Origin of the sequence: Paracoccus sp. J55 (assembly GCF_000513975.1) — a bacterium.
Taxonomy (GTDB): Bacteria; Pseudomonadota; Alphaproteobacteria; order Rhodobacterales; family Rhodobacteraceae; genus Paracoccus.
This window is the reverse complement of the sequence record NZ_AZVA01000014.1, coordinates 1-54,025: the sequence shown is the minus strand read 5'-3', so window position 1 is coordinate 54,025 and position 54,025 is coordinate 1. Positions and strand designations below refer to the sequence as shown.

The 54,025-nt window shown below is 65.5% G+C and carries 58 protein-coding genes, 1 tRNA gene and 4 pseudogenes (1 of these 63 cut by a window edge); 33 read left to right on the top strand and 30 right to left on the bottom strand.

The annotated features are described in order from the left end of the window. The 3 genes from PARJ55_RS0113530 to serB form a co-directional block, all read right to left on the bottom strand. Positions 1 to 495 carry the start of an ABC transporter substrate-binding protein gene (locus PARJ55_RS0113530; RefSeq protein ID WP_028713527.1) on the bottom strand. 975 nt of this gene lie to the left of the window's left edge, so only the first 495 of its 1,470 coding nucleotides appear in the window; the start codon lies at positions 493 to 495; the stop codon falls past the left edge of the window. Positions 496 to 548: 53 nt separating this feature from the next. Further along, positions 549 to 1,241 (bottom strand): phosphatidylcholine/phosphatidylserine synthase, encoded by a 693-nt coding sequence (locus tag PARJ55_RS0113525; RefSeq protein WP_028713526.1) that lies wholly within the window; start codon positions 1,239 to 1,241, stop codon positions 549 to 551. Between the two features lie 94 nt (positions 1,242 to 1,335). Then, the gene (serB, locus tag PARJ55_RS0113520; RefSeq protein ID WP_028713525.1) at positions 1,336 to 2,211 is read right to left on the bottom strand and encodes a phosphoserine phosphatase SerB; all 876 of its coding nucleotides are present in this window, start codon (positions 2,209 to 2,211) and stop codon (positions 1,336 to 1,338) included. A gap of 192 nt (positions 2,212 to 2,403) precedes the next feature. On the opposite strand from serB, the gene PARJ55_RS0113515 reads away from it, so the two are divergent. The 5 genes from PARJ55_RS0113515 (at position 2,404) to hspQ (ending at position 8,794) form a co-directional block, all read left to right on the top strand. Next, the gene (locus PARJ55_RS0113515) at positions 2,404 to 3,558 is read left to right on the top strand and encodes a phosphoserine transaminase (protein ID WP_028713524.1); all 1,155 of its coding nucleotides are present in this window, start codon (positions 2,404 to 2,406) and stop codon (positions 3,556 to 3,558) included. A 112-nt stretch (positions 3,559 to 3,670) separates the two neighbouring features. Continuing rightward, a complete protein-coding gene (serA, locus tag PARJ55_RS0113510; RefSeq protein WP_028713523.1) occupies positions 3,671 to 5,260 on the top strand; it encodes a phosphoglycerate dehydrogenase in 1,590 nt (529 codons plus the stop codon). 52 nt (positions 5,261 to 5,312) lie between these two features. Then, a complete protein-coding gene (locus tag PARJ55_RS22125) occupies positions 5,313 to 6,119 on the top strand; it encodes a metallophosphoesterase (protein WP_156929491.1) in 807 nt (268 codons plus the stop codon). A gap of 81 nt (positions 6,120 to 6,200) precedes the next feature. Then, positions 6,201 to 7,829 carry a Na/Pi cotransporter family protein gene (locus tag PARJ55_RS0113500; RefSeq protein ID WP_028713522.1) on the top strand — a complete coding sequence of 543 codons (1,629 nt, stop codon included), beginning with the start codon at positions 6,201 to 6,203 and terminating at the stop codon, positions 7,827 to 7,829. A 632-nt stretch (positions 7,830 to 8,461) separates the two neighbouring features. Then, positions 8,462 to 8,794 carry a heat shock protein HspQ gene (gene hspQ / locus PARJ55_RS0113495; RefSeq protein ID WP_028713521.1) on the top strand — a complete coding sequence of 111 codons (333 nt, stop codon included), beginning with the start codon at positions 8,462 to 8,464 and terminating at the stop codon, positions 8,792 to 8,794. 6 nt (positions 8,795 to 8,800) lie between these two features. Here hspQ and PARJ55_RS0113490 read toward each other — a convergent pair whose 3' ends face one another. Both PARJ55_RS0113490 and PARJ55_RS0113485 read right to left on the bottom strand, forming a co-directional pair. Continuing rightward, positions 8,801 to 9,370, bottom strand: coding sequence for an ATP-binding protein (locus tag PARJ55_RS0113490; RefSeq protein WP_028713520.1), 570 nt, complete (start codon positions 9,368 to 9,370; stop codon positions 8,801 to 8,803). Next, on the bottom strand, positions 9,367 to 9,714 hold the full coding sequence (locus PARJ55_RS0113485; RefSeq protein WP_028713519.1) for an STAS domain-containing protein: 348 nt from the start codon (positions 9,712 to 9,714) through the stop codon (positions 9,367 to 9,369). Before PARJ55_RS0113485 ends, PARJ55_RS0113490 begins: the two co-directional genes overlap by 4 nt. 248 nt (positions 9,715 to 9,962) lie before the next feature. Here PARJ55_RS0113485 and PARJ55_RS0113480 point away from each other — a divergent pair, with 248 nt between their 5' ends. The 7 genes from PARJ55_RS0113480 (at position 9,963) to PARJ55_RS0113450 (ending at position 18,332) form a co-directional block, all read left to right on the top strand. Next, entirely contained in the window at positions 9,963 to 10,346 is a 384-nt protein-coding gene (locus PARJ55_RS0113480) for a hypothetical protein (RefSeq protein ID WP_028713518.1), read from the top strand. Between the two features lie 19 nt (positions 10,347 to 10,365). Further along, positions 10,366 to 12,717 carry a M10 family metallopeptidase gene (locus tag PARJ55_RS24830; protein WP_084637865.1) on the top strand — a complete coding sequence of 784 codons (2,352 nt, stop codon included), beginning with the start codon at positions 10,366 to 10,368 and terminating at the stop codon, positions 12,715 to 12,717. 222 nt (positions 12,718 to 12,939) lie between these two features. After that, the gene (locus tag PARJ55_RS0113470) at positions 12,940 to 14,352 is read left to right on the top strand and encodes a circularly permuted type 2 ATP-grasp protein (protein WP_028713517.1); all 1,413 of its coding nucleotides are present in this window, start codon (positions 12,940 to 12,942) and stop codon (positions 14,350 to 14,352) included. Between the two features lie 14 nt (positions 14,353 to 14,366). Next, positions 14,367 to 15,326, top strand: a complete 960-nt coding sequence (locus tag PARJ55_RS0113465) for an alpha-E domain-containing protein (RefSeq protein WP_028713516.1) — start codon at positions 14,367 to 14,369, stop codon at positions 15,324 to 15,326. Positions 15,327 to 15,336: 10 nt separating this feature from the next. Continuing rightward, the gene (locus PARJ55_RS0113460; protein WP_028713515.1) at positions 15,337 to 16,143 is read left to right on the top strand and encodes a transglutaminase family protein; all 807 of its coding nucleotides are present in this window, start codon (positions 15,337 to 15,339) and stop codon (positions 16,141 to 16,143) included. Between the two features lie 64 nt (positions 16,144 to 16,207). After that, positions 16,208 to 16,933, top strand: a complete 726-nt coding sequence (locus PARJ55_RS0113455) for a proteasome-type protease (protein WP_028713514.1) — start codon at positions 16,208 to 16,210, stop codon at positions 16,931 to 16,933. Positions 16,934 to 16,967: 34 nt separating this feature from the next. Further along, a complete protein-coding gene (locus PARJ55_RS0113450; protein WP_028713513.1) occupies positions 16,968 to 18,332 on the top strand; it encodes a glycosyltransferase 61 family protein in 1,365 nt (454 codons plus the stop codon). Here PARJ55_RS0113450 and mutS read toward each other — a convergent pair. Then, positions 18,321 to 20,957: a DNA mismatch repair protein MutS gene (gene mutS, locus PARJ55_RS0113445; RefSeq protein ID WP_028713512.1), complete on the bottom strand. Its 2,637-nt coding sequence runs from the start codon at positions 20,955 to 20,957 to the stop codon at positions 18,321 to 18,323. The two genes, PARJ55_RS0113450 and mutS, sit on opposite strands and share 12 nt — an antisense overlap. Positions 20,958 to 21,113: 156 nt before the next feature. Here mutS and PARJ55_RS0113440 point away from each other — a divergent pair, with 156 nt between their 5' ends. The 5 genes from PARJ55_RS0113440 to PARJ55_RS0113420 all read left to right on the top strand — a co-directional run bounded on the left by PARJ55_RS0113440 (position 21,114) and on the right by PARJ55_RS0113420 (position 25,937). Beyond that, positions 21,114 to 21,953 carry a 2-keto-4-pentenoate hydratase gene (locus PARJ55_RS0113440; protein WP_028713511.1) on the top strand — a complete coding sequence of 280 codons (840 nt, stop codon included), beginning with the start codon at positions 21,114 to 21,116 and terminating at the stop codon, positions 21,951 to 21,953. A 145-nt stretch (positions 21,954 to 22,098) separates the two neighbouring features. After that, entirely contained in the window at positions 22,099 to 23,205 is a 1,107-nt protein-coding gene (locus tag PARJ55_RS0113435; protein ID WP_028713510.1) for an ABC transporter substrate-binding protein, read from the top strand. A gap of 52 nt (positions 23,206 to 23,257) precedes the next feature. Then, complete coding sequence (locus PARJ55_RS0113430; protein ID WP_028713509.1) at positions 23,258 to 24,106, top strand: ABC transporter permease subunit; 849 nt, start codon at positions 23,258 to 23,260, stop codon at positions 24,104 to 24,106. Then, positions 24,103 to 24,885 (top strand): ABC transporter permease, encoded by a 783-nt coding sequence (locus PARJ55_RS0113425; RefSeq protein WP_028713508.1) that lies wholly within the window; start codon positions 24,103 to 24,105, stop codon positions 24,883 to 24,885. Before PARJ55_RS0113430 ends, PARJ55_RS0113425 begins: the two co-directional genes overlap by 4 nt. After that, positions 24,882 to 25,937 (top strand): ABC transporter ATP-binding protein, encoded by a 1,056-nt coding sequence (locus tag PARJ55_RS0113420; protein ID WP_028713507.1) that lies wholly within the window; start codon positions 24,882 to 24,884, stop codon positions 25,935 to 25,937. Before PARJ55_RS0113425 ends, PARJ55_RS0113420 begins: the two co-directional genes overlap by 4 nt. 81 nt (positions 25,938 to 26,018) lie before the next feature. Here the strand turns inward: PARJ55_RS0113420 and PARJ55_RS22115 are convergent, their stop codons facing one another. Next, a complete protein-coding gene (locus PARJ55_RS22115) occupies positions 26,019 to 26,525 on the bottom strand; it encodes a LysE family translocator (RefSeq protein WP_051416275.1) in 507 nt (168 codons plus the stop codon). A 6-nt stretch (positions 26,526 to 26,531) separates the two neighbouring features. Here PARJ55_RS22115 and PARJ55_RS24320 point away from each other — a divergent pair, with 6 nt between their 5' ends. The 8 genes from PARJ55_RS24320 (at position 26,532) to PARJ55_RS0113400 (ending at position 30,728) form a co-directional block, all read left to right on the top strand. Continuing rightward, positions 26,532 to 26,948, top strand: a complete 417-nt coding sequence (locus tag PARJ55_RS24320) for a hypothetical protein (protein WP_198019361.1) — start codon at positions 26,532 to 26,534, stop codon at positions 26,946 to 26,948. 340 nt (positions 26,949 to 27,288) lie between these two features. Then, positions 27,289 to 27,930, top strand: a complete 642-nt coding sequence (locus PARJ55_RS0113405) for a recombinase family protein (RefSeq protein ID WP_028713505.1) — start codon at positions 27,289 to 27,291, stop codon at positions 27,928 to 27,930. 118 nt (positions 27,931 to 28,048) lie between these two features. Continuing rightward, positions 28,049 to 28,813 carry a hypothetical protein gene (locus tag PARJ55_RS24010; protein WP_156929489.1) on the top strand — a complete coding sequence of 255 codons (765 nt, stop codon included), beginning with the start codon at positions 28,049 to 28,051 and terminating at the stop codon, positions 28,811 to 28,813. A gap of 219 nt (positions 28,814 to 29,032) precedes the next feature. After that, positions 29,033 to 29,455, top strand: coding sequence for a hypothetical protein (locus PARJ55_RS24005; RefSeq protein WP_156929488.1), 423 nt, complete (start codon positions 29,033 to 29,035; stop codon positions 29,453 to 29,455). After that, positions 29,452 to 29,754: a hypothetical protein gene (locus tag PARJ55_RS24000; RefSeq protein ID WP_156929487.1), complete on the top strand. Its 303-nt coding sequence runs from the start codon at positions 29,452 to 29,454 to the stop codon at positions 29,752 to 29,754. Before PARJ55_RS24005 ends, PARJ55_RS24000 begins: the two co-directional genes overlap by 4 nt. Then, positions 29,751 to 30,239, top strand: a complete 489-nt coding sequence (locus PARJ55_RS23995) for a hypothetical protein (protein WP_156929486.1) — start codon at positions 29,751 to 29,753, stop codon at positions 30,237 to 30,239. The genes PARJ55_RS24000 and PARJ55_RS23995 overlap by 4 nt, the downstream gene beginning before the upstream one ends. Beyond that, on the top strand, positions 30,226 to 30,483 hold the full coding sequence (locus tag PARJ55_RS23990; protein WP_156929485.1) for a hypothetical protein: 258 nt from the start codon (positions 30,226 to 30,228) through the stop codon (positions 30,481 to 30,483). The genes PARJ55_RS23995 and PARJ55_RS23990 overlap by 14 nt, the downstream gene beginning before the upstream one ends. A gap of 65 nt (positions 30,484 to 30,548) precedes the next feature. Beyond that, on the top strand, positions 30,549 to 30,728 hold the full coding sequence (locus PARJ55_RS0113400) for a hypothetical protein (RefSeq protein ID WP_156929484.1): 180 nt from the start codon (positions 30,549 to 30,551) through the stop codon (positions 30,726 to 30,728). Between the two features lie 20 nt (positions 30,729 to 30,748). Here PARJ55_RS0113400 and PARJ55_RS0113395 read toward each other — a convergent pair whose 3' ends face one another. The 3 genes from PARJ55_RS0113395 to PARJ55_RS23985 form a co-directional block, all read right to left on the bottom strand. Beyond that, on the bottom strand, positions 30,749 to 31,048 hold the full coding sequence (locus PARJ55_RS0113395; RefSeq protein WP_028713503.1) for a HigA family addiction module antitoxin: 300 nt from the start codon (positions 31,046 to 31,048) through the stop codon (positions 30,749 to 30,751). Between the two features lie 9 nt (positions 31,049 to 31,057). Continuing rightward, complete coding sequence (locus PARJ55_RS0113390; RefSeq protein WP_028713502.1) at positions 31,058 to 31,333, bottom strand: type II toxin-antitoxin system RelE/ParE family toxin; 276 nt, start codon at positions 31,331 to 31,333, stop codon at positions 31,058 to 31,060. Between the two features lie 165 nt (positions 31,334 to 31,498). Then, positions 31,499 to 31,579, bottom strand: a tRNA-Ser gene (locus PARJ55_RS23985). Between the two features lie 102 nt (positions 31,580 to 31,681). On the opposite strand from PARJ55_RS23985, the gene PARJ55_RS23980 reads away from it, so the two are divergent. Next, positions 31,682 to 31,846 (top strand): hypothetical protein, encoded by a 165-nt coding sequence (locus PARJ55_RS23980; protein ID WP_156929483.1) that lies wholly within the window; start codon positions 31,682 to 31,684, stop codon positions 31,844 to 31,846. Between the two features lie 127 nt (positions 31,847 to 31,973). Here the strand turns inward: PARJ55_RS23980 and PARJ55_RS0113385 are convergent. The 19 genes and pseudogenes from PARJ55_RS0113385 to PARJ55_RS0113300 all read right to left on the bottom strand — a co-directional run. Then, a pseudogene (locus tag PARJ55_RS0113385) lies at positions 31,974 to 32,260 on the bottom strand (transposase); the annotation flags it as partial. A gap of 342 nt (positions 32,261 to 32,602) precedes the next feature. After that, on the bottom strand, positions 32,603 to 34,294 hold the full coding sequence (locus PARJ55_RS22110) for a complex I subunit 5 family protein (RefSeq protein WP_036714196.1): 1,692 nt from the start codon (positions 34,292 to 34,294) through the stop codon (positions 32,603 to 32,605). Beyond that, positions 34,291 to 35,763: a monovalent cation/H+ antiporter subunit D family protein gene (locus PARJ55_RS0113375; RefSeq protein WP_028713500.1), complete on the bottom strand. Its 1,473-nt coding sequence runs from the start codon at positions 35,761 to 35,763 to the stop codon at positions 34,291 to 34,293. The genes PARJ55_RS22110 and PARJ55_RS0113375 overlap by 4 nt, the downstream gene beginning before the upstream one ends. Then, entirely contained in the window at positions 35,760 to 37,238 is a 1,479-nt protein-coding gene (locus tag PARJ55_RS22105) for a complex I subunit 5 family protein (RefSeq protein ID WP_036714194.1), read from the bottom strand. The genes PARJ55_RS0113375 and PARJ55_RS22105 overlap by 4 nt, the downstream gene beginning before the upstream one ends. Continuing rightward, positions 37,238 to 37,558, bottom strand: a complete 321-nt coding sequence (locus PARJ55_RS0113365) for a cation:proton antiporter subunit C (protein WP_198019360.1) — start codon at positions 37,556 to 37,558, stop codon at positions 37,238 to 37,240. The genes PARJ55_RS22105 and PARJ55_RS0113365 overlap by 1 nt, the downstream gene beginning before the upstream one ends. Position 37,559: 1 nt before the next feature. After that, positions 37,560 to 38,501 carry a hydrogenase subunit MbhD domain-containing protein gene (locus tag PARJ55_RS0113360; protein WP_028713498.1) on the bottom strand — a complete coding sequence of 314 codons (942 nt, stop codon included), beginning with the start codon at positions 38,499 to 38,501 and terminating at the stop codon, positions 37,560 to 37,562. Further along, the gene (locus tag PARJ55_RS22100) at positions 38,498 to 38,809 is read right to left on the bottom strand and encodes a monovalent cation/H(+) antiporter subunit G (RefSeq protein ID WP_036698450.1); all 312 of its coding nucleotides are present in this window, start codon (positions 38,807 to 38,809) and stop codon (positions 38,498 to 38,500) included. The genes PARJ55_RS0113360 and PARJ55_RS22100 overlap by 4 nt, the downstream gene beginning before the upstream one ends. After that, on the bottom strand, positions 38,806 to 39,090 hold the full coding sequence (locus PARJ55_RS22095) for a monovalent cation/H+ antiporter complex subunit F (RefSeq protein ID WP_036698449.1): 285 nt from the start codon (positions 39,088 to 39,090) through the stop codon (positions 38,806 to 38,808). Before PARJ55_RS22095 ends, PARJ55_RS22100 begins: the two co-directional genes overlap by 4 nt. Next, on the bottom strand, positions 39,087 to 39,578 hold the full coding sequence (locus tag PARJ55_RS22090) for a Na+/H+ antiporter subunit E (RefSeq protein ID WP_051416274.1): 492 nt from the start codon (positions 39,576 to 39,578) through the stop codon (positions 39,087 to 39,089). Before PARJ55_RS22090 ends, PARJ55_RS22095 begins: the two co-directional genes overlap by 4 nt. A 301-nt stretch (positions 39,579 to 39,879) precedes the next feature. Beyond that, positions 39,880 to 40,161: pseudogene (locus PARJ55_RS23375) on the bottom strand (ATP-binding protein); the annotation flags it as partial. Further along, positions 40,131 to 40,595, bottom strand: coding sequence for a cation:proton antiporter (locus PARJ55_RS22085; protein ID WP_084637862.1), 465 nt, complete (start codon positions 40,593 to 40,595; stop codon positions 40,131 to 40,133). The gene PARJ55_RS22085 and the pseudogene PARJ55_RS23375, both read right to left, overlap by 31 nt. 48 nt (positions 40,596 to 40,643) lie before the next feature. Further along, on the bottom strand, positions 40,644 to 41,066 hold the full coding sequence (trxC, locus tag PARJ55_RS0113335; RefSeq protein ID WP_028713497.1) for a thioredoxin TrxC: 423 nt from the start codon (positions 41,064 to 41,066) through the stop codon (positions 40,644 to 40,646). 52 nt (positions 41,067 to 41,118) lie between these two features. Then, a complete protein-coding gene (locus PARJ55_RS0113330; RefSeq protein ID WP_028713496.1) occupies positions 41,119 to 41,961 on the bottom strand; it encodes an ATP-dependent Clp protease proteolytic subunit in 843 nt (280 codons plus the stop codon). Further along, on the bottom strand, positions 41,952 to 42,704 hold the full coding sequence (locus PARJ55_RS0113325; RefSeq protein WP_028713495.1) for a rhomboid family intramembrane serine protease: 753 nt from the start codon (positions 42,702 to 42,704) through the stop codon (positions 41,952 to 41,954). The genes PARJ55_RS0113330 and PARJ55_RS0113325 overlap by 10 nt, the downstream gene beginning before the upstream one ends. 33 nt (positions 42,705 to 42,737) lie before the next feature. After that, positions 42,738 to 43,316: an NADH dehydrogenase ubiquinone Fe-S protein 4 gene (locus tag PARJ55_RS0113320; RefSeq protein WP_028713494.1), complete on the bottom strand. Its 579-nt coding sequence runs from the start codon at positions 43,314 to 43,316 to the stop codon at positions 42,738 to 42,740. Continuing rightward, the gene (locus PARJ55_RS0113315; RefSeq protein WP_028713493.1) at positions 43,313 to 44,452 is read right to left on the bottom strand and encodes an RNA polymerase sigma factor; all 1,140 of its coding nucleotides are present in this window, start codon (positions 44,450 to 44,452) and stop codon (positions 43,313 to 43,315) included. Before PARJ55_RS0113315 ends, PARJ55_RS0113320 begins: the two co-directional genes overlap by 4 nt. A gap of 77 nt (positions 44,453 to 44,529) precedes the next feature. Further along, positions 44,530 to 47,436 carry an ATP-dependent Clp protease ATP-binding subunit gene (locus PARJ55_RS0113310; protein WP_028713492.1) on the bottom strand — a complete coding sequence of 969 codons (2,907 nt, stop codon included), beginning with the start codon at positions 47,434 to 47,436 and terminating at the stop codon, positions 44,530 to 44,532. Positions 47,437 to 47,499: 63 nt separating this feature from the next. Further along, entirely contained in the window at positions 47,500 to 49,332 is a 1,833-nt protein-coding gene (ftsH, locus tag PARJ55_RS0113305) for an ATP-dependent zinc metalloprotease FtsH (RefSeq protein ID WP_028713491.1), read from the bottom strand. A gap of 14 nt (positions 49,333 to 49,346) precedes the next feature. Further along, positions 49,347 to 49,778 carry a MarR family winged helix-turn-helix transcriptional regulator gene (locus PARJ55_RS0113300; RefSeq protein WP_028713490.1) on the bottom strand — a complete coding sequence of 144 codons (432 nt, stop codon included), beginning with the start codon at positions 49,776 to 49,778 and terminating at the stop codon, positions 49,347 to 49,349. 202 nt (positions 49,779 to 49,980) lie between these two features. Between PARJ55_RS0113300 and PARJ55_RS0113295 the strand changes: the two genes are divergently transcribed. From PARJ55_RS0113295 to PARJ55_RS22075, 7 genes and pseudogenes are all read left to right on the top strand, one after another. Further along, positions 49,981 to 50,406 (top strand): Hsp20/alpha crystallin family protein, encoded by a 426-nt coding sequence (locus PARJ55_RS0113295; protein WP_028713489.1) that lies wholly within the window; start codon positions 49,981 to 49,983, stop codon positions 50,404 to 50,406. 14 nt (positions 50,407 to 50,420) lie between these two features. Continuing rightward, entirely contained in the window at positions 50,421 to 50,819 is a 399-nt protein-coding gene (locus PARJ55_RS0113290; RefSeq protein WP_028713488.1) for an Hsp20/alpha crystallin family protein, read from the top strand. Positions 50,820 to 50,839: 20 nt separating this feature from the next. Further along, positions 50,840 to 51,331, top strand: a complete 492-nt coding sequence (locus PARJ55_RS0113285; protein WP_028713487.1) for an Hsp20/alpha crystallin family protein — start codon at positions 50,840 to 50,842, stop codon at positions 51,329 to 51,331. Positions 51,332 to 51,446: 115 nt separating this feature from the next. Continuing rightward, entirely contained in the window at positions 51,447 to 51,926 is a 480-nt protein-coding gene (locus PARJ55_RS0113280) for a phosphate-starvation-inducible PsiE family protein (protein ID WP_028713486.1), read from the top strand. Beyond that, positions 51,923 to 52,867: a zinc metalloprotease HtpX gene (locus tag PARJ55_RS0113275; protein ID WP_028713485.1), complete on the top strand. Its 945-nt coding sequence runs from the start codon at positions 51,923 to 51,925 to the stop codon at positions 52,865 to 52,867. The genes PARJ55_RS0113280 and PARJ55_RS0113275 overlap by 4 nt, the downstream gene beginning before the upstream one ends. 234 nt (positions 52,868 to 53,101) lie before the next feature. Further along, complete coding sequence (locus PARJ55_RS22080; protein WP_036714200.1) at positions 53,102 to 53,338, top strand: transposase; 237 nt, start codon at positions 53,102 to 53,104, stop codon at positions 53,336 to 53,338. Continuing rightward, positions 53,335 to 53,610: pseudogene (locus PARJ55_RS22075) on the top strand (ATP-binding protein); the annotation flags it as partial. The gene PARJ55_RS22080 and the pseudogene PARJ55_RS22075, both read left to right, overlap by 4 nt. Before the next feature lie 60 nt (positions 53,611 to 53,670). Here the strand turns inward: PARJ55_RS22075 and PARJ55_RS23975 are convergent. Further along, positions 53,671 to 53,766, bottom strand: a pseudogene (locus PARJ55_RS23975) (ATP-binding protein); the annotation flags it as partial. Positions 53,767 to 54,025: the final 259 nt, after the last annotated feature.

Here is a 54,025-nt window from a genome sequence, read left to right as displayed (position 1 = left end):
GGCCTGGTCGACCATCACCGCATCGCCCCAGGCCATCTTGAAGGGGAAGCCGCCGTCCGGGGCCTTCAGCGTGACGCGGACGGTCAGCGGGTCCAGCGCCTCGACCGTCTCGATGCCCTCGAACAGGGCCTTCTGGGCGTTGGTGCTGTCGGGCGCCCGGGCCCGGTCGAGCGAGAAGATCACGTCCTGCGCGTCGAAGGCGCTGCCGTCGTGGAAGGTCACGCCGGGCCGCAGGTGGAAGAGATAGGTCTTGCCGTCCGCGCTTTCCCAGCTTTCGGCCAGGCCGGGCTGCACGCTGCCGTCGGGCGCGACGCGGGTCAGCCCCTCGAAGACATTGGCATAGACAACCTCGTCGATGGCGGCGGCGGCGCCCCCGGTCGGGTCCAGGTTCGGCGGTTCGAGAACCATGGCCAGCGTGATCGAATCCGGCGCCGCCAGCGCCGGCGCTGCCAGCATGGCCGCCGCAGCGGCCGCCTGCATGAATTTCGCGAACATCCCTGTCCCCCTGGCTTATCCCAGGGGCACATTCCCGGCAAAACGCCCGGCGATCAACCCCGTCTCTCGGTCAGTTGCTGGGCAAGGCCCGCGAAGATCAGCCAGAGCGAGCTGAGCAGAAGTCCCCAGCGGGCAAAGCTTTCGGGATGGAAATCGACCAGCACCGCCCAGACCGAAAAGCCGACCCAGGCCACGGTCACCGGCAGCGAGACCGACCGCCAGCGTTCGGTCCGCATCGGGTGGATGAATTTCACATTGGTGAACATGGTGATCGCCAGCGTCACCACGATGGCGAGCGTCAGCCAGAAATCCGGCTTGATCGCGAACAGCACCAGCACCACCATGTTCCAGCAGGCGGGGAAGCCGGCAAAGGAATTGTCGCGGGTCTTCATGCGGGTGTCGGCGAAATAGATCACGCTGCCATAGGTGATGGCGATGATGGCGATCCAGCCGGTCCAGCCCGGCAGCAGCCCCGACATGAACAGCGCATAGGCGGGAATGAAGACATAGGTCAGGTAGTCGATGATCAGGTCCATCAACACGCCGTCATAGGTCGGCCAGTTGGTCTTGACGTGATAGCGCCGCGCCAGCGGCCCGTCGATGCCGTCCACGATCAGGGCGACGACCAGCCAGAAGAACATCTGCGACCATTCCGCCCGGGCGGCGGCCAGCAGGGCAAGCATGGACAGCACCGCTCCGGTCGCGGTCAGCAGATGCACGGCAAGGGCTTTGAGGCGCGGATTCATCCCCTGCTTCTGTCACCGAACGGTCATGACCGCAAGTTCACGCCGGGTTGCACGCTGCGCTTTGCCGCGGGGTGATGCGGGGATGCCCGCATGGCTATTCTGCGAATTCCTCGGCCGCGTAGCCTTGCAGATAGAGCAGGGCGGTCAGGTCGCCGTGGTTGATTCGCAGGCTGACCTGCGCCGCGACCACGGGTTTCGCATGCAGCGCGACGCCCATGCCGGCCAGCTGCAGCATGCCCAGGTCGTTGGCGCCGTCGCCCACCGCCAGCACGTCGGCGGGCGAGAGGCCGCGCCTGGCGGCGATGTCGGTCAGCGCCTCGACCTTGGCCTCGCGGCCCAGGATCGGCAGGGCGACATGGCCGGTCAGCACGCCCTCCTCGGCCAGCAGCGTGTTGGCGCGGTGCTCGTCGAAGCCGAGCGCCGCGGCGACCGGGCCGGTGAAATCGGTGAAGCCGCCCGAGACCAGCGCCGCATAGGCGCCCTGCGCCCGCATCGTGGCGACCAGCTGCCGGCCGCCGGGAGCCAGCGTGATGCGGCTGTCCAGCACCTGTCCGATCGCGGTTTCGGGCAGGCCGGCCAGCAGGCCGACGCGGGCCAGCAGCGCCTCGTGGAAGTTCAGCTCTCCGTTCATGGCGCGGGCGGTGATGGCGGCGACGCGCTCGCCCACGCCGGCGACATCCGCGAGCTCGTCGATGCATTCCTGCTGGATCATGGTCGAATCCATGTCGGCGAGCAGCACCGCCTTGCGCCGGCCCGCGGTCGGCTGGATCGCGAGGTCGAACCCCTCGGCCTGCAGCCTGTCCCAGACCTGCCAGAAATCCTGCGGCTCGGCGGCGAGGGGAAATTCGGCGGCGATGCCCGGGGCCAGCCAGAGCGGTCGGCCACCGTTCCAGGCGCCGCGGAGTTCCTCGACCAGCGCGGCGGACAGGTCCGCGCGGCCGGGCGCGGCGAGGATGGTGACGGTGAACATGAAGGCCCCTTGGCGGTTGTTTGCGGCAGCACTAGCCAAAGCGGTGCCGCGGATCAATCGGTCGGATTCATGCCGCGAATCTGTCGCAAACGTCGCTTGCAAATTTTTCTTGCGGGAATCCCTCGCCGGCGCTAAGGCGGTCAGCGGGACACGCCGCCCCAACGCGGCGCTTATAGCTGGAAGGCTAACATCATGGGCAAGACTGCTCCGGCCGCGCGGCCGGCCAATCCGCGCTTTTCCTCGGGCCCCTGCGCCAAGATCCCCAATTTCTCGCTGGACATGCTTGCCGACGCGCCGCTGGGCCGTTCGCATCGCGCCGCCGTGGGCAAGGCCAAGCTGGCCGAGGCCATCGACCTGACCCGCGAGGTGCTGGGCGTGCCGGCGGATTACCGCATCGGCATCGTTCCCGCCTCGGATACCGGCGCCGTCGAGATGGCGCTGTGGTCGCTTCTGGGCGCGCGCAAGGTCGAGATGCTGGCCTGGGAGAGCTTCGGCGAGGGCTGGGTCACCGACGTGGTGAAGCAGCTGAAGCTGGACGCCACGGTCCGCAAGGCCGATTACGGCAAGATCGTGGATTTCGCCCAGGTCGATTTCGACAATGACGTGGTCTTCACCTGGAACGGCACCACCTCGGGCGTGCGGGTTCCGAACGGCGACGCCATTCCGGCCGACCGTGCCGGGCTGACCATCTGCGACGCCACCTCGGCCGCCTTCGCGATGGATCTGCCCTTCGACAAGCTGGATGTGGTGACGTTCAGCTGGCAGAAGGTGCTGGGCGGCGAGGGTGCGCATGGCGTGCTGATCCTGTCGCCGCGCGCCGTCGAGCGGCTGGAGGGTTACACTCCCGCCTGGCCGCTGCCGAAGATCTTCCGCATGACCAAGGGCGGCAAGCTGATCGAGGGCATTTTCAAGGGCGAGACCATCAACACGCCCTCGATGCTTTGCGTCGAGGATTACCTGGTGGCGCTGAAATGGGCGCAAGCCTTGGGCGGCCGCAAGGCGCTGGTCGCCCGGGCCGAGGCCAATGCCAAGGCGGTGCGCGACTTCATCGCCACCCGCGACTGGATCGCCGACCTGGCCGAGGATCCGGCCACCGCCTCGACCACCTCGGTCTGCCTGAAATTCACCGATGCGCGCATCAAGGACGGCGCCGCCTTCGCCAAGGCCGTCGCCAAGCGGCTGGAGAAGGAAGGCGTGGCGCTGGATGCCGGCGCCTATCGCGATGCGCCCCCGGGCCTGCGGATCTGGTGCGGCTCGACCGTCGAGACCGGTGATGTCGCGGCGCTGATGCCCTGGATCGAATATGCCTTCGAGGCCGAGATCGAGGCGCAGGCGGAAGTCGCCTGACGGTGAACGGGGGGCGCTGCCCCCCGCACCCCCCGGAGTATTTGTGAAACGGTGAAAGCCGGATGGGCCATGTCGCCCGCCGCCGGCCCCCGCATATCCAGAGGATAGAGAAATGCCCAAGGTTCTTGTTTCGGACAAGCTTTCGGAAACCGCCGTTCAGATCTTTCGTGATCGCGGCGTCGAGGTGGATTATTTGCCGGATGTCGGCAAGGACAAGGAAAAGCTCGCGGAGATCATCGGCCAGTATGACGGGCTGGCCATCCGCTCGGCCACCAAGGTGACGGCGAAGCTGCTGGAGGCCGCGACCAATCTGAAGGTGATCGGCCGCGCCGGGATCGGCGTTGACAATGTCGACATTCCGGCCGCCTCGAAGAAGGGCGTCATCGTGATGAACACGCCTTTCGGCAACTCGGTGACGACCGCCGAACACGCCATCGCGCTGATGTTCGCCGTGGCCCGGCAATTGCCCGAGGCCAGCGTCTCGACCCATGAGGGCAAGTGGGAGAAGAACCGCTTCATGGGCGTCGAGGTCTTCAACAAGGTGCTGGGCGTCATCGGGGCGGGGAATATCGGTTCCATCGTCATCGACCGGGCGCTGGGGCTGAAGATGAAGGTGCTGGCCTATGACCCCTTCCTGTCCGAGGATCGGGCCAAGGAACTGGGGGTGAAGAAGGTCGAGCTGGACGAGTTGCTGGCCAAGGCCGATTTCATCACCCTGCATGTGCCGCTGACCGAGAAGACCCGCAACATCCTGTCGCGCGAGAACCTGGCCAAGACCAGGAAGGGCGTGCGCATCGTCAATGCCGCGCGCGGCGGGCTGATCGACGAGGAGGCCTTGGCCGAGCTGCTGAAATCCGGCCACGTCGCCGGGGCGGCGCTCGACGTCTTCGCCACCGAGCCTGCGACCGAAAGCCCGCTGTTCGGCCTGCCGAACGTGGTGGTGACGCCGCATCTGGGCGCCTCCACCACCGAGGCGCAGGAGAACGTGGCCCTGCAGGTTGCCGAGCAGATGTCGGACTATCTGCTGACCGGCGCGGTGCAGAACGCGCTGAACATGCCCTCGGTCACGGCCGAGGAAGCGGCGGTGATGGGGCCCTGGCTGAAGCTGGCCGGCCATCTGGGCGCCTTCATCGGCCAGATGACCGACGAGCCGATCCAGGCGATCAACGTGCTTTACGACGGCGTCGCCTCCGAGATGAACCTCAAGGCGCTGAACGCCGCGGTGATCGCGGGCGTGATGCAGGCAACCAACCCGGACGTGAACATGGTCTCGGCCCCGGTCATGGCCGCCGAGCGGGGCGTGCAGGTGGCGACCACGACGCAGGGCAAGTCGGGGGTCTTCGACGGCTATATCAAGGCCACCGTGGTCACCGACACGCGCGAGCGGTCCATCGCCGGCACGGTGTTCAGCGACGGCAAGCCGCGCTTCATCCAGATCCGCGGCATCAATGTCGATGCCGAGATCGGCGCGCATATGCTCTATACCCGCAACAGGGACGTGCCGGGCGTCATCGGCGCGCTGGGCATGACCCTGGGCGATCTGGGCGTGAACATCGCCAATTTCACCCTGGGCCGTACCAAGACCGGCGACGATGCCATCGCTATCCTCTATCTTGACGAGCCGCTGAAGCCTGAGGCGCTGGAGGCCCTGCGCGCCACCGGCAAGTTCCTGCAGGTGCGGCCGCTGCAATTCGAGGTTTGAACCTTGCGGACCCCCGGACTAGGCTCCGGGGGTCTTCATTTGCGGGGGCGGCATGCGGACCTATGCCATCGGCGACATTCACGGCCATCTGGACCTGCTCACGGCGGCGCATGAGCTGATCGCGCGCGACGATGCGGCGCGGGGCGGCGGCGGCACGCTGGTCCATGTCGGCGATCTGCTGGACCGCGGCCCGGATTCGCGCGGCGTGGTCGATTACCTGATGCGCGGCCAGGCCGAGGGCCGGCCCTGGATCGTGCTGAAGGGCAATCACGACCGTTTCCTGCCGCGGCTCGTGCTGCAGCCGGACTGGATCGATCCCGGTCTGGCCTCGGGGCGGCACTGGCTGGACCATGGCTCGCTGGGCGCGGCCGAGACGCTGGCCTCTTACGGGGTCGAGATCCGCGACCATGCCCGCACCCGTGCCGAAGTGCTGCGCGCGGTGCCCCAGGCGCATCTGCGCTGGCTGGACGCGCTGCCGCTGTGGCATCTGGCGCCGCAGGCGCTGTTCGTGCATGCCGGCATCCGGCCCGGGGTCGATCTGGCCCGGCAGACCGAGCATGACCTGGTCTGGATCCGCAAGGGCTTTCTGGACGATGCCGGCGATCACGGGGTGCTGGTGGTGCATGGCCACAGCCCGGTCGAGCGGGTGACGCATTTCGGCAACCGCCTGGCCATCGATACCGGCGCCGCCTATGGCGGGCCGCTGAGCGTCGTCGTCCTGGACGAGACCGGGCCGCATCTGCTGACCGAGGCCGGGCGCGCGCCGATCCTGCCCCCGGAGCCGCGCCGGCCGCCTGCCGATGTGGCAGGGGCGCAAGGGCCTCGGCGGGAAATGCCTCAAATCCCCGCCATCCATTGACCCTTGCGGGCGAGGGGCCAAATATCGGGGGAAGGCATGCGCCGTCCGCCGTTCCGGCCCGGCGCCAGGAGGTGAAGCGCCGTGCAGTCCTTGTCCGTCATGTTCCAGCTGGCCGGTGCCGTGGCGCTGCTGCTCTTCGGGCTGGCGCTGGTGCGCGACGGGATGGTGCGCGCCTTCGGGGTCAGGCTCAAGATGGTGCTGGGGCGCGGCACGCGCACCGGGCCGCGGGCCTTCGTCTCGGGTCTGGTGGCGACGCTGGGGCTGCAAAGCTCGACCGCGACGGCGCTGATGACCGCCTCTTTCGTGGATCGCGGCATGATCCGGCCCCGCATGGCGCAGATCGCGCTGCTGGGCGCCAATCTGGGCACGGCCCTGACCGCCTGGATCGTCGCCTCGGGGATCGAGGCGCTGGTGCCGGTGCTGTTGCTGGTCGGCTATGTGCTGCGCCGGCAGGACCGCCGCGGCTGGTCGGGGGGCGGGGTGGCGCTGATCGGCATTGCGCTGATGCTGCTGTCGCTGGCCCTGCTGGGCCAGGCGACCGAGCCGTTGCGGGATTCCGCGGCCATGGCGGCCTTCCTGGCCATGCTGGGCAATGCCTGGCCGGTGGCGCTGGCCTTCGCGGCCGGGCTGGCGGTGCTGTGCTCGTCCTCGCTGGCGGTGGTGATGCTGGTGCTGTCGCTGGGCATGGACCCGGCGCTGACCGTGGTGCTGGTGCTGGGCGCCAATCTGGGCGGGGCGATTCCGCCGGTCCTGGCCACCGCCGGGCAGGGGATCGCCGCCCGCCGCGTCGCCTTGGGCAACCTGGTCGTGCGCGGCGTCGGCTGCCTGCTGGTGCTGCCGCTGGCCGGGCGGGCGGCGCAGCTGCTGACCGCCGTGCCGCTGCCCGAGACCGGGCTGGCGGTCGAGGCGCATCTGGCCTTCAACCTGTTGCTGGCGGCGGCGATCTGGCCCTTTTCGGGCCTGGTCACCCGTCTGACCGCCGCGATCCTGCGCGAGGAGGAGCAGCCCCCGCCGATCGAGGCGCAGCTGCTGGACGGCACGGCACTGGACACGCCCGCCGTCGCCTTGGCCCGCGCCAGCCGCGCCGCGCTGGCCATCGGCGACGTGGTCGAGCGGATGCTGCAGCAGGCCCGCACCGCCTTCGCCCGCGGTGATGACGCGCCGCTGGCCGAGGTCGAGGTGCTGGAGCAGCGCGTGGACCGCATGCAGCAGGAGGTCAAGAGCTTCCTCTCCCGCCTCGGCCGCGAGGCCGGCGAGGCCGAGCGGCGCCAGGCCATCACCATCCTGGATTACGTCATCAACCTGGAACATGTCGGCGACATCATCGACAAGGGCCTCGGCCCCGAGATCCGCAAGAAGGCGGCGCTGTCGCTGCGCTTTTCGGAAGAGGGCTATAGCGAACTCGACGGGTTGTTCCTGATGACCATCGAGAACCTGCGCATCGCCCAGACCGTCTTCATGACCCGCGACCGCGAACTGGCGCGCCAGCTGATGGAGGAGAAGGTCGAGATCCGGCGCCTGGAACGCCTGTCCTCGCAGCGCCATCTGATGCGGCTGCGCGAGGGGCGGCCCGACAGCCAGCAGACCTCTTCGCTGCATCTGGACATCTTGCGCGACCTGAAGCGGGTGAACGCGCATATCGTCTCGGTCGCGCATCCGATCCTGGACGAGGCCGATCTGCTGATCGAAAGCCGGCTGAAGACCGGCTAGGCTGTCGTCTTGCTCGGGTTCGGACAGGAGTCGCGCAGCGGTCTGGGTGCTGGTCGGTTCCTTTTCGCGGAATGCGGGAAGGCTGGGCCGAGCCCTCAGAGATGAGTCCGCCGGCGGGATCGGGTATGCGCGCACGCAAGGGACGCGGAATGCGGTCCGGTCCTGCCGCGCTTTCCCGGCAGACAAGCGGCGGTCGGCCTTGGCGAAGCTTTCGCCCGACCGTCGAGCAGGCGCGTGGCCGTGGATCGGACGGGGCCGCGCGTGCCACTGGCCGACCGTGGCCTTCGCCGCTTGCCTATTCCGCCCGCGGGCGCTTGGCCGGCAATCCGCAAGAGCCGGCAGCCCGGGCGGCCGGACAACCGCTTCCCTGTGGCGCGGGCTGCTCGCCTTCTTCGCCAAGGTGCGGCGATCCGCAAGAGCCGGCTCTCCAGCCGGCGCCGCGACCATCCCCGCCCGTCAGCTGCATGGCGATAATCTTTTCCGGGCGCCTGCCTGCCGCCATGCGCGTTGCGGATGCCGGACGGGCGGCGGAATCTGCGGCACGCAACCCGCACAGTCCCGCCGGTCTGCGCCCGGACGGTGGACAGCGGCGCCCGGGAGTTGTATGAGCCGCGCCAAACAGGAACGGTGAGATGCGGATTCCGTCCAAGACCGCGAAATACAATCTGGGCCAGGTGGTCCGCCATCGCGAACATCCGTTCCGCGGTGTGGTCTTCGACGTGGACCCGGAATTCGCCAATACCGAGGAATGGTACGAATCCATCCCCGAGGAATCGCGCCCGGCCCGCAACCAGCCCTTCTATCACCTCTATGCCGAAACCGAGGCGACCTTTTACGTCGCCTATGTCTCGGAACAGAACCTGGTGCCGGACCATTCGGGCGAGCCGCTGGAACATCCCGAGGTGATGGAGATGTTCGGCGAATTCCAGGACGGCCATTATCCCCTGCAGATCGGGCTGAACTGAACGGCTTCAGGCCTCAGGCGTCGCCGGGGCCGGATTCGGCTTGCCGGGCAGCAGCGGCTCGGTCACCGGGACGATGAAGGCCAGGAAGTTCCGCCGCCCCTCGCGGAAATAGCTGAGCGAGGCGGTCAGTTCTTGGATCAGGAACCAGCCGAACCCGCCTTCGGGCAGCATCACGACGGCCTCGGCGTCGCGGGGCCCGGGGCCGCTATAGGGCAGGCCGCGCGGATCGAGGCAAGAGGGCGGCAGCGGCCGGCCGTCATCGGTCACCGCGCAGGCGATCCCGCCGACATGGCGCGCCACGCAAAGATGGATCAGCGGTGCATGGGACCGGCCGCCAAGGCGCATCGCCTCGTTGCGGGTGCCGTGTTCGCAGATGTTGTTCAGCACCTCGGCCAGCGCGAGTTCGAGCTTGGCGATCACCTCCTCGCCGGCGGTGCCGTCGAACCGCTCGCGCAGGAACAGCAGCGCGGCGCGCACGGTGGCGGGATCGGCGCGGAAGATGCGGTGGAACATGGGCCGCCGCCCCGGCGGGGGCTGGCGCAGCCGTTTTTCGGCCCGGTCCGGCAAGGCGCTCATCTTTCGGGTCTCTCCTCTCGGGCGGCGGGCATGTCGGAAGCCTTGCGGATGGTCAGCACCGTGTCCATCCTGGTCAGGCGAAACACCCGCTCGACGCTGGGCGTCAGCCCGGTCAGCGTCAGCTGCCGTCCCGCGGGCATGGCCTTGAAGATCGCGATGACCGCGCCCAGGCCGGAGCTGTCCATGAATTCGACCCCGCCCAGATCCAGCGTCACCTGCGGCCCGCCGACCGAGATCATGCTGCGCACGCGGTCCTTGAATGCGGTGGCAATGGCGGCGTCGAGGCGGCGTTCATCGACGCGGATCGTCAGCCCGTCCGGCTGGGGCAGCAATGTCAGTTGCATGTTCGTTTCCGGTATTCCCATCTGTTCTGCCCCCTTTCTAGGACGCAATCCTTACCGGGCGGTAAGCATCGCGCGGATTTCCGCCCGCCCGGCGGCGAAAGTGCGCGGGATTTTCAGGAAATTTCCGCCGCATTCCCGCCGCATTCCCGCCAGACGGCCGAAAGCCCGCCTCGGAGCACGTTGATGCGCTTTGCGGCGCGGGCTAGGGTCGGGGGATTGCCGACGGCTTCCGGATGAAGAATGACCCCATGCGCCTTGCCCTGCTGCCCGCGGCCTTGCTTGCGGCCTGCGCCATGACCGGCGCCCCCCTGGCCGGGCCGGTGGCGCTGACCTGTCCCGCGGGGGAGGATGCCGAGGCGGCGCGGCTTTGCGCCGCGCTCGACCAGGCGCTGCGCCAGTCCGGGCACCGGATCTCTGGGGCCGGGGCTTCGCTGCGCCTGGTCCTGGACGCGCAAAGCCCGCGCCCCGGTCTTCTGCGGGCAAGGCTGACGGTCGAGGACGGCGCCGGCCGGCACGAGGGCGAAGAGGTCGAGCTCTCGGTGACGGACCGCGCCTCGATCCCCGACAGCTCGATCCGCGCGCTGGCCCGGTCGCTGCTGGAAACGGCGCTGCCGCACCCCTTCCGCAACTGATTCTGCACAAGGAATTCCCATGACGCCTGCCTTCTGGAACCCCGCCGCAACCGGCCTTGCAGGCCCGTCGCTGCGCGGCAAAGAGCCGCAGCGCGCCCTTCGGGTCGAAGGCAGCGATGCCCCGGCCTCGACCGCCACCGGCTATGCGATGAGCGTGGGCGACACGTTCAACGGCGTGCTGGGCGCGGGCGACCGGGACTGGGTGCGGGTGCAGCTGCAGCCGGGCAGCTATGTCATCACGCTGGATTCGCGGGGCGCGGCCGGGGTTCACGACCCCTATCTGCGGGTGATGAACGGCAACGGTGCGCTGATCGCCCAGAACGACGACGGCAACGGGCTGAACTCGCGGCTGGTGCTGAACGTGGCCGCCCCGGCCACCTATTACCTTGAGGCGGGCAGCTATGCCGGCGCCTATAGCGGCGCCTACAGCCTGGGGGTCGCCGCGGTCGCGCCGCTGCGCAACTTCACCATGGCCGAGATCGCCCAGCAGCTGACCGACGGCTACTGGCAGGCCAGCGGCGGTGCACGCCGGGCGTTCGAGCCGGGCCCGGGCGGGGTCCTGAACGTCGACCTGTCCGGCCTGACCCCGGCGGGGCGGCAGCTGGCCAGCATGGCGCTGTCGGCATGGGAGCAGGCGACCGGCCTGACCTTCAACCGCAACCCCGGCCCGAACGCCGCCATCCACATCACCTTCGACGACAACCAGCCGGGGGCCTGGTCCTCGTCGATCATCAGCGGCGGCAGGATCATCAGCTCGGAGGTGAATGTGGGGCTGGACTGGCTGAGCAGCTACGGCACCGGCTACAACACCTATAGCTACCAGACCTATATCCACGAGATCGGCCACGCCCTGGGACTGGGCCATGCCGGCAATTACAACGGCGGTGCCACCTATGGCGTGGACAACCACTATCTGAACGACAGCTGGCAGGCCTCGGTCATGTCCTATTTCGACCAGCGCCAGAACAGCTCGGTGAATGCCAGCTATGCCTATGCCGTCTCGGCGATGATGGCCGACATCCTGGCGATGCAGCGGCTTTACGGCGTCTCGGGCATCCGCACCGGCAACAACACCTATGGCGAAACCACCAACGCCGGTCCCAGCTATGCCACCATCGCGGGCCTGCTGCGCAATGCCAGCACGCGCGACGACATCACCTTCGCCATCTTCGACCAGGGCGGCGTGGACATGCTGGACCTGGCCACCGATACGCATAATCAGCGCATCTCGCTGGCACCGGGAACGGTCTCGAACGCCTATGGGCTGGTCGGCAACATCTCGATCGCGCCGGGCACGCTGATCGAGAACGTGCAGGCCGGGCGCGGCAACGACGTGGTGATCGGCAACTGGACCAACAACCTGCTGCGCGGCGGGCCGGGCAATGACACGCTGCGCGGCAATGACGGAAACGACACGCTGAACGGCCAGGGCGGCGCCGATCTGCTGGAAGGCGGCCGCGGCAACGACACCTATGTCGTGGATGCGGCCGACCGCATCGTCGAGGCGGCGGATGCCGGCATCGACACGGTGCGGTCGCATGCGAGCCTGCAGCTGGGTGCCAATCTGGAAAACCTGGTGCTGATTTCGGACGCGGCGCAGAACGGCACCGGTAACGGGCTGGCGAACCGGATCACCGGCAATGCCCATGCCAACCGGCTGAGCGGGCTGCAGGGGTTCGACACGCTGCTGGGGCTGGGCGGCAACGACACGCTGGTGGGCGGCAACGGCAATGACTGGCTGGACGGCGGCGCCGGGGCCGACCTGCTGGAGGGCGGGCCTGGCAACGACACCTATGTCACCGACGGCCTGGACCGGATCGTCGAGGCGGCGGGGGCGGGCATCGACGTGGTGCGCTCGACCGCGAGCCTGCAGCTGGGCGCCAATCTGGAAAACCTGGTGCTGATTTCGGGCGCGGCGCAGAACGGCGGCGGCAATGCGCTGGCGAACCGGATCACCGGCAATGCCCATGCCAACCGGCTGAGCGGCTTTCAGGGCAACGACACGCTGCTGGGCCTGGGCGGCAATGACACGCTGGACGGCGGCAACGGCCATGACTGGCTGGAAGGCGGCGCCGGGGCCGACCTGCTGATCGGCGGCTATGGCAACGACACGCTGCTGGGCGGTGCGGGGGCCGATCACTTCGCCTTTCACGGCGGGCGGGACGTGGTGCGCGATTTTCAGGACAATATCGACACGCTGCGCATCGACGACGCGCTTTGGGGCGGCGGGACGCGCAGCGTGGCGCAGGTGCTGCAATATGCCCGGGCCGTGGACGGCAATACCGTCTTCGACTTCGGCAATGGCAATGTGCTGATGCTGAACGGCTTCGCCAATATCGCCGCGCTGCAGGACGACCTGATCATCGTCTGAACCGCTGCCCGCGCAACGGGCAAGGGCATCGCGGCCCTTTTGCCAGGCTTTTCCCGCGATTCGCCGTTGTCGCGGAGGGTGCGGCCGGTCCTTTGCCTATTCTGCGGGCAGAAAGCGCCCCGGCCTCGTCAAACCCGGATTTCCTTTTGCCCGCAGGGCGCGGCGCTGTGGACAGCGCCGGTCCAGATGCGAAGATCGGGGCCAGAGGTGAGGGTTGCAGTGATGACGATCTATTACAATGAAATGGTCGATGGCGGCCGGGTGCGCGAGCCCTATGCCATGCTCTCGGACTGGATCGAGACCATGCCCGCCGAGATCCGCCAGATGAAGCAGGCCGAGGCCGAGGCGCTGTTTCGCCGCATCGGCATCACCTTCGCGGTCTATGGCGAGGGCGGCGACCCGGACCGGCTGATCCCCTTCGACATGATGCCGCGGGTGTTCCTGCAAAGCGAATGGCGGCGGCTGGAACGCGGCATCAAGCAGCGGGCGCGGGCGCTGAACGCCTTCCTGCGCGACGTCTACGGCCGGGGCGAGATCGTGCGCGCCGGCCGCATCCCGGCGCGGCTGGTCTATCAGAACGATGCCTATGCAAAGGCGGTGGTCGGCTTCGTGCCGCCGCGCGGGGTGTTCTCGCATATCGTCGGCATCGACATCGTGCGCACCGGCCGGGACGAGTTCTACGTGCTCGAGGACAATTGCCGCACCCCCTCGGGCGTCAGCTACATGCTGGAAAACCGCGAGATCATGATGCGCATGTTCCCGGCGCTGTTCCGCAACAACCGCATCGAGCCGGTGGACCAGTATCCCGAACTGCTGCGCCGCACGCTCGCCTCGGTGGCGCCGGCGAAATGCGAGGGCACGCCGACCGTGGTGATCCTGACGCCGGGCCATTACAACAGCGCCTATTACGAGCACAGTTTCCTTGCCAACCTGATGGGGGTGGAGCTGGTCGAGGGCAGCGACCTGTTCGTCGATGGCGGTTTCGTCTACATGCGCACCACGCAGGGGCCGAAGCGGGTGGACGTGATCTATCGCCGCATCGACGACCCCTTCCTTGACCCGCTGTGCTTCCGGCGCGATTCCATGCTGGGCGTGCCGGGGCTGATGGATGTCTATCGCTCGGGCGGGGTTTCCATCGCCTCGGCGCCGGGGGCAGGGGTGGCCGACGACAAGGCGGTCTATACCTTCGTGCCCGAGATGGTCCGCTTCTATCTGGGCGAAGAGCCGATCCTGCGCAACGTCCAGACCTGGACGCTGTGGAAGGACGAGGATTACCGCTACGTCATGGCCAACCTGAAGGACCTGGTGGTCAAGGAGGTGCATGGCTCGGGCGGCTACGGCATGCTGATCGGCCCCTGCGCCAGCCAGGCCGAGATCGCCTCCTTCGCCGAGCGCATCAAGGCCGATCCCGGCAATTACATCGCCCAGCCGACGCTGGCGCTGTCCACCAGCCCGACCTTCGTGGAGGAGGGGGTGGCGCCGCGCCATGTCGACCTGCGCCCCTTCTGCCTTTGCGGCGACCGGGTCGAGCTGGTGCCGGGCGGGCTGACCCGCGTGGCGCTGCGCGAGGGCTCGCTGGTGGTGAACTCGTCGCAGGGCGGGGGTGTCAAGGACACCTGGGTCCTGTCGGAATAGGAAAGGGGCCAGCCATGCTCAGCCGCACCGCCGCCAACCTGTTCTGGATGGGCCGTCACCTGGAACGCGCCGAAACCGCCGCCCGCCTGCTGGACGTGGGCGCGCGCATCACCCTGCTGCCGAACACCGCCGAGGGCTATCGCAACGAATGGGAATCGCTTCTGCGCGCTTCGGGGGCGCAGGCCGCCTTTGCCGGGCATTACGGCGACGAGATCACGCAGGAGAATATCGAAAGCTGGCTGTTCTTCGACCACGCCAATCCGTCCTCGGTCGCCTCCTGCATCGAAAGGGCGCGCGAGGGCGGGCGGATCGTGCGCACGGCGCTGACCAGCCAGGTCTGGGACGCGCTGAACACCGCCTATCAGGAGCTGCGGGCGCTGCAGCGCCGGCCGCGCGGCCAGCTCGACACCGCGCTGCTGACCGATTTCACCACCCGGCACGGCTCGACCGTGCGCGGCGCCATGAACGCCACGCAATTGCGCAACGACGGCTGGCATTTCATCAACCTGGGCTATTCGCTGGAGCGCGCCGACGCCACCGCCCGGCTGCTGGACGTGAAGTATTTCGTGCTGCTGCCGCGGGTCGAGTTCGTCGGCTCGGGCCTCGACAATTACCAGTGGCAGGTGATCCTGCGCGCGCTTTCGGCGCATCGGGCCTTCCACTGGGCCTATGGCGGCGAGGTGACGGCCAGCAAGGTCGCGGATTTCCTGATCCTGAACGGCGAAAGCCCGCGTTCGCTGCTGACCTCGCTTTACGAGGCGGTCTGGCATCTGGACGGGCTGGTGCGCCGCTATGGCGCCGATGTGCCGGCCAGCGCCTCGGCCCGGGCGCATCAGACGCTGGAGCAGCTGATGGCCCGCGACATCGAGGCGATCTTCGACGAGGGGCTGCACGAATTCCTGTCCTGGTTCATCAACGAGCTGGCCAGCATCTCGAACGCCGTGCATGACGATTACCTGAGCGGACGGATGTAGGGGGCGGACGATGCGGCTGAAGATCACCCACGAGACCAGCTATTTCTACGACCCGCCGGCGCAGGGACTGGTGCAGAGCCTGCGGCTGACGCCCTCGGTCCACGAGGGGCAGCGGGTGGCGGACTGGACGATTTCGGTCAGCGGCGGCCAGCGCGGCGTCGCCTTCCGCGACGGCGCCGGCGACTGGATCGAGGGCTGGACCGTGCGCGGGCCGGTGCAGGAGGTCGTGGTCTCGATCGCCGGCCAGGTCGAGACCCGCGACACCGCCGGCGTGCTGCGCGGCCATCGCGAGACGGTGAATCCGCTGGTCTATCTGCGCCCGACGCCGGCGACCCGGCTTGATGCGGCGCTGCGCGAGCTGGCCGGTTGCGAACAGGGCGAGGACGGGCTGGACCTCGCGCACCGGCTGGCCGCGGCGGTGTCGCGTGCCATCGCCTACGAGCCGGGCGTGACCGAGGCGCATACCACCGCCGCCGAGGCGCTGGCGCTGGGGCAGGGGGTCTGCCAGGACCATGCCCATGCGCTGATCGCCTGCGCCCGCGAACGCGGCCTGCCGGCGCGCTATGTCTCGGGCTATCTGCATTCCAATGCCGGGGGCGAGCCGCATGACGCCGCCCATGCCTGGGCCGAGATCCATGTCGGCACCCTGGGCTGGGTCGGCTTCGACGCCGCCAATGCCTGCTGTCCGGACGACCGCTATGTCCGGTTGGGCTCGGGGCTGGATGCGCAGGACGCCGCGCCGGTGCGCGGCACCACCTTCGGCTCGGGCCGGGAAAGCCTGGACGTGCGGGTGCAGGTCGAGGAAATGGAACAGTAACCCCCTGTTGCGCCGGGCGCGGGGCGGTCGTATCCCTCGGGGGAATGCGTGCCATGGAACGGACATGACCTATTGCGTCGGCTTGAAGCTCAACGAGGGGCTGGTTCTGCTCTCGGACACCCGGACCAATGCCGGGCTGGACAATATCTCGACCTATCGCAAGATGTTCTTCTTCGAGCAGCCGGGCGAGCGGGTCGTCGCCGTCCTGACCGCCGGCAGCCTGTCCCTGACCCAGACCACCATCGCGCGGCTGCAAGAGGCCGTCGACCTGCCCGATGCCGATGAGGAGACCTCGATCCTGCGCGCGCCCAGCATGCTGCAGGTGGCGACGATCATCGGCCGGACGCTGAGCCGCACCCGGCGCGAGATCGTCGAGCAGTGCCGCGACCTGAACCAGCAGGCCAGCGCCAGCATGATCGTCGGCGGCCAACGCGCGGGCGGCGAGATGCGGCTGTTCCTGATCTATCCCGAGGGCAATTTCATCGAGGCGACCGAGGACACCCCCTTCCTGCAGATCGGCGAGCACAAATACGGCAAGCCGATCCTCGACCGGGTGGTGCGCCCCGACACCTCGCTGGCCGATGCGCAGAAGGCGGTGCTCTTGTCGATGGATTCGACGCTGCGCTCGAACCTGTCGGTGGGCATGCCGCTGGACCTGGCGGTGATTCGCAGGGACGACTGCCGGGTCAGCCACAAGCGCCGCATCGACGAGGGCGACCCGGCCTTCATGGCCATGTCCGCCGCCTGGTCCGCCGCGCTGCGCGACAGCTTCGTCAAGGTCACGATCTAGCGCCGCATATCCGTCGCATCCCCGAGGGTTTTCCATGTCCGTCGAACTTCAGCGCCCGCCCATGGCGGTGTTCCATTTCCCCGGCATCCACCCCGGCATGTCCTATCTGGCGCCGCGCCCCGGCTGGGTGCTGCGCCAGGTGGAGGGCGCCGCCGTGCGCCTGTTCGCGGAAAGCGACGAGCCGACGGTCCGCGACATGCAGCGCTCCGCCATCGAAAGGCAGGAGCGCCGGCTGCTGACCACGGTCATGGAAATCAACGCCTCGCCCGTGGTGCTGGAGAATGCGCAGTTCTGCAACGCCTTCGGGATGATCGACGGGCGCATCTGGCTGAACGGGGCCGCCGGCAACCGGATGCGCAACAAGTTCGACCAGCAGAACACCGAGGAGTGGCGGCAGGGCCGGCTGGTCAGCGCATTCCGCCGCGGCCGGAAAGAGGCGGCGCTGCCCCTGCCGGTCTGGAAGGACCGCGCCGCCGACCTGCCGGTCGCCATCGAGCTGAAGAACGGTTTCAACTATTATCACTTCACCACCGAGACCCTGGGTTGCCTGGCGTCCTTCGTCCAGGACGACGGCGATCAGCCGATCAATCTGCACCTGCCGCAGGACAATCTGCGCGGCTTCCTGACGGGCTTCATCGAGGCGGTCTTTCCCCGCTCGGCGCCGCGCGTGCGGTTCGTCAGCTCGGCTTGCCGCTATGACCGGGTGCGGGCGCTCTACAGCCACCAGCATTATCTTTACCAGGTCGAGGATCCCCGCGTGCAAGCGGCCGTCAACCAGCCCGGCGTCGATCCGCGCTGGAACACCCTTCGCTCCGAGGCGCCCTATCGCAAGGCCGTCGCCATGGCCTCCTATGACAGCAGCCTGCGGCTGTTGCGCGAACATGCGCTGCGGCGGGTGCCGCGCAAGCTGGTCGAGAAGATGCCCCGGCTGGTCTGGATGGGCCGCGACGAAGGCGGCGCCGCGCGTCTGCGCGGCCTGTCCGGCCAGGCCCGGCGGATGGCGGGCCTGGGCGAACGCGGCTTTCATTGCGTGGCCTTCGAGCATCTGTCGCCGCTGGAGCAGATCGCCCAGATGCAGGCCGCCGATATCCTGGTGGCGCCGCATGGCGCGGGCCTGGCCAATATGACCTATGCCAAGCCCGGCGCCCTAGTCATCGAGATCGGCACCCGCCAGACCCAGATGCACAGATGGGGCGATTTCCTGCCTTGCGCCCATGTTTCGCGTTGCCGCTACGACACGGTCTTTGCCGATATCGCCGGCGTGTCCCGCGCCGGCGAGGTGCCGCCGATGTCCGAAGGGCATATGGGCATCCACATCGGCAAGCGGGCGACGCGGCGCATCCTGGCGCTGGTGGATGATGCGCTGGCTGGCCTGCCGGCCCAGGCTTCAGCCGTCTGACTCCAGCAGGCCGCGCAGCTCGTAGACCAGGTCCAGCGCCTCGCGGGCGCTGATCGTGTCGGGGTTCAGGCCGCGCAGCCGCTCCTCGACCGCCGAGGGTTTCGCCATGGTCGCCGGTGCGGGCGCCGGGGCGGCGCGGAACAGCGGCAGGTCGTCCAGCATCGCGGCGGGTTTGCCGGTGCCCTGTCGCTCGCCGCTTTCCAGCTGGTGCAGGATGTCGCGGGCGCGATCCACCACCGAGGGCGGCAGCCCCGCCAGCCGCGCCACCTGCACGCCATAGGAACGGTCGGCGGCGCCTTTGCGAACCTCGTGCAGGAAGATCACCTCGCCCTCCCATTCGCGCACGGCGACGGTGGCGTTCTCGACGCCGGGCAGGCGGGCCGACAGGCTGGTCATCTCGTGGTAATGGGTGGCGAACAGCGCCCGGCAGCGGTTCTTGCCGTGCAGATGCTCCATCACCGCCCAGGCGATGGAAAGCCCGTCCCAAGTCGCGGTGCCGCGGCCGATCTCGTCCAGGATCACCAGCGCGTGGTCGTCGGCCTGGTTCAGGATCGCCGCCGTCTCGACCATCTCGACCATGAAGGTGGACCGGCCGCGCGCCAGGTCGTCCGCCGCGCCGACGCGGCTGAAAAGCTGGCTGACAATGCCGACATGAGCGCGGCGGGCGGGGACGAAACCCCCGGCCTGGGCCAGCACGGCGATCAGCGCGTTCTGGCGCAGAAAGGTCGATTTGCCCGCCATGTTCGGGCCGGTCAGCAGCCAGATCGCGGGGGTCTCGCCCTCGGTCAGGGCGCAGTCGTTGGCGACGAAAGCCTCGCCCTTGCGCTTGAGCGCGCGTTCCACCACCGGATGCCGGCCGCCCTCGATCACGAAGGCGCGGCTGGCATCGACCTCGGGGCGCACCCAGCCCTCGCCCGAGGCGAGGTCGGCGAAGGCCGCGGTGAGGTCGATTTCCGCCAGCGCGCGGGCCGCCTGGCCGATGGGGCCGGCGCGGTCCAGCACCGCGCGGGTCAGGCGGGCAAAGATCTCGCGCTCGATCTCCAGCGCCCGGTCGCGGGCGTTGAGGATGCGGGTTTCCAGTTCCGACAGTTCCACGGTGGTGAAGCGGATCTGGTTCGCGGTGGTCTGGCGGTGGATGAAACGCTCGTTCAGCGGCGGGGCCAGCATCTTCTCGGCATGGGTCGAGGTGGTCTCGATAAAGTAGCCCAAGACATTGTTATGCTTGATCTTCAGGCTCTGCACTCCGGTCTCGGCGATGTAATCGGCCTGCATCCGGGCGATGACGCCGCGGCCCTCGTCGCGCAACCGGCGGGTTTCGTCCAGGTCCTCGTCATAGCCGGGCGCGACGAAGCCGCCGTCGCGGGCCAGCAAGGGCGGCTCGGCCACCAGCGCCTCGTCCAAGAGGTCGATCAGCGCATCATGCCCGGTCAGGTCGCGCGCCGCCTCGGCCAGCACGGCGATCTCGTCATCGCCCAGCATGGCGGCGATGGCCGCGCCCTGCGTCAGCCCGGCGCGGATCGCGGCCAGGTCGCGCGGCCCGCCCCGCTCCAGCGCCAGCCGCGACAGCGCCCGGTCCATGTCGGGCGCGCGCGCCAGCGCCTCGCGCAGGTCGGCGGTCAGGCGCGGGTCGTCCACCAGATGCGCGACGGCGGCCTGCCGGGCATGGATCTCGGCCAGGTCGCGCGAGGGGGCGCTGATGCGGCGCTCCAGCAGGCGCGCGCCGCCCGCCGTCACCGTGCGGTCGATGGCGGAGAGCAGCGAGCCCTCGCGCCCGCCCGACAGCGCCTGCGTCAATTCCAGGTTGCGGCGGGTGGCGGCGTCGATCTGCATGGCGCCGCCAAGCGCCTCGCGCACCGGCGGGCGGATCAGCGGCATCCGGCCCTTCTGCGTCAGCTCCAGGTAATCGGCGATGGCGCCCATGGCGGCGAGTTCGGCGCGGGAAAACTGGCCGAAACCGTCCAGCGTCTCGACCGAGAACAGCGCGCAAAGCCGGCGCGTGGCGGCGCTGCTGTCGAAGCTGCCGGCGGGCAGTTCGGTCAGGGCCGCGCCGGCCTCGGCGGCGATCTCGTCCAGCTGCGCGCCCTCGGCGGCCAGCAATTCGCGCGGGGCGTGGCGGGCGAGTTCGGGGGCCAGCCGTGCCGGCGGGCAGGGCATGACGCGGAAGGCGCCGGTCGAGATGTCGACCCAGGCCAGCGCCGAATCCTCGCGCACCGTGGCGAAGCTGGCCAGGAAATTGTGCCGCCGCGCCTCCAAGAGCGATTCCTCGGTCAGCGTGCCGGGCGTCACCAGCCGCACCACGTCGCGGGCCACGACCGATTTCGAGCCGCGCTTCCTGGCCTCGGCCGGGTCCTCCATCTGCTCGGCGATGGCGACGCGGAACCCCTTGCGGATCAGCGTCAGCAGATAGCTTTCAGCCGCATGGACCGGCACGCCGCACATCGGGATCGGTTCGCCCAGATGCGTGCCGCGCTTGGTCAGCGCGATGTCCAGCGCGGCGGCTGCGGCGACCGCGTCCTCGAAGAACATCTCGTAGAAATCGCCCATGCGATAGAACAGCAGCGCGCCGGGATTGGCCTCGCGGATCGCGAGATACTGCGCCATCATCGGGGTGGGTTGATCGCTCATGTCCAGCCTTGTCGCCTGCGGTCCCGTTCTTCTAGGGGATGCGCGGGCCGATGCAAACAGCATGCGGCCAAGTTGCCGCAGGGGCGCAAGAATCCCGGTGACAGCGGTCCCGTGTTGCGGCATCGTCGGCCGGGAATGCATTCGTGAGGCCGGGCGATGAAATCGTTGATTCTGGGGGCAATCCTGCTGCCGTTCGCGGGCGTGGCCGTGGCGGCCTGCCCGGACGTCTCATTGATGCAGAATGCCGCGCGCGGCTGGATCGCCGGCCAGCGCCTGCCCGACCCGCTGGTGCGCACGGTCGAGGACGGGGCCTGCGCCTATGCCAGTTTCCGCAGCGTGCTGGAGGCCGAGCTGGGCGCGCCGGTGGGGGTGAAGGTCGGCTTCACCTCGAAACCGGCGCAGGAACGGTTCGGCGTGACCGAGCCGGTGGCCGGCGCGCTGTTTGCGCCGATGCTGGTGCCGGACGGCAGCCGGCTCAGCCTCAAGGGCAGCCGCGAGCCGTTTTTCGAGGCCGATCTGGTGGTGACGGTGGGCAGTTCCGCGATCATGCAGGCCCGGACCCGCGAAGAGGTGGCGGCGGCGCTGAAGGACGTGCGCCCCTTTATCGAACTGCCCGACCTGGCGCTGCAAAAGGACGTGGTGCCGACCGGGCCGCTGATGGTCGCCTATGGCGTGATGCCCTGGCGCGGCGTGCTGGGACGGGGCATCCCGATCTCTGACCTGCGCGATCCGGTCGCCGATCTGGAGGCGCTGACGGTGAACCTGAAGATGGACGGCAAGAGCGTCGGCACCGGCTCGGGCGAGATGCTGCTGGGGCATCCGCTGGACGTGGTGCTGTGGCTGGTCGAGCAGGGCCGCTACGAGTTGAAGCCGGGCTCGGTCATCTCGCTGGGCTCGCTGGGCAAGCTGCATCCGGCGCTGCCGGGCCACCGGGTCGAGGCCGATTACCGCATCGGCGGCAAGTCCATGAAGGTCGGGCTGGTGCTGGTGCCCTGAGCCCGCGCCGGGACCGCAGGCTTCCCCCAGGTCAGCGCGGGAAAAAACCTTTGCCAACAGGGGTCTTGTGTCGCAAGACTGTCACGGGGGGCCGCTAGGTGGCAGCCAGCCGCCTATGGGGCGCGTTCTGGAACGGAGTTGACCAATGACCATTCAATCGACCGCGGCGGGGCTGGCCGCCGTGACGCTGCTGGCGACCGCGGGGGCCGCCTCGGCGCAGGACCTGGCGGCGCTCGAGGAGGCGGCCAAGGCCGAGGGCATGCTGACCACCATCGCGCTGCCGCATGACTGGTGCGGCTATGGCGAGGTGATCGCCGGCTTCAAGGCCAAATACCCGGAAATCAGGGTCAACGAGCTGAACCCCGATGCCGGCTCGGCCGACGAGCTGGAGGCGATCCGCGCCAACAGGGACAACAAGGGCCCGCAGGCGCCCGATGTGATCGACGTGGGCCTGTCCTTCGGTCCGCAGGCCAAGGCCGAAGGGCTGATCCAGCCCTACAAGGTCGCCACCTGGGACACGATCCCCGACGACGCCAAGGATGCCGAGGGCTATTGGTATGGCGATTATTACGGCGTGATGGCCTTTGGCGTGAACACCGACCTGATCGACGAGGCGCCGAAAAGCTGGAAGGACCTGACCAAGCCGGAATATGCCAATGCCTTCGCGCTGGCCGGCGATCCGCGCGCCTCGGCCCAGGCGATCATCTCGGTCATGGCGGCAGGCATCGCCAATGGCGGCGAGCCGGGCGAGGCATCCGGCCAGAAGGGCATGGAGCTGATGGCCGAGGTGCACAAGGCCGGCAATTTCGTCCCGGTTATCGGCAAGTCGGCGACCATCGCCCAGGGCGCGACGCCGATCGTCACCGCCTGGGACTACAACCTGCTCAGCTGGCGCGACAGCCTGAACGGCAATCCGCCGGTCGAGGTGATCATCCCCGAGGACGGCGTGGTCGCGGGCGTCTATGTGCAGGCGATCTCGGCCTATGCGCCGCATCCGAACGCGGCCAAGCTGTGGATGGAATATCTTTACTCGGACGAGGGCCAGCTGGGCTGGCTGAAAGGCTATTGCCACCCGATCCGCTTCAACGACCTCGTCCAGAACGGCAAGGTCCCGCAGGAGCTGCTGGACGCGCTGCCCGAGGCCTCGGCCTATGAAAAGGCGATCTTCCCGACGCTGGAGCAGCAGGAGGCCAACAAGAAGGTCGTGACCGAGGGCTGGGACAGCGTCGTCGGCGCGGCGGTTCAGGAATAAGGCGCGGCGGCCCCGCCCGGCTGGCGGGGCCCCCCGGAACGGGCGAGGCGGAATGAGACAGATCGGCTGGAACTGGCTGGGCGTCGTGCCCTTTTTCGCCTTTGCCCTGCTGTTTCTGGTGCTGCCGACGATGAACATCGTCATCGGCGCCTTCCAGAACCCGCAGGGAGAGTTCACGCTGGCCAATCTGGCTGGGCTGGCCTCGCCGCGGATCGTGTCGAGCTTTGCCATCTCGATCAAGATCTCGCTGGCCTCGGCGCTTTTGGGCTGCCTGATCGGCTTTGCCATGGCGGCGGCGGTGGTCATGGGCGGCGTGCCGCGCTGGATCAAGGGGCCGCTGATGACCTTTTCCGGCGTCGCCTCGAACTTCGCCGGGGTGCCGCTGGCCTTCGCCTTCATCGCCACGCTGGGGCGGGTGGGGCTGGTCACGATGCTGCTGCGGCAATGGTTCGGCATCAACATCTATGCCATGGGCTTCAACCTGCTGTCGTTCTGGGGCCTGACGCTGACCTATCTGTTCTTCCAGATCCCGCTGATGATCCTGATCATCACCCCGGCGCTGGAGGGGTTGAAGCGCGAATGGCGCGAGGCGGCAGAGGTGCTGGGCGCCAGCACGGGGCAATACTGGCGCATGGTGGCGCTGCCGATCCTGTTCCCGTCGCTCTTGGGCACCTTCGCGCTGCTGTTTGCCAACAGTTTCGGGGCGGTGGCGACGGCCTATGCGCTGACCGGCTCGTCGTTGTCCATCGTGCCGATCATGCTGTTCGCGCAGATCCGCGGCGACGTGCTGCAGGACCCGCATCTGGGCTATGCCATGGCCTTCGGCATGATCGTTGTCACCGGCCTGGCGAACCTCGCCTATGTCGTCATGCGCACCCGCGCTGAAAGGTGGATGCGATGAAACGGGTCTGGTCCTGGGCGGCGCTGATCGTCGGCGGGCTGTATTTCCTGCTGCCGCTGATCGGCACCATCGAGTTCTCGCTGCGGATGCGGCGCGGGGAATATTCGCTGGACGCCTATCGCTCGGTGCTGTCGGACGCGGCCTTCCGGCAGACCTTCAGCTATTCGGTGGTCATGGCGCTGCTGACCATCGTGCTGGGGGTGCTGATCGTGGTGCCGACCGCCTATTGGGTGCGGCTGCGCCTGCCGCGGCTGCGCCCGGTGATCGAGTTCATCACCCTGCTGCCGCTGGTCATTCCCGCCATCGTCGTGGTCTTCGGCTATATCCGGCTTTACAATACCAGCTCGATCCTGCCGCTGACCGGCACCGCATCCGGCACCAACCTGCTGCTCTTGTGCGGCTATGCCACGCTGGCGCTGCCCTATATGTATCGCGCGGTGGATACCGGGCTTTCCACGCTGGACGTGCGCAGCCTGACCGAGGCCGCGCAATCGCTGGGCGCCGGCTGGGTGCGGATCATCGGCCGGCTGATCCTGCCCAACGTGCTGGGCGCGGTGATGTCGGGCGCCTTCCTGTCCTTCGCCATCGTCATCGGCGAATTCACCATGGCGGCGCTGCTGAACCGCCCGGCCTTCGGGCCCTACATGCAGCTGCTGGGCGCCAACCGTGCCTATGAGCCGGCGGCGCTGGCGGTGATCGCCTTCGCCGTCACCTGGGGCTGCATGGGGGTGATGCAGCTGATCTCCCGCCTGTTCGGCACACGGATTCAACCGACATGAGCTTCCTGACCCTCGACCACCTGCAGAAATCCTTCGGCCCGACCCGCGTCGTCCACGACTTCGACCTGTCGGTGGAAAAGGGCGAGTTCGTGTCCTTCCTGGGGCCGTCCGGCTGTGGCAAGACCACGGTGCTGCGCATGGTCGCGGGGTTCGAGACGCCGACGGCGGGTCGCATCACCATCGACGGCCAGGACGTGACCCGGTCGCGGCCGAATCAGCGCCGCATCGGCATGGTGTTCCAGTCCTATGCGCTGTTCCCGAACCTGACCGTGGCCGAGAATGTCGGCTTCGGCCTGAAGGTCGCCGGCATCGCGCGGGCCGAGCGTGCCGGCCGCGTGGCCGAGATGCTGGCGCTGATCGGCCTGCCGGACCTGGGCGGGCGCTATCCCTGGCAGCTGTCGGGCGGCCAGCAGCAGCGGGTGGCGCTGGCCCGGGCGCTGGCGCCGCGGCCGCGCGTGCTGCTGCTGGACGAGCCGCTGTCGGCGCTGGACGCCAAGATCCGCGTCTCTCTGCGCAACCAGATCCGCGAGATCCAGCAGCAGCTGGCCATCACCACCATCTTCGTCACCCATGACCAGGAGGAGGCGCTGTCGATTTCCGACCGCATCGTGGTCATGCACAAGGGCGTCGCCGACCAGACCGGCACGCCCGCGCAGATCTACAACCAGCCCGCCACCGATTTCGTCGCCGGATTCGTCGGCACGCTGAACCGGTTCGAGGCCGAGGTGCTGGACGCCGCCCGCGGCCTTGTCCGCGTCGAGGGGGCCGAGATCGCGCTGGACCGCCCGCTGCCCACCGGGCGCATCACGCTCGCGGCGCGGCCGGAAAGCCTGCGCATCGCGCCCGAGGGCATCCCGGCCGAGATCGCCGGCGTCGAATTCCTCGGGTCCGTCCAACGGCTGCGGGCGCGGGTGGCGGGTCGCGAGGTGGTGCTGGACCGCTTCAACGAGCCCGGCGCCGGCCTGCCGCAACCGGGCGAGCAGGTGCGGCTGGCCGCCGCCCCGGCTGGCTGGCTGGTGCTTGCCGCCATGTCCGATGCCAGCAACTTTTGACTTACGGGGCACGGCATTGTGGTGCCTGACGGCAGGCGTCCGCTTTGCGGGACGTTGCAGACATTCCGTATGGCGGCGAATCTACGGCCTTGAGAGTAGCAGGCGGATGCCCGCATACCCGAAGATTGCTGCTAGCATCCCCTCTATCCAGCGGCGCGCTCTTTGGTAGGCGCGTCCCATGATGGGGGTCGAGAAGATCAGGGCATAGCCAACATTGACGATCATCGCCAACACAGCACAACCCGTCATCATGATCGGGATCGTGTAGGACGGCGCATCAGGACGCAGCCCTATGGACATGATCGCGATCCATCCCAGCACAGCCTTCGGATTGGATAGATGAAGCACCATGCCCTTGCGATAGAGTGCCCGCTTCCCCGCCAGCGGGATTAAAGCCGTCTGACCAGCCTTACCCGCCAACGCCGAACGCGCGGATTTCCACGCCAGATAGAGCAGATATAGGCCACCAGCGATCTTGAGGGCAAAAATGGCCCCAGCGTAAGCCGTGAGCGCAGTTGAGATACCACTCGCTGTTGGCTGTATGACACGCTCCGCAAGCCCGAGTTCATCGCGGCGGTGCGGGCGCATCTCGAAATGCTCGACCTGACCGGCTTCAACTATGGCGACGTGAGCATTGAGAACGCCGCGCGCACCCGCGTGTTGCAGGAACTGGCGACGGACCTTGACCTTCATCTAGCCGAGTTCAGGGACACATGGCCCGGCCCGGTGGCGCGCGGCGCGGACCTCGTGCAGTTCATCGACCGCAAGATGCCCGGCAAGGGTTTCGGGGAGAAGGTGCTTTACCGTATCGCGGCCAAGGCCGGGCTGATCGTCACCGAACGGCTAGGTCGGGACAAGACGCGCTTTATCATCACGGACGGCAAGACAGCAGAGGGCGACATTGCCATCAACCCGGCGCACTGGCTGGCGGAGGCGACCGATGCAGCGGCGCGGTTCGCTATGGGCGGTGCGCAACCCGGCACGATGCCCGGAGCCATGCCGCCGCGCTGATCCTCGCCAAGATGAACGATCTTGAATCCCTGCCGCTCCGGTGGGGATTTTTGATTCTTCGACCACAGTTGCCGCCGATAATTATCTGTCCATATGGACCTATCGGACAGCGCGACACGTGCGACACCTCCTCCATAGCCTAAGAGAATATATATAAGCCCAGATACATTTGTCTGTAGGCAATAGGGGACGTGTCGCACGTGTCGCGCCCTCAAATATGTCGGTTAGGGTATACCCATGTGGTCGGTTCTGATCATGGCTGCGAATGCGTCCGTATAGATTGATTTCGTCCATACGGACACTTATCAACGGTCAACACCCTAACGGACGGATTCGCCCCATGAGCCAAACGATTCTATATGCCCGCGTCTCGACCACAGAGCAGACCCTTGACCATCAGCGCACCCAAGCCGAGGCGGTAGGTTTCCGCATTGACCATGTGGTGGCGGATCATGGCGCATCGGGCGTCTCGACCCGGCTTGCCGAGCGTGAGGGCGGGCGGCGGCTGTTCGACATGCTGCGGGCCGGTGACGTGCTGGTGGTCCGTTGGCTCGACCGGCTAGGTCGCGACTATCTGGACGTGCGGGATACTGTGCAGGAATTCATGCGCCGGGGCGTGACGGTTCACACCGTCATCAACAAGCTGACCTTTGACGGGGCGACCACAGACCCGGTGCGGCAAGGCAGTCAGGGGGCGTTGCTGTCATTCATGGCCGGTATGGCATCCGCGCAGGCAGAGGCCACCAGAGAGGCGCAGAGGGCCGGTATAGCCCATGCCAAGGCCACACGGGGCGAACAGGCATATCGGGGCCGCAAACCCTCCTACAGCCGCGCCGCGTTCGAGGCAGGCCGCATGTCGCTGGACGCTGGCGCAAGTGTCGCTGCAACTGCCGCTGTGCTTGGGTTGAGCCGCCAAACCGTCCACAGGTTCAAGACCGAACCGGAGAAATGCCGGGCCGCTCTGGATCGCTGGGGAATGTGATAACGAGATCGTGAAGATAACAAAATCTCACCCGGTATAACGCCCGCGAAATCTCTAATTGTATTTTTGTAAAGCCTGCCCTCTATACTTTTACATACCTAGCCACAGGGGGCATACCATGGACAAATTTACTATCACCGATCAAATTTCTGCCGAAGGTCGCCTGACGACTGCATGCGTTGGAACTGATACGGCCAATTTTCTCATTTCCCTAGCCGAAGTAACTTATATTCCCGGCGTCAATGAGATCATTGACGCGATTCCTTCTTTTAGTGAAGCTGCTGAACAAGCCGGGAAACGTTATATTGGCACCGAAAGAAATGATCGGATGTTCGCAGCGTGGCAGCGAATTATGAAAACCCCAATGCGGAATGTCCTGAATGGCGCAATTCGCGTAAGGGTTGAAGTCACAAAAGAACTCGACAAATACAATAAAGCGCCAGACACAATCGGGGCTTTGGAAATTTCGGTTCGTGCGGAAACTCGCGCGCTCCTGCGCGATTCATCTGTCGAACAACAAGCCTCTCTAATCGCTGGCGCAGACTATAGGACTCTCGCGGCAATCATGGACGCGCCAGCGATTGTTTCGGGCTTAAGTGATCATCTCTATAACATCGCTCAAGAGCGGTTTCGGCTGCTTAATGTGATCAAACTCACCCACATGTCGCCGGAATTTAAGCTTAAGCCTACCTTGGAAAATCTCGCTGCTATAGGTATTGACGATGTTGCCGCAGAGAAAGAGGCGCGGGCTTTGCTTGAAAATCGGTCCAAAAAACTTGAAGCCGTCGATCTTGCCGCATCCACAATTCGACGAATGATTAGCTTCAGTGGGTTGATTACTGGAAAAACCGATCAAGAGATTCTGGATGAAATTCTTGCTTAAGCCGGAAAGGGCGGCAATCATTGAATTGCCGCTCAAGCCCGAAATGCATGGCTCGGAAATCTGCGCGGCTCTAGATATCAGCCGGGCCGTTCTTTGGCATTGGAGGTCAAACCATGGCTTTCCTCGACCACACAGGCGCGAGGGCAGGCAGTTATTCACTAGAACGAAAGATGTTGCGGCGTGGCTGGCCGCTCAAGGAATTCAAATAAGGTGGGTGGGATGACCGAAGATAATCAATGTTTATCAACGTCATATGCTGTCCCCGGTCAGAAGGGGTTTCAAAAGGGCAACCCCGGTCGGCCCAAAGGATCAAAGAATCGTTTTGCGGTCAGCACCTTAAAGGAACTTGCGACATTAAAGGGCGATGCAATGCAAGTTCTCCGCGACAGACTTGCGGCGGGTGATTTGGATGCGGCAAAGTTTATCATCGAAAAGATTGTCGGAAAGAATTCCCGGCTTATTGAACTTTCTGGAACTGACCCGGAGAGTATTGCGAACGATATTGCGGACGGTTCGCTGAACGTCGAAGAAGCTGCAAAATTAAGCCTTGCGCTACAGCGGCTTTCCAGCATCGAAAAAATCGAAGAATTGGAGAGAAGGCTTGATGAGTTGAACGCTTTGCTAAAGGATTCCTCGGTATGAACATCGGTAAAAAGTTGGACCTTGTGCGGCGGGCGGTGGATTCCATTCGAGCATCCATCCCTTCCGATCCATTGGCGGACCAGCCGGCTAAAGTGAAGGAAGCGATCAAAGCTTATCGCGCGATTGCTGCTCCTATTAACCGATACGTTGCCACGATGAACGGAGAGGCTTTGCTGGGCTATATTAATGTCCAGGACGGCATGACCCTTGACGACATTCAAGCTGCGTATGTGAATGAGTGCGAGGCGCTAAACCGCTCAATTGTTAAACGTGATCGATTCAAAGGGTTGCGGAAATGAAACTTCATGTCACTGCATTTCACGATCCTAAGACTGTCTTGAGCATGGACTATCACCCCATTCAGATCATGCAGCCGCATCTCGTTTTGGTTCTGGATCACCGGGATAGTTTCATTTTGGCTGCTGGGCCAATGCCTAATTGGCGCAAGGTTCGGCCAGCATCCGGGACATGGCCTTGCTATAACTCAATCCATTTCCAACACGGGTTAGAGCCGCTTCAAGCCCAGCCCAGCCATGACGGAGAAAGATTGGTTGTCAACGCGGCAGGCTTGTTAAAACTTGCGGTAATTTTTGACGGTGATCTGTCCGCTTTCTTGGTCGGAAATGCATTGTCCAATGCGCAACGGTTCGCGGATAACGTCGCCGCGTTTATTCAGCACGATTTGCAACCGCCCGGTTCTATGGCGCAGCATACTTTAGCCGTGTTGAAAGACAATCCAGATATTCTAGCAATGTTGAAGGGATATTCAGATGACGCATGTTGAAATCGGCAACCGCACCCATGAAGCTTTGTATAACGAATCTTGGCATTTCCGCCCTGTTCATGAGCAATGGTCGCATAACGGGCAGCATCGTTCGGAGGCGCAATTAGCCGCCCGCGTGTCCGAGATTCTAGCCGCGCAAGGATTCGATCACACGGTGGCGGATATCGAAGATGCCTTGCCGTCCCTGCGGCTGCGCTGGACTCGGGTTCGCCACGACCGGCAAGGGTTACAGCGCCTCCTATGAGCCGTCAGGATCACATTGACGCACGGGCCTGCCGTGCTCTCTGGTGCGCTGTCATGGAGGCCATGTTGTCCGATTTGACAGCACCAAGCCGCAGCGCCGCCACGGAAACCGCGCGCAGGCAGGCTGCCGCTTGGTTCGCGCGCGGCCCGGACATGCTCATGGTCGCGGCGCTGGCCGGGCTGGACGGGCGAGCCATACGGGACCGCTACCTGCGCGGCCAGATCGGCCCGAGGCGGGCGGCGTAGGGGTTACAGGGCTGTTCGGCTCACTCTGCGGCGTGAAGCGTAGGGACGGAAGAAACATCGACCTCACGGGCTGCATGCCATGCGTCATGTGCCCCCTGCATGCGGACCCAAGCGAGCGGTTCGCCGCCGAACATCTTGGCAAGCCGAACGGCAACCTCTGGGCTGACCGGCTTCTTCTCTGCCATAATGTCGTAAAGGTGCTGACGCGAGATGCCGAGCAACCGCGCGATTTCGGTTTTCGGCTTGCCGACTGCGGGAATCACGTCCTCGCGCAGCAATTCGCCGGGATGGGTCGGGCAACGGTCGGGGTTGCGAGCCATTCTTGCCTCCTAGTGATACTGTTCGAAATCGACCACATGGGCGTCGCCGCTTTCGAACTCGAATGTAATGCACCACGGGCCATTCACATGAACGGTGTAGCGCGTTGGGTTGTGCCCCCGGAGAGCGTGAAAGTCGAAGCCGGGCAGGTTCATGTCCTCTGGCGCGGTTGCCGCGTCTAGGCGGTCAAGGCGGCGCAAGATGCGCTGATGCATGCGCGCGTCGATTCTGGACTTCCCGGTTTCCCAGAGGGCTTTAAGCTGCTTGTTGGCGAACGACTTGATCATAAGGCAATGTAAGCAATTAGCTTACAGTCGTCAAGATCGGTCACACACTGTGGTTAACGGCACCGAGCAGGACGTAACCGGGCAATCCGTTACCCCGGCGTTACCCGAAGCGGCTCTCCGAACGAATGAGGGGTTAGCCGTTTCCGACTAACCCCTTGAATTCAATGGCGGACCCGGAGCGATTCGAACGCCCGACCCCCAGATTCGTAGTCTGACTGAATCCTTTGTTTCTAAGCCATTTTTTCCGCAACTGCCGCAGAAAGTGTCTCTTTCGGATCAATCGTTTACGATTCCCGTGCAAACCGGAGTGGGTGATTCGTATTCGTCGTTTTTCGACGGGGCGTGGCGATGAGCTACCACGTTGAAAGCCTCTGCGACTGCCGCAAGTTCGGCAGCGCAGCGCGGAAGCAGATCGCCATGTATTTGGCCAACAAGGCAAGCGATGACGGTTCAGGGATCTGGTGTTCCAAACACACGATGGCGCGACATACCGAGTTGAGCCTCGCCACCTGAGAACGGCGGTGAGAAATTAGGCCACGGAAGCGGCGGCATGGAGCTGCTGCGGGCGGCGTAAAAGTCGTCCACCAAGGTCGACGACCTGCTGCCCTGGCGATGGAACGGGTAGCGGTCAGGCCGGACGGTTACGCTTCACGGCGGGCCCTACCACTTTTTTGCAACCAGGTCCTTCATCGCCGCCAGATCCAGCATCTGCTCGGCCAGCAGCTTCTTCAGCTTGGCGTTCTCATCCTCGAGCCCCTTCAGCCGCTTCGCCTCCGACACCGTCATGCCGCCGAACTTGGCCTTCCAGTTGTAGAAGGTGCCTTCCGACATGCCGTGCTTNCGGCACAGGTCAGCGCACTTCGCGCCTGCCTCNTGCTCTGCCAGGATGCCGATGATCTGTTCGTCCGTGAATCTCGTTCGCTTCATTGTCCGTCCTCAAGTTGGGCCGGACTCTAATCGCATCTGGAGGAAAAATCCCGGGGCAGGTCACCCCCGACAAATCCCGTCAGGGGGAGGGTTCCACATGGGTCAATTCTCAGTGACATTTTCTATCGTGGCTGGGTCAGTTCTCAGTGACATCCAACAAACATGGATACAAGCAGTACCGGGGATGTCTTGGCGGCACGCCTCCCGGACTTGTGCCTGCCCCCATGCGGGGCGGCCGGCGATTTCGATTTAGTATGGCTTCTCGCCGATTCAAGACCTGCGCGGCGTTCGCGACTGTATGTCTGCCGATGTCCGCGTCTCGCGTTTCGCCTCGCCACTGCTTCATAGCGTGGCCAGGATCACCAGCATCAGGAGAAGTGCTCCGCTTATCGACCATCGCGACAACAGGCGCTCCGCCCGCGACGCCCATTCACCCGCCACGCGGTCGAGCATGAGACGCTTTTCGGGAAGCCTGAGCGCGGCGATCCAATGCGGCCGTGCCGGAATCATCGACAGAAGGCGTGCACCGGTGTCAGTGGTCGGAATGAGCAGGTCGCCTTCGGGAATACCTGGAGCACCCAGCCGTGCGACCGCCACCAAGGCGCCAACGACACCGGCCGCCGCCGCCGGCCAGAAGGCGGACAGAAGGCTGTCCGGCGCGAGCGGATAGGCGACCGGCAGGCCGGTGACGCCTGTGAACAGCAACCATGGCACGATCAGGCCCGCCGCCACGGTCGCCAGCCATGGAACGAGCAGGCCGGCTGCCGGTCGCGCGTCAGGCTCGTGGCTGCCGGTCGCGGCGACCTTGAGCATGAAGCGAAGCATCAGCATTGCGGTGCCGACGGCAGAGAGCGTGAACAGGAGTTCCGCCGCGCCGCCGCCGAGAGGTGGCTTTGCGCCGAGCTTGGCCAGCGCCCCGCCGGTGAGCGGCAGACCGGCGAGCGACAGCGCGGGTAGGGTGAGCGTCGCCAGCACCGGCACGAGCGACCGCTTCCCGCTCGCGCCCACGACGCCGACGCCCATGAACAGCGCGCCCTTGGCGAGACCGTGATGAAGGGCGTAGAAGCTCGCCGAGGCGAGCGCGATTTCTGGCGAGCCCTGTTGGAGTGCCGTCGCCAGCACGGCAACCACGAGACCCATCTGGCTGACGGTCGAATAGGCGAGCACGGTCTTTGGGTTCTGTTGCGTCAGCCCGATCGCTACGCCGTAGAAGGCGGTGGCGAGTCCGGCCCACAACAGCGCCTCGTGCCAGAAGCGTAGGTCGACCCCGAACGGCAGGAACTGGATAAGCCCGAATATCCCGGCCTTGACGATCGCGCCCGACAGAACGGCCGACGCAGGTGTCGGGGCCGCAGGATGAGCGAGAGGCAGCCAAACATGTAGCGGCACAAGGCCCGCCTTGATGCCGAAGCCGGCGACAAGAAGCGTAAGGACCGCCCCCTGCCACGGCGAGTCGACCATCGATTCGCGCATGTCCGCGATCAGCAGCGTTTCCGCGCTGGACGCGGCCAGCATGAAGCCGAGTAGCAGAGCGGTCTCGCCGGCCAGCGCCAGCACAATGTAGACGAGGCCCGCACGCATCGCCTTTGCTGAGCGCGTATGGACGACTAGCGGATAGGCGGCGAGCGAAACGCAGGCGAAGCTCACATAGAAGGTTGCGACGTCGGCTGCGAGGAACACGCCGAGATTGCCAGCAAGCGTAAGGCACCACAGTGCTGCGAAGCCGCCGGCCCGCTCGTCGCCGCGCATGTAAGTGCGCGCGAAGATGCCGGCGGCGGTCCACAGGAATGCCGCGAAGCCGAGGAACAGCCGGGCATTGCCTTCGAGCGCAAGCTGCGCGCCGAGCAGCAGGTCGGGGGCTTCGAATGCGCTCCCCTCGGGCGCGAACAGCGCCGTAGCGAGGGCCGGCAGCGGCGCCAGCGGCAGTAGCGACAGGCTATGCGGCCGCATAGCCGGCAGGTGGGCGGCCACCGCCAGCGTCAGCGGCAAGGAGAGGACAGGAATTAGCCAGAGCGCACCATACGAAAGAATCATGGCAGATAGACCCTTTCCACGATCAGCGTCGACCAGCCAAGCGGGCTAAGCGCGAAGGCGGCGAGCAAACCCGCGCCAAGCGACGCGAGCGCCGTCACTGCACCGGGCAGGATGAGCGCTGCCGGTGCTTCGATGATGTCTTCGCTTGGCGGGTTGCCGGCAGGAGGACGGAACCACGCGCGATAGACCAGCGGCAGGAAATAGGCGGCGTTGAGCAGGCTGGAGGTGGCCAGCACGAGGATCACCCAGGGCTGGCCCGCTTGTAGGCCGCCGATGCCGAGATACCATTTGGACACGAAGCCGGCGACCGGCGGCACGCCGATCATGCCGAGCGCGCCGACGGTAAAGGCGAGCATCGTCACCGGCATGCGCCGTCCTGCACCGTCGAGCTGGTCAATGGAGGTGATGCCGAGCCGCTCAGCGAGCGCACCTGCCGTAAAGAACAGCGTGATCTTCATCAGGCCCTGATGGACGAGGTGGACGAGCCCGCCGATAGTGGCGAAAGGACTGGCCAGGCTCGCGCCGAGGATGATGTAAGCGACCTGGCTGACGGTAGAGAAGGCGAGCCGGCGCTTGATGTCCGTCTGCTGGAGTGCGCGGACCGAGCCGTAAACAATGGTCAGCGAGGCGAGCGCCGCCAGCGTCAGCCCCAGCGAAAGCTCGGCCACGCGTTCGATGCCGTAGACGTCGTAGATGAAGCGTACGATGCCGAACGCGCCGGCCTTCACGACAGCCACGGCGTGGAGCAGCGCGCTCACCGGCGCCGGCGCGGCCATGGCCTGCGGGAGCCATCCGTGGAACGGCACTAGCGCCGCCTTCACTCCCAGCCCGCCGACGCACAGCAAGAAGATCGCGCGCAAGGTCCAGTCGTCGATGTTCGCGAGCGCACCGGGACGCGCGAACTCGACCGGGCCGGTCATGCCTTCCAGCCACACGATGCCGAACAGCAGCGCAGCACTTCCGGCCATGGTGTAGGCGAGATAGGAACGCCCGGCGGCCATGGATTTCTCGTCCCCCTTGTGGACGACGAGAGGCCACGTCGAGAGGGTGAGCAGCTCGTAGAACAGGAAGAAGGTGATGAGCGAGCCGGACAGCGCGATCCCGGTGGTCGCCGTCACGCACAGGTTGAAGAAGGCAAAGAAGCGCGACAGGTTCGGCTTCCCACCGAAATAGGCGATCGCATAGACGGTGGTGACGAGCCACAGGAAGGCGGACAGCGTCACGAACAGCAGCGCCAGCGCGTCGACCCGCAACAGCAGATAGAGGCCGGGAACGAATTGCAGCCGCGTCTCGTAGACCATGCCGCGCGCCACGCCCTCGAGCAGGAAGGCGATCAGCACCAGCTTCAGGAGCGCGCTGGCGATGTTGATTGAGTTGCGCAGCCGCGTGCGCTCCTCCGCGAGGAAGAAGCAGATGAAGGACGGCGCGAAGGCGCAGGCCATCAGGGCGATGGGAAGTGCCTGTGTCATTCCGTCCCTCCTTCCAACACTTCGGGCAGGCCGATCTGAAGGAACTGATAGGGAATACTCGATGCCAGGCCGATGATCGTCGCGATCAGCGCCAGCGCCAGCGGGATCGTCTGCCGCGCCTTGGAGACAGGCGCGATTTCGGGCACATGACTGCCCGCAAAGGCCGCATTGAGCGGCCGGAACAGGTAGACCGCCGCCAGGAGTCCGCCGGCGATCATCACCAGCGCGTAGAAGATCTGGCCGCCGGCGAGCGCGGAGGTCAGCATCAGATACTTGGCCATAAAGCCGCCGGACGGCGGCAGGCCCATGATCGAGAGCGCCGCGAGACCGAAGGCGGCCATCGTCATCGGCAGGGCGCGGGCGATGCCCTTCATGTCGGCGATCCGGTCATGCCCGAGCGCCTCGATGATCAGGCCGGCCGCGAGGAACAGGGCGGCCTTGGCGAAAGCGTGCGAGAGCGCATGGAAGATGCCGCCGGTCCACGCGCCGGCCGCCCAGGGCAGCGCGAAGGCCGAGCCGTCCGCGAGCGGAAAGATGAAGAACAGATAGCCGATCTGAGCCACGGTCGAATAGGCGATCACGAGCTTGAGCCGGCCCTGGCGGATGGCGAGCAGCGAGCCATAGATGACCGCACATGCGCCTAGGAGGCCCAGCGTCTGCACGAGCCACGGGCTTTGCGCGTCCGGCATCACGTGGAACCAGATGCGCACGATGATGAAGAACGACGCCTTCACCACCAGCGCCGAGAGCAGCGCGCTCGCCGGCGCTGGCGCATTGCCGTGCGCGGGCGGCAGCCAGGCATGAAGCGGGAACAGCGCAGTCTTCGCCAGAAGCCCGGCCGTCATCAGCCCGCCGGCGAGGACGACGGCGCGGTCGGGCTCGATGGCTTCGTAAAGCAGGCCGATGTCAAGCGTGGCGGCCGAGGCGTAGAGCAGAGCGACGCCAGTCATATAGGCGAGCGAGCCCATCAGGGCGAAGATCAAGTAGCGCAGTGCGGCCGCGGTGCCGCCATAGGCGACCATAGCCACTGCGGTGAGGGTCAAAAGCTCCAAAGCGACATAGAAGTTGAACAGGTCGCGCCCGACGAAGATCGCGTTGAGCGCTGCCCACATGGCGAAAAACAGCGGCCAGAAGGTGAAGCTCTGCGTCGTCTCGGCTGGATCGGAGCCGAAGGCGCGGCGCGCAAAGAGCGCTGCGGCGGGCATGATGATCGCGCCAGTCATCACGAAGACGGCCGAAAGCCCGTCCGCGCCGAGCGCGATGCCGAGCGGCACGGCCCAGCCGCCGACAGCCACCTCCAGCGGTCCGTGACTGCCAACCGCAAGGCAAAGCAGCACCGCGAGCGCAAGCATTGCTGGACCAATCCCGAGGACGAGACCGGACGAGAACCTGCCCGACACAATGGCAAGCAGGGTCGCGGCCAGCGGCAGGCCGACGGTGAGTTCCAGAAGCGGCAGCGTAAGGAGAGCACCCATCACGTCTCCTCCCGGTCCTCTTCCGGCAGCACAGCGCGGCCGGCCTCCTCCGCGTGCTTCAGCACCAGCGCTACCGCGAGCGCGGTCAGCGACAGAGCCACAACGATCCCCGTGATGATGAGAGCGTGGGGCACGGGATCAGCCCCGGCTTGCGGAGCGCGGTAGCCGAGCGCGCCGAGAAAGAGGAAGACGCCGCTGCCGATGACGTTGAAGGCCAGCACCCGCCGCAGGAGATGGGCACGCACGATGAAGCCGTAGACGCCGATGCCAATCATCGCGGCGCCGCAAAGGGCGTAGAGGGTAGCGGTCGACAGCATCATCTCACGTTCCCTCCCTCGGCGTGCCGGCGACGAGAAGGGCGAGCGTGACGGCAATGGAAAAGGTCAGCGCGAACTCGATTGCCAGGATCAGCGCCTTGGCGAAATCGACGGGCAGGCCCAGGAAGCTGCCGAAAGCCGCGCCGACGAGGCCGACGCCGAGGAACACGGCCGGCCCGACGACGAGGGCGAGGCGCAGGAGCCGACTCGACATGCGCGGCTCTTCGGCAATGCCGGCCATGACGACCAGCAGCCAGACGGCGGCGAGGATGGTGCCGGCCTGGAACGCGCCGCCGGGCATTTCGCTGCCCGCCCAGACTACATAGACGGCGACCACGAGGCCGAGTGGCGGCAGCAAGCGGCCGAAGGTCGCGAGCACGCCGTCCGGGCGCGCATGCTGGCGCAGGCCTGGCACGCCGCCCCAAAGCTCCTTCGGCGTGAGCGCCCAGACCGCGACCAGCGCGATCAGCAGCACGATGCTTTCCATCAGTGTGTCATACGCGCGGAAGTTGAGGAGCACCGCCGTAACGGGATTTCCGACGCCGGATTCAGAGATGTTCTCAGTGACGAGAGGAACGAGGCCCGGCGCCCCTACCGGGAGCGCGAGCACGGCCAGCGCGAGCATTCCCGTCACCGTTACGGACACAGCGGCGGCGGCGAGCTTCGGCAACACCGGCATGGCGGGATCATTGCCGCCGTCGCCGCAGCGCCGCTGGAGCATCGACCACGCTCCGATCAGCAGCACGCCGGTAAGGCCGGCTCCGATCGCGACCTCCGCCAGCGCCACGTCGACGGCCCCGAGCCGCAGCCAGGCGAGCCCGATCAGAATGCCGTAAGTGACGAAGAAGGCAATCGAGGCGAAGAGATCGCGCCCGGCCACCGCCGAGACGGCAGTTCCTACTAACAGGAGGCCCAGCATGGCGTCTAAGACAAAGGCAGCAGTCACTGGGCGCCTCCCTTCTCGTCAAGGTCTGGCAGGCGGTCGAGCGCGGCGCGGGCAACCAGTTGCGCGACGGTCGCGGCCGCTAAGACGGCGAGCAGCCAGACGAGGCCGAGCTTGGCGACGCCCCAGACATCGGGCATCCGGAAGGCGAGACCGAAGGCGATCAGCCCGAGGCCGAGATTGTCGGCCTTGGTCAGCGCGTGAAGCCGCGTGTGCGTGTCGGGAAAACGCAGCAGGCCGACAGTGCCGGCCACGAAGAAGAAGATGCCGGCGACGACGAACAGAATCGTGAAGGCCTCTGCGAGGTTCATCTGTCGTCCTCCTCCGGATCACCGGCCCCGTCCGGGCTCGATGCCTTGACGAAGGCGACTGCCGCGAAGGCAGCCAGCAGTGCCAGCACCAGCGCCACGTCGATCATCGCGCCGTTTCCTTCGGCGCCGGCTAAAAGCAGCACCGTGCCGACGCCGCTCGTGCCGATCAATTGCGCGCTCATCATGCGCTCGGCGCGCGTCGGACCGATATGGATGCGTATAAGGCTCGCCGCCACGGTCAGCAGAAGAATGAGGCCGGCAAGGTAGAGAAAACTGGTCATGGCCCCCGCTCCTCTCGTCTGTCCCCCTCGGTAAGCGTGGAGGCGATCCTTTCCTCTTCGTCGCGCAGGCTCCTTTCCACGTCCTGGCCCCTGTCGAGGCAGTGGACGTAGAGCACGTCGCCGCGTCCGCCAGCCACCAGCGAGCCTGGTAGAAGACTCGTCTCGCTGCCGAACGAGACCCTAGGCAGGCCCCTAGGCAGCTTCGTGCGATAGGCGATCCAGCCTGCGTCGAGTGGCATACGCGGGTGAAGCGCGCGGCGGGCGACGTCGATCCCGCCAAGAAGCGAGCTGCGCAAAAATCCGGGAGCGAGCCGGATCATCCCCGCGATACTCACGCGATGCGAGCCGGGCGGTAGCAGGATGAGGCTAACCCATGTCGAGCCTGCCGCAACCGCGATACCGAAGGCGAAGCCCGAAACGTCGGCGCGGGTCAGCACGAGCCAGATCAGAGCGAAAAGAACGAGCCGCTTTGCCACCATCAGCTTCATCGCACACCCATGTATCTACTCGCATGGACGGGAGCCCGAACCCGCAGCGCCCACGCGGCCAATTCGATCTCTATGTTCCCGCTCAAGACCGGGGGTCTCGGCAAGATGAGGAAATTGATGGAGCATCCCGAGATGGGACGGAGAATTTTCCGATTGATAGGTATTTGTCAACGGCGGAGTAAAGGCCGGCCACTGGGCGGAGCAAAAGTCGGCCACAGCTTGCCCGCGCCTGCGACCGCCGGGAGGACGTGGCCCGAGCGGGCGTCGCAGGCGCGGGCGGCGATTTTCGAGGAGGGTTTCTGCCGGCCTTTCGGGCGCGGCTTTGAGCGAGACGGTAGCTGTCGCCGTTCATCTCGAGAATGTTGACGTGGTGGGTGATGCGGTTGAGCAGAGCACCGGTCAGTCGCTCGGATCCCAGCGTTTCCGTCCATTCGTCGAAGGGTAGATTTCTGGTGATCAGGGTGGCACCGCGCTCATAGCGTTGCGAGATCAGCTCGAACAGCAACTCCGCACCGGTCTTTGAGAGCGGCACGAAGCCCAGCTCGTCGATGATCAGCAGCTTGTAGGCAGCCATCTGCTTCTGGATCCCAGAGCGTTCGCGCTTGCGAGCACCTTGAGGCACATGGCCGTGGATGACATGGCAACGGCCCCGCCGATGAGGATTGCGGGGACGGGCGCGAGATCGAAGATCAGAATTGTTATCAAAGACACCGTTATCGTCGTGACTGCAACCTGCACGGCTCCAAGACCGAAGACATGCTTCCTGAGCCTTACGAGCTTCTCGAACGAGAATTCCAGGCCAAGCGCGAACAGCAGGAGCACAACTCCGATCTCGCCAATGCTGGTCAGGGCAGCGTTTTCGGCAAGCAGGCCGAGGCCGGCAGGTCCAATGGCTGTACCGGCAAGAATGTAACCGACAATGCTGGGCACGCCGATCCGCGAACATATCGTCACGAGCACGAACGCGGCAAAGACCAACAAGGCCGCACTCTCGACAAATCCGGTCACGCCATGCATGTTCTTCTCCTGATGGCATGGCGCAGGGAAGGCCAATACCTGTAAACTCTAGACGTGCGAGCGCGCCCACAGCGCTATCTGCGCGGTAGGCATCGCACCGCTCGTCCTCGCAATTTCCTTCCCGCTCCTGAACAGGATCATGGTGGGAATGCCGCGGATCCCGTGGCGGCCGGCGATCTGCTGTTCGGCTTCCGTATCGAGCTTAGCAAGGCGGAAATTTGGTTCGAGCGACTGCGCCGCCGCCTCGAATTGGGGCGCCATCATCTTGCATGGCCCGCACCACTCGGCCCAGAAATCGACCAGCAATGGCAGTTCGGCATTCGCATGACGGTCAAAATTAGCCGCTGTAAGCGTGACGGGCCTGCCTTGAAAGAGAGGCGCGCCGCAGCGTCCGCAATTGGGAGTATCGGTCAGGCGCTCTTGCGGCACTCTGTTGGTGGAGTTGCACTGCGGGCAAGCGACCGTGGGCATCCTGTATCCTTTCGTTGACGGGCCGGTCTTGACGGCCGGCTGATGCAAGCATTCAGCGCGTGGACATGGCGCGGCGCGCCTGTCGCTGCCGCGGCTCGGGCAGGTATTCCACGCCACCGCCCTGGCGTCGAACCGGCTGCGGATAGAGCGTCATCAGCTCCAGTATTTCCTTGGGCATGTCCGTTCCGACGGGCAGGCCCAGCTCGCGTGCCTCATCGGCGGAGATCGGATAATCATGGGTCCAGGTGCCGGTCGCCAGTTTCGCCGCCACATCCGCCGCCCGGGCCTCATCCATCTTGTCCGAGAGAAGCCGTTTCGCGAATGCCTCGATCTGCGCGATGGCCTTGCGGCCGACATCGGCCATGATCAGGGTCTGGTCGTCGATCTCGGCGATGGGTTTCTCCTCGACGACCTTGATGAGCGAGGCAGCAGGCAACTGGCCAAGTTGCGGATCGACGGGTCCCAGCACGGAGTGTTCGCACATCACGATCTCGTCGGCAGCGAGTGCGATCAGCGTGCCACCGGACATCGCGTAATGTGGCACGAACACTGTGACCTTGCCCTTGTGTCCCTGAATGGCGCGGGCAATCTGTGTTGCCGCCAGCACAAGGCCACCCGGTGTGTGCAGCACGATGTCGAGCGGCACTTCGTCGTCGGTCATCTGGATAGCGCGCAGGACTTCCTCCGAGTCGTTGACGTCGATGTAACGCATTAGAGGGAATCCCAGCAGGTTCATCGTCTCCTGTCGATGGATCAGCAGGATGACGCGACTGGCGCGTTTCTTCTCGATCTGGGCGATCTTGCGTGTGCGCATCGCCTCAAGATAGCGGCGCTGGAGAACCGGCTGCAGCGCCGAAATGATGAAGAACAGCCAGAAAAGCTGCATTATGTCCATGGACCTTGTCCCCCTTCCCGTCGGCCATCCGGCAGAAAGCCATAGATGCCCTCGTCGCGATAATAATGGCGATAGGTGGCTGCCCGCCTTCGCAGGAGTGGCGTGACAATCCAACCGGCGAGAAACCCGCCGATATGCGCCCACCAGGCGATCCCGCCCGTGGCCTGATCGCCGCCGAGCGACAGAAAGCCGGGAATGACCTGCATGAAGAACCAGATCATTGCGAAAATGAACGCGCGCACTTCGAAGAACAGCGGAATGAACAGAATCGGCACGATCACCACCAGCCGAGCCGCCGGAAACATGCGTGCGTAGCAACCGATCACGCCCGCGATCGCCCCCGACGCGCCAAGCGCGGGAACGACCGAGTCCGGGTTCGCCAGCGCGTGAGCCAGTCCGGCCGCAACACCACAGAACAGATAGAACAACGTGAATCTACCCGGTCCGAGCCGATCTTCGACGGCGGGGCCGAAGATCCAGAGCGTCCACATGTTCAAGATGAGGTGCAGCCAGCCCCCGTGCAGGAAGATATTGGTCAGGAATGGGGTCCAGTCGGACGGGGCGACGAGGCTCAGCTGTCCGAAGAAGCGCGAGGGCACCAGCGCGAACTCGAACAGGAACCAGTCCAGCACGCGCGGCGGCAGGCTGGTCTGATAGAGAAACGCGACGACGTTCATGCCGATGACCGCCCATACGATGACGGGGGAGTAGCGGCGCGCGACGCTGTCAAGATAGGGAAACAAGCCGCAGATCCTCGCTCGCGCTGGCCATTCCGTTCATTGTTCTTTCCCGGCTATCGTCACGCCCGTCCAGGCCGGCGGATCGGAGGCCGGGAAGGATTCGAGCGAGGCTTCGAGCACCGGATCGAATTCGGCCTGTTCTTGCGACGACAGGTCCACCGTGCCTTTCTCCTCGACCGCGCGCCGGAGGCGGTGATCCGTGCGACCCCGATCCAGGCGGGACGGTATGCGAAAGGCGTCCGGGGCGTCGGCTCCCTTGTAGAGGCGATGCCGCTCCTCTCCCCGCCAGCGGTCAGGCGCATGCCGGTGAGCTGTGTCCTCACGCACGAAATAGCGCCAGTCCTGCCGCTCCGCGAATTCGACCGCGCTTTCGCGGTCAGGGAATTTCAGCCGGAGCGGACGATAGGGATCGTCGCTGGAGGTATATCCCATCAGCGGCTCGATTTGGGGCGGGCGCGACGGTTCGAATTCCAGTATCCAGTCGTTGGGCCGCGGCGCCGATGTCATCGCGGAACGAGCCGGCCGGTAGATGATCGCCGTCGGAACGTCCCACGACCTCATATCGGTCCCGGGTATCTTCGGCGGAAAGGGTGGACGATTGTGACCGCGCATCATGGTGCTACCCCTCGGTTGTCTCCCAGAAAAGCGTGTTCCAGCCGGGCGCGATCCCGCAGGGGCTGGGGAATTCGCGACCCTCTCTGATGAGCACTGTCAAACAGCGCATGAACGGTATCGGAAGACTGACCTGAGTCGCGCAGTTTATCGCGAAGATAATCGCGCGCCGCTTGGGCGATCCGGGTCACGTCGTCTTCGGGAATGCCGAGAACCGAGGAGGCCGTTTCAAGCGGGGTGTCGTTCAGGTCGACAAGAAACAGAACCCTGCGCCATAGCGCCGGCAGACCGGCGATCGCCCGGTGAAGGGCCAGCCGGTCCTGCCGTTTCGCGACCGCCGTTTCGGGGTCGTCCCCGCCGTCGTCGGCGATGAGCTCCTCGAGCAGCAGCACGTTGTCGGGCTGGTAGAACTCGAACATCTCCTCGTCCGACTCGGTGGGTTCCTCGGCCGGAGTCTCGGGTTTCGCGTCGATCGAGGCGGCGTCCTCCGGCACCGCGCGGCGCGCGGCGCGCGCCTCGGCCTCGATGGTCTCGAAAGCCAGTTTCAGCAGCCAGTCGCCTATGGAAAACTCGGTGGGCCGCTGCTCGAACCTTTCCAGTCCCTTGAGGATCGTCGCATCGACAAGATCGCGAACGCTGAGGTAACCCTCCGGCACAGATCCGCTGCATTCGAGATAGGTCAACTCGCGCCTGACGGTGTCGTAGACCGTATCGAGATGATCCTCGATCAGGTCGAAGAAGAGTTGGCGCCGCTCCGCCTCCGCCGCATCCCGCGCGGGCGGCAGCGGGGCGCCGATCCGGCGCCGGCGGGCGGGACGCTTGTACTCCGGCTCGTGCTTGAGGCGCGCCACATGCCGATCGACCTGGTGGCGCAGGTCGGCAAAGGCCTTGCGCAGGACCGGCTCGATCTCGAACCCCTCTTCCTGCGCCGCGATCACGCCCGAGGGCAGTTGCAGGCGCAGCCTGACCTGGATGCGCGTCTTGCCGCTCGTCTGGGAGGCGACGACTTCGAGCCGGACGAGATCCTCGCGGAAGCGTACAAGATGCGGTTCAAGTTGCCGCACCTCTTCCTCGATGACCTCAGGCGCGCGCTGTTGCCCGTGCCGGTCAAGATTGCGAAATGCTCTGATGACTTTCATGCCGTGGATCCTTCCTGTAACCCTCCGACGAAATGAGCCGGCGCGACCGTCATCGCGCCGGCCAGTCCTTCACGACGTCACCCGGTAGACTTATCGCCCTTGGACTGCTCCTTATCCTTGGCGTCGACCGGGACATCGGGCGTCGGAGCGTCCGCCTTGTTTTCGGCAACTGCGCTGGACTCGCCGATCCCGGCTTGGGCCGGATCGTCCGGGCTGTCGTCACCGGTGTCCCTTGGGATCTTTTCGAACACGACCTTCTGTTCGTCCGCTGACCAGGCGACGCGGACCTTGTCGCCATCCTCGATCCGCCCCGAGAGCAGTTCGCGAGCCAACTCGGTCTCCAGCTCCGACCGGATCAGCCGGCGTAGCTCGCGGGCACCGAATTCGGGGCGGAAGCCGACCGCGCCGAAGTGATCCACGACGCTCACATCGAGTTCGAGTTCGACGCCCTGGGTAAGGGCGGTCCGCTTCACCCGGTTGAGCTGCAACTCGACGATCTGGCGGATCTCCGACTGATTCAGCGAATGAAAGACGATGATCTCGTCGATCCGGTTGATGAACTCTGGCCGGAAATGACCGCGCAACACCTCCATCAGCTCGGACTTCTGCTTTGCCTCGTCGAACTCCTTGGTGCCGCGCTTCTTGAGGTTGCGCTGGATGATGTCCGAACCGAGGTTCGACGTGGCGATGATGATGGTGTTGGTGAAGTCCACCACGCGCCCCTTGCCGTCGGTCAGCCGACCGTCGTCGAACACCTGCAACAGAATGTTGTAGACATCCGGGTGCGCCTTCTCGATCTCGTCGAGCAGCACGACCGAGTAGGGCCGACGGCGCACCTTCTCGGTCAGTTGCCCGCCTTCGTCGTATCCGACGTAGCCGGGAGGCGCGCCCACCAGCCGGGCGACCGAGTGGCGCTCGCCATACTCGGACATGTCGATGCGGATGATTGCGTCCTGATCGCCAAAGATTACTTCGGCGAGCGTCTTGGCCAGTTCCGTCTTGCCAACCCCGGTCGGCCCGAGGAAGAGGAATGTCGCGGTCGGGCCGCGTCCCTCGCGCAGTCCTGCGCGCGCCAGGCGCACCGCATCCGCCACGGCGCGGATGGCCTCTTCCTGGCCGATGACGCGCTCGTGCAGCTTCTCCTCGAGCTTGAGGAGCTTGTCCTTCTCCTCGGTGGTCAGCTCCGTGACCGGAACGCCGGTGATCTTGGAGACGATCTGCGCGACGTGATCGGCGCGCACCTCGGCGGTCGCCGAAGCCTGGTCGCGCTTCCAGATTTCCAGAAGCTCGTCCAGCTCCTTCTGCTTCTGCTCGAGTTCCTTCTTCAGTTCCGCTGCACGGTCGAATTGCTTGCGGGCTGCGGCATAGTCCTGTTCGCGCTTGATCTGCGCGACCTCGGCTTCGAGCTCCTGCACGTCCACGGGCCGAGCAGTGGCCGAGATCTTCACCCGCGCCGCGGCCTGGTCGATCAGGTCGATCGCCTTGTCGGGCATGAAGCGACCGGTGATATAGCGATCCGAAAGCTCCGCGGCGGCGATGATCGCCTCGTCGGTGATCGTCACCTTGTGGTGGCTTTCGAGCGTGTCGCGCAGCCCGCGCAGAATCATGATCGTCTGTGCGACCGTGGGCTCGTCCACATAAACCGGCTGGAACCGTCGCTCGAGCGCCGCGTCCTTCTCGATGTATTTCTGGTACTCGTTGAGCGTCGTCGCGCCGATCAGGTTCAGCTCGCCCCGCGCCAGCGCCGGCTTGAAGGTGTTGGCGATGTCGAGACCTCCTTCGCCACCGCCCTGGCCGGCGCCGACGATGGTGTGGATCTCGTCGATGAAGAGAATAAGGCTGTCCTTCTCCTCGGTGATCTCCTTGAGGATCTTTTGCACGCGCTCCTCGAACTCGCCGCGATACTTCGACCCGGCCACCATCGAGTTGATGTTGAGCTCGACCAGCCGCTTGTCGCGCAGCGCCTCGGGCACTTCGCCCGCGACGATCCGTTGTGCAAGTCCCTCGACGATGGCGGTCTTGCCCACGCCGGGCTCGCCGATCAGCACCGGGTTGTTCTTTTTCCGGCGGGCCAGCACTTCGATCGTCGTCTCGATCTCGCGGGCGCGGCCGATGACGGGATCGAGCTTGCCCTCGCGCGCGGCCTTGGTGAGATCGCGGCTGAACTGGTCGAGATCGGGGGTGTTCGACGGAGTCTCGACGCGGCCTTCCTCGGCACCCTTGCCGACCACCTTCGTCACCTGCTGACGCAGCGCCTGCGGCGTCAACCCCAGCTTGCGCAGCATCGCCGCCGCGAGGCCTTCGCCCTCTTCGGCAAGGCCGATCAGCAGGTGCTCGGGGCCGACATAGGAATGGCCGAGTTCGTTCGAGGCGATGAAGGCCCGGTTCAGCGCGTCCTTCAGGCGAGGACTTACGCCGATTTCGCCTTCCGTCTTGGCGTCTCCACGCTTCGCTTCCTTCTCGATCTGGCGCCGCAGATCGTCCACATCGACCTTGAACTGTTCCAGGATCGTCTTGACGACGTCAGACGAGGTCAATGCCAGAAGCAGATGTTCGGTATCGACCTCGCTGCGCCCGAATTCCCCGGCCTTCTGTGCTGCATCCTGCAGCAGCTTGTTGCCCTGTTCGCTCAGCCGGTCGGCGATGGTGCGTCCGCCGCCGCGCCGCGATCCACGCCGCGGCGCGCCCTCCCCGAAGGTGGCATCCACGACGTCGTCCTCACCCGCGCCCGTGGCGCCCAGTGCACCACCCCGCAGCGGGCTGTCGCTGAACAGGCTGCCGAACCCGCTATCGCCGAAGAATTCGTCAAAAAGGGAATGTCGTCCGAACAGGGACTCCAGCGGCGATGCGCTGCGGCCCGACCGGCGCACCATTTCGCGGTAGTGCTGATCGCACAGCTCCATGTTCTGAACTTTGCCGTTCACCGAGGCGCGCACGCGCGCCGTCGCCGGGCGACCGCAAATATCGCAAGCTCCGTTTGCCATTCGTCTTCTCCGTTTCTTTATCCAGTCAGGGTTGTCCGCCGATCATCTGCGTCAGTGACGGTGTCACGCAGCGACTGCTTCCGTTCTTTTCACCTTGGACCCAATTGCCACCAGATCGGGCTCGTCCAGTGTCTCCCGTTGCAGGAGATCCTGCGCCGATTGCTCGAGCAGCGCCCGGTTGGCTTCGAGAAGCGAGACGGTGCGCTTGAACACGCCATCCACGATGTCGCGCACCTTCGCGTCCATCCGCTCGGCAGTGGCCTCGCTGTAGCGGCGGTTCAGCCACGACGACTGGTCGCCGGTGCCGAGAAAGCCGGGCCGATCGGTGTCGTAGCTGACATGCCCGAGGTCTTCGTCCATCCCGTACCGCGCGACCATGGCGCGGGCGATATCGGTGGCCTTGACCAGATCGTCCGCCGCCCCGGTCGAGAGGTGGTCGTAGACAATCTTCTCGGCCGCGCGCCCGCCCAGCAGCACGGCGATCTTGTTCTCGAGTTCCTCCCGCGTCATCAGGAAGCGGTCCTCGGTCGGGCGCTGGATCGTGTAGCCGAGCGCGCCAATTCCGCGCGGTATGATCGAGACCTTGTGCACCGGGTCCACCCCCGGCAGAGCCATCGCCACCAGCGCGTGCCCCATCTCATGGTGCGCCACGATCTCGCGTTCGCGCGGGTTCAGAACGCGGTTCTTCTTTTCCAACCCTGCGATGATGCGCTCGACGGCATTGTTGAAGTCGTCCATCGTCACCGCATCGGCCTTGCGGCGCGTGGCAAGCAGCGCAGCCTCGTTGACGAGATTGGCGAGGTCCGCCCCGGAAAAGCCGGGAGTAAGCGCTGCGACCTTCTCGGCATCGACGTCCGGGGCGAGCTTCACCTTTTTCATGTGAACGCCGAGAATCTGCACACGTCCTTTCTTATCCGGCCGATCCACCAGCACCTGCCGGTCGAAGCGTCCCGCACGCAGCAGCGCGGGGTCGAGGATCTCTGGTCGGTTGGTGGCGGCCAGGAGCACGATGCCCACCGAAGGGTCGAAGCCGTCGAGCTCGGTCAGAAGCTGGTTCAGCGTCTGCTCACGCTCATCGTGGCCGCCAGCGATCTGGCCGGAGGAGCGCGCCCGCCCGAGAGCGTCCAGCTCGTCGATGAAGATGATCGCCGGGGCGGATTTCCGGGCCTGCTCGAACAGGTCGCGCACCCGTGCGGCACCGACGCCCACGAACATCTCGACGAACTCGGAGCCCGAGATCGAAAAGAAGGTCACGCCGGCCTCGCCTGCCACTGCGCGCGCTAGAAGCGTCTTGCCGGTGCCCGGCGGCCCGACAAGCAATATGCCTTTGGGGATATGTGCGCCCAGCTTTCCGTATTCGGCGGGGTTCCTGAGGAACTCTACGACCTCCTCGAGCTCGGCCTTGGCCTCGTCCACACCGGCCACGTCGGCGAAGCTGACGCCGGTTTCTTTTTCCATGTAAACCTTGGCCTTGCTGCGGCCGACCTGCATGAACCCGCCGAAACCCTGTTTGTCGGCGAACTTACGGAACAGCAGCATCCAGATTCCGAAAAAGACAAGCGCTGGCGCCACCCAGGAAATCAGCGTGCCGAGAAAGGTGTTCTGAGGAACGCCCGTGATCTCGACGCCGGAGCGGTCGATCCGCTGCAGGATCGCGGGATCCACGACCGTGGTGACGAACTGGCTCTTGCCGTCGACGGGGTCGGTGAAGGTGCCGGTGATGGTGTCCGCGCCGACCGCAACGGACGCGACCCTGCCATCCTCGAGATAGCTCTCGAACTGGCTGTAGCTGATCGGTGCGACGGATTGCCAGCCGGCGATCAGGTTCTGGATGAAAATCACGGCTATGAAAGCCACCACCCAGTACCAGATGTTATATTCGGTCTTCCTTTCCATGCCGCTTGTCCCTTTCACTGGCGCCCGAGCCGCGCCCTGATCCGCTCGAGCAGCGCCAGCAGGATGCGCCTTTCGTCTGCCGACAGATCCTGCAGGATTTCATGTTCGAGCGCCGGTTGCCGCGGCGCGAGTTCCTCCAGCATCGCCCGGGCCTTCGACGTTGCGGTGACGATCTGCGACCGCCTGTCGTCGAGCGAGGGCGACCGCTCGACCCAGCCGTCCCGGACCATGCGATTGACGAGCTGGCCCGCAGTGGCCGGGCCGACCTCAAGTCGGTCGGCCAGATCGCCGATGGTCAGCCCGGGCGCATCCTCGACATGCGCCGCCGCCATCCAGGACAGGCGGGTCAGGCCGCTGTCGCGGATGTCTTGGTCGATCCGCTGCTGGATGAGCTGCGCGACCCGGTGGATCGTCGTCCCGATCAGCGCGATGTCCGAAGAGATCATAGGTATCCTTCCTCCGGTGGCATGAGACACAGGATAGACCGCACTCCATCCAAAGTGCAATGCAAGCATCATACATGCTTGCATAATAAATGGATCTGCCTATCTTGATGGGCGGTCTCCGAACCGACATCCAGCCGGCACCGTTGCCCGGTCGGACCATGCCGCCGGTTCGGGGGCATCGATCAGCTACAGGAGGCCAGCAATGCTCTATCCGACATATCTGCGCCGCAGCGATCCCTTCGCGCTGATGCGCTCCATGATGCGCGATCTCGACCGCGGCTTCTTGCCCCCGTCCCGCGCGGCGTTCCCGGCGGTGAATGTCTGGCAAGGCCCTGAGGCCGTTGCCATCGCCGCTGAACTTCCCGGCATCGAACCGGGCGACATTGAGATTTCGGTTAAGGACAACGTCCTGACGCTTTCGGGCGAACGCAAGGCGCCCGAGGTTCCCGACGGTGCGCGCTGGCACCGCAACGAACGCGGTTTCGGCAGGTTTTCCCGCACTATCCGCCTGCCGTTCGCGGCCTCGGATGACAAGGTCGAGGCGAGGATGACGAACGGCGTATTGCGGATCGTCATCTCCCGGCCCGAGGAAGAAAAGCCGAAGAGAATCGAGATCAAGGCAGCCTGAGAGGAGCTGGAACGATGAGCACCGACATCACGCAAGCCGCCGAAAAGACGCCGACCGACTCGCCCGAGACCACCGGCGGCGGACGCATCTACCGCCCGTTGACCGATATCGTCGAGACCGATCAGGGTGTCTCCATGATGCTTGAAATGCCTGGGGTCGCCGCCGATGCGGTCGAGATCACGCTCGAAAATCGTGTGTTGACGATCCGCGGCAAAGTTGACCCGGTGCGGCCGGAAAACCTCGAACTTGCCTATGCCGAATATGGCGAGGGCGATTTCGAGCGTGCCTTCACGCTTTCCGAGGACTTCGACCCCAACAGGATCGAAGCCGAGATGCGTGGAGGTGTCCTCACCCTGACGCTCCCCCGAGCCCCTGAAGCGCAGCCGAAAAAGATCGCCGTCAAGGGCGCCTGAAAACCGAAGGAGACCATATCATGCAGATCAAAGACCTCATTCCCTGGGCGCGCAAGGACGGCGCGCCAGATGCCAAGAGCAGCGAAGACAACCCGATCGCGACACTCCAGCACGAAATGAACCATGTGTTCGAGAACTTCTGGAACCGTGTCGGTCATTTCGAATGGCCCTTTGGCAGCGGCGAAGCGAAATCCGACGTGGTCGAGACCGACAAGGCGATCGAAGTATCGATCGAGCTGCCGGGCATGGAGATGAAGGACATCGAGGTGACGGTCAACGATGACATGTTGACTGTGAAGGGGGAGAAGAAGATCGAGCGCCAGGAGGAGAAAAAGGGGTATTACCTGTCCGAGCGCAGCTACGGCGCGATCTACCGGACAATTCCGCTCCCTCCCGGTGTGGATGGCGAAAAGGCGCAGGCATCCTTCAAGAACGGGGTTCTGACGATCAAGCTGCCCCAGACTCCCGAGGCGCAGGCGAAGGTCAAGCGCATCGAGGTCAAGAACGGCTGATTTGCCACATTGGGTGTCGCCGGTTTGCGGCGTCCCCTCCGCTCCGTGCGATATCGCACCGTCTGGCAAAGCCCCGGGGAGCTTGTCTCTCCAGGGCGGCTTTCGAGAGGCAATCATGAAAGACTTGCAACGAACCGGGCTGACCCGTGAACAATGGTCGGCGATGACGCTCTACGAGAAGTTCGAGCAAGTTGTCATCTTCGTCCTCAGCGTCATCATTGCGGCGATCGTCGTGGCGTCGGTCTGGGCGCTGATGCGCGAAGTCGTGAACCGCTTGCTTCTGGGGGCATTCGACACTCTCGACTACGCCACCTTCCAGGTGGTGTTCGGCATGATCTTCACCGTGGTGATCGCGCTCGAGTTCAAGCGCTCCCTTCTTGTTGCGACCGAACGCAGCTTCGGGATCCTCCAGGTCCGCACGATCGTGCTGATCGCGCTGCTGGCCATCGCGCGCAAATTCATCATCCTGGACCTCGGCGAGACGGAATCATCCAAGATTGCCGCACTCGCGGGCGCGGCGCTTGCGCTCGGCGCTGTCCACTGGCTGGTGCGCGATCAGGACCGGCGCGAACTCGGAGGCCACGAGACGCGATGACCGCGGCCTCCGCCAGCCACCGCCTGCTCAATTTCGTGCAATCGGCGCTGCTGCTCGGGCTCATGGCGGCGCTCGCCTGGGTTTCGGTCACGGTGATCCTGGGGCCCGGAACGGGGCTGCTCGTCGCGCTCGGCATGGTCGCCGGCCTGTTTCTGGCCCCCGACCTGTCGCGGCGGATGCTGCTGTCGGCCTATCGCGCCCAGCGTCTGACGGGGCGCGAGGCCCCCGGTCTCGTCGCAGCACTTGCCGAGCTCGCGCGCCGCGCCGGCCTGCCGCGCACCCCGGCGCTGTATCGCGTCCCGAGCCGGCTGCCGAACGCCTTTGCCATGGGCAGCCCCGAGGACAGCACGATCTGCGTCACCGACGGGCTGCTCGAGATCCTGGACGGTCGCGAACTTGCCGGCGTCCTCGCGCACGAGATCGGCCACATCGCCCATCGCGACCTCTGGATTATGGGACTCGCAGACGTGATGTCGCGGCTGGTGTCGCTGGCAAGCTGGATGGGACAGTTGCTTGTGCTGGTGAACCTGCCGCTCGTGATGGCGGGCATGGTCCATGTGCCCTGGTCGGTCGTGGTGCTCCTGATCTTCGCGCCCACGCTGATGGCGCTGATCCAGCTCGGGCTGTCGCGCACCCGCGAATACGATGCAGACCGGGTGGCGGCGGACCTGACCGGCGACCCCGAGGGGTTGATCGGCGCGCTCGGCAAGCTCGAGCGCCGCGTCGGCCGGTTCTGGGAGGACATCTTCCTGCCCGGCAGACGCATCCCCGAACCCTCGCTGCTGCGGACGCATCCGCCGGTAGAAAGCCGGATCGCGAGGCTCCGCGCGCTGGCCCCCAGCCGAACGCTTTCCGTCCCGCCGATGGCCGGGCACGCGATGCCCGCACTGACGTCGCCACAGGCTCAACCGCGGTTCAGGTCCTTCGGATTTTATTGGTAAGGCAGCCGGACGGCTGACGGAAACGCACGTAAGTCATTGCTTTGTAAAGTAAATCAGTGGAAAAGGTTGTCTTTCAGACCCATCCCCTCCGCCATATTCCGTTGATTTAATTGATAAATATGCATTTTGGAGCGCGCCCGCCATTGTGCCCGCCACGCGCGAAACGCTTGATATGGTGCGTGGCTGGTAAGCGTCCGGCCTGACCGCCCTGCCGCGTGGTGAAAGAGGCGGATAGTGTCCACCATTGATAGTGGACACTATGGTGATGGCGTGGCGCGTCGGACGAAGCGACTTTGGACGGATGAGGAGAAGCGTTCGATCTGTTTCCAGACGGCGGCGCCGGGCGTTTCCGTGGCTCAGGTGACGCGGCGCTACGCGGTGAACGCGAACCTGATCTTCAAGTGGCTGCGCGATCCCCGTTATGCGCCGGACCCCACCTCGGTTGCGCGCCCAGCAGAGGAGGCGCGGTGATCATCGACGAACTGGGCTTTGTGCCGCTGTCCAAGACCGGCGCCGAATTGTTGTTCGAGCTGATCTCGCAACGTTACGAGCGCGGCGCGACCTTGATTACCAGCAATCTGCCCTTCGATGAATGGACCGAGACCTTCGGCTCCGAGCGCCTCACCGGCGCACTGCTCGACAGGCTGACCCATCACGTCAGCATCCTCGAGATTGTCAATCGGCACGCAACTTTGACCCCCTTTCGGCGCCCAATAATGACCCCGCTTGGTCAGCACGGGTAGCTGGCCCGATGCGGTGTAGCCTCCATACAGCGCAACCGGATCGGGCCAGCGGCGTCTCGGTCATTCCCGCGTCTTGAAGCGCCAGCTCTCGTTGCCGGTCTCGACGATGTCACAGTGATGGGTCAGTCGGTCGAGGAGCGCCGTTGTGAGAACGGCGGTGAGAAATTCGTCCACGGTAGCGGTGGCTTGGTGCTGCTGCGGGCGGCGTAAAAGTCGTCCACCTATTCCCTTTCTGCGGCGGCAGGGAGGGCGTGAGGATTTACAGCGTGGACCTATATCTGAGAGTTCGCCAGGCTTGCGCGGAAGGCATGAGCCAGCGGGAAGCGGCGCGGGTGTTCAACATCTCGCGTGACACGGTTGCGAAGATGATGACCTTCTCGGTGCCACCGGGCTACCGACGGACGGCCGAGGTCAG

Bases quoted from the DNA above. Each gene is read 5' to 3' on its own strand.
- PARJ55_RS0113525 (WP_028713526.1), bottom strand. From the start codon at position 1,241: ATGAATCCGCGCCTCAAAGCCCTTGCCGTGCATCTGCTGACCGCGACC.
- serB (WP_028713525.1), bottom strand. From the start codon at position 2,211: ATGTTCACCGTCACCATCCTCGCCGCGCCCGGCCGCGCGGACCTGTCC.
- PARJ55_RS0113515 (WP_028713524.1), top strand. From the start codon at position 2,404: ATGGGCAAGACTGCTCCGGCCGCGCGGCCGGCCAATCCGCGCTTTTCC.
- serA (WP_028713523.1), top strand. From the start codon at position 3,671: ATGCCCAAGGTTCTTGTTTCGGACAAGCTTTCGGAAACCGCCGTTCAG.
- PARJ55_RS22125 (WP_156929491.1), top strand. From the start codon at position 5,313: ATGCGGACCTATGCCATCGGCGACATTCACGGCCATCTGGACCTGCTC.
- hspQ (WP_028713521.1), top strand. From the start codon at position 8,462: ATGCGGATTCCGTCCAAGACCGCGAAATACAATCTGGGCCAGGTGGTC.
- PARJ55_RS0113490 (WP_028713520.1), bottom strand. From the start codon at position 9,370: ATGAGCGCCTTGCCGGACCGGGCCGAAAAACGGCTGCGCCAGCCCCCG.
- PARJ55_RS0113485 (WP_028713519.1), bottom strand. From the start codon at position 9,714: ATGCAACTGACATTGCTGCCCCAGCCGGACGGGCTGACGATCCGCGTC.
- PARJ55_RS0113480 (WP_028713518.1), top strand. From the start codon at position 9,963: ATGCGCCTTGCCCTGCTGCCCGCGGCCTTGCTTGCGGCCTGCGCCATG.
- PARJ55_RS24830 (WP_084637865.1), top strand. From the start codon at position 10,366: ATGACGCCTGCCTTCTGGAACCCCGCCGCAACCGGCCTTGCAGGCCCG.
- PARJ55_RS0113470 (WP_028713517.1), top strand. From the start codon at position 12,940: ATGACGATCTATTACAATGAAATGGTCGATGGCGGCCGGGTGCGCGAG.
- PARJ55_RS0113465 (WP_028713516.1), top strand. From the start codon at position 14,367: ATGCTCAGCCGCACCGCCGCCAACCTGTTCTGGATGGGCCGTCACCTG.
- PARJ55_RS0113460 (WP_028713515.1), top strand. From the start codon at position 15,337: ATGCGGCTGAAGATCACCCACGAGACCAGCTATTTCTACGACCCGCCG.
- PARJ55_RS0113455 (WP_028713514.1), top strand. From the start codon at position 16,208: ATGACCTATTGCGTCGGCTTGAAGCTCAACGAGGGGCTGGTTCTGCTC.
- PARJ55_RS0113450 (WP_028713513.1), top strand. From the start codon at position 16,968: ATGTCCGTCGAACTTCAGCGCCCGCCCATGGCGGTGTTCCATTTCCCC.
- mutS (WP_028713512.1), bottom strand. From the start codon at position 20,957: ATGAGCGATCAACCCACCCCGATGATGGCGCAGTATCTCGCGATCCGC.
- PARJ55_RS0113440 (WP_028713511.1), top strand. From the start codon at position 21,114: ATGAAATCGTTGATTCTGGGGGCAATCCTGCTGCCGTTCGCGGGCGTG.
- PARJ55_RS0113435 (WP_028713510.1), top strand. From the start codon at position 22,099: ATGACCATTCAATCGACCGCGGCGGGGCTGGCCGCCGTGACGCTGCTG.
- PARJ55_RS0113430 (WP_028713509.1), top strand. From the start codon at position 23,258: ATGAGACAGATCGGCTGGAACTGGCTGGGCGTCGTGCCCTTTTTCGCC.
- PARJ55_RS0113425 (WP_028713508.1), top strand. From the start codon at position 24,103: ATGAAACGGGTCTGGTCCTGGGCGGCGCTGATCGTCGGCGGGCTGTAT.
- PARJ55_RS0113420 (WP_028713507.1), top strand. From the start codon at position 24,882: ATGAGCTTCCTGACCCTCGACCACCTGCAGAAATCCTTCGGCCCGACC.
- PARJ55_RS22115 (WP_051416275.1), bottom strand. From the start codon at position 26,525: ATGCGCCCGCACCGCCGCGATGAACTCGGGCTTGCGGAGCGTGTCATA.
- PARJ55_RS24320 (WP_198019361.1), top strand. From the start codon at position 26,532: ATGCTCGACCTGACCGGCTTCAACTATGGCGACGTGAGCATTGAGAAC.
- PARJ55_RS0113405 (WP_028713505.1), top strand. From the start codon at position 27,289: ATGAGCCAAACGATTCTATATGCCCGCGTCTCGACCACAGAGCAGACC.
- PARJ55_RS24010 (WP_156929489.1), top strand. From the start codon at position 28,049: ATGGACAAATTTACTATCACCGATCAAATTTCTGCCGAAGGTCGCCTG.
- PARJ55_RS24005 (WP_156929488.1), top strand. From the start codon at position 29,033: ATGACCGAAGATAATCAATGTTTATCAACGTCATATGCTGTCCCCGGT.
- PARJ55_RS24000 (WP_156929487.1), top strand. From the start codon at position 29,452: ATGAACATCGGTAAAAAGTTGGACCTTGTGCGGCGGGCGGTGGATTCC.
- PARJ55_RS23995 (WP_156929486.1), top strand. From the start codon at position 29,751: ATGAAACTTCATGTCACTGCATTTCACGATCCTAAGACTGTCTTGAGC.
- PARJ55_RS23990 (WP_156929485.1), top strand. From the start codon at position 30,226: ATGACGCATGTTGAAATCGGCAACCGCACCCATGAAGCTTTGTATAAC.
- PARJ55_RS0113395 (WP_028713503.1), bottom strand. From the start codon at position 31,048: ATGGCTCGCAACCCCGACCGTTGCCCGACCCATCCCGGCGAATTGCTG.
- PARJ55_RS0113390 (WP_028713502.1), bottom strand. From the start codon at position 31,333: ATGATCAAGTCGTTCGCCAACAAGCAGCTTAAAGCCCTCTGGGAAACC.
- PARJ55_RS23980 (WP_156929483.1), top strand. From the start codon at position 31,682: ATGAGCTACCACGTTGAAAGCCTCTGCGACTGCCGCAAGTTCGGCAGC.
- PARJ55_RS22110 (WP_036714196.1), bottom strand. From the start codon at position 34,294: ATGATTCTTTCGTATGGTGCGCTCTGGCTAATTCCTGTCCTCTCCTTG.
- PARJ55_RS0113375 (WP_028713500.1), bottom strand. From the start codon at position 35,763: ATGACACAGGCACTTCCCATCGCCCTGATGGCCTGCGCCTTCGCGCCG.
- PARJ55_RS22105 (WP_036714194.1), bottom strand. From the start codon at position 37,238: ATGGGTGCTCTCCTTACGCTGCCGCTTCTGGAACTCACCGTCGGCCTG.
- PARJ55_RS0113365 (WP_198019360.1), bottom strand. From the start codon at position 37,558: ATGATGCTGTCGACCGCTACCCTCTACGCCCTTTGCGGCGCCGCGATG.
- PARJ55_RS22100 (WP_036698450.1), bottom strand. From the start codon at position 38,809: ATGAACCTCGCAGAGGCCTTCACGATTCTGTTCGTCGTCGCCGGCATC.
- PARJ55_RS22095 (WP_036698449.1), bottom strand. From the start codon at position 39,090: ATGACCAGTTTTCTCTACCTTGCCGGCCTCATTCTTCTGCTGACCGTG.
- PARJ55_RS22090 (WP_051416274.1), bottom strand. From the start codon at position 39,578: ATGAAGCTGATGGTGGCAAAGCGGCTCGTTCTTTTCGCTCTGATCTGG.
- PARJ55_RS22085 (WP_084637862.1), bottom strand. From the start codon at position 40,595: ATGCATGGCGTGACCGGATTTGTCGAGAGTGCGGCCTTGTTGGTCTTT.
- trxC (WP_028713497.1), bottom strand. From the start codon at position 41,066: ATGCCCACGGTCGCTTGCCCGCAGTGCAACTCCACCAACAGAGTGCCG.
- PARJ55_RS0113330 (WP_028713496.1), bottom strand. From the start codon at position 41,961: ATGGACATAATGCAGCTTTTCTGGCTGTTCTTCATCATTTCGGCGCTG.
- PARJ55_RS0113320 (WP_028713494.1), bottom strand. From the start codon at position 43,316: ATGATGCGCGGTCACAATCGTCCACCCTTTCCGCCGAAGATACCCGGG.
- PARJ55_RS0113315 (WP_028713493.1), bottom strand. From the start codon at position 44,452: ATGAAAGTCATCAGAGCATTTCGCAATCTTGACCGGCACGGGCAACAG.
- PARJ55_RS0113310 (WP_028713492.1), bottom strand. From the start codon at position 47,436: ATGGCAAACGGAGCTTGCGATATTTGCGGTCGCCCGGCGACGGCGCGC.
- ftsH (WP_028713491.1), bottom strand. From the start codon at position 49,332: ATGGAAAGGAAGACCGAATATAACATCTGGTACTGGGTGGTGGCTTTC.
- PARJ55_RS0113300 (WP_028713490.1), bottom strand. From the start codon at position 49,778: ATGATCTCTTCGGACATCGCGCTGATCGGGACGACGATCCACCGGGTC.
- PARJ55_RS0113295 (WP_028713489.1), top strand. From the start codon at position 49,981: ATGCTCTATCCGACATATCTGCGCCGCAGCGATCCCTTCGCGCTGATG.
- PARJ55_RS0113290 (WP_028713488.1), top strand. From the start codon at position 50,421: ATGAGCACCGACATCACGCAAGCCGCCGAAAAGACGCCGACCGACTCG.
- PARJ55_RS0113285 (WP_028713487.1), top strand. From the start codon at position 50,840: ATGCAGATCAAAGACCTCATTCCCTGGGCGCGCAAGGACGGCGCGCCA.
- PARJ55_RS0113280 (WP_028713486.1), top strand. From the start codon at position 51,447: ATGAAAGACTTGCAACGAACCGGGCTGACCCGTGAACAATGGTCGGCG.
- PARJ55_RS0113275 (WP_028713485.1), top strand. From the start codon at position 51,923: ATGACCGCGGCCTCCGCCAGCCACCGCCTGCTCAATTTCGTGCAATCG.